Raw genomic sequence first — 54862 nt, forward strand, 5'->3', positions numbered from 1 at the left:
GTTTAGACGGATTCGATTTCCTAGGACGAATTGATCGCCACCTAGTTCTCAAGCGTTTGGAGATTTTTCCGTTTCGGATATCTAGCTTCTTCGCCCTAGAAATCCAGTTCCACTCTAGAAAGCTGTTATTCTAGGAATCTAGAGGAAGCTTAGCAATACTTCTACTATATCCTATTACGGGTTTGGTATTCGTGGTAGTATCTTAAATCATTCGCTTCCTAGAGCGACAACTCTCACCCCCTACCCCCTTCTTTGGCGACTCCACCTGAAACGAAGGGGTGGGGGGGTTCCATGGTGCGTTTTACCATTCCATTGTTTTACCATTCCACTCTAAACTGGACTTCTACATTTCATCGTATCTCGACCTACCCCTCTTTCATACCTGATGAATAGAAACGGAATTCGATCTCTCTTCTCCTTGCACGCTGTCTTGCACGCTGTTATCAACCAGAAATTTGATATTTTCACTGACAGTTGTCCCCCTATCCAATCGTGCCCTCAGCCGTTTCGACAGATAGGCCGTGCGGTCGTAGCGGACTTTCCAACAGTCATACCGATCCTCAACAGAACCTCGACTGGCGTCGCACCGTAATATTTAATATGCTATCAACCACGGGTTCTTTTTGGTTCAACTGGACACGGTCGAGCTCGGGAAACAGCGGAATTCCGCTCCTATCTCGTCTCTCCCACCATATCTCTCTACGCGCCGTGTCATTTCCACCTGAAAAGCAGGGGTCTCCACTATGACAGACAAAGACGACGAAACCGATCCAGAGATCGACTCTCCCGGAATCGACTCTGAGAGCGACGCTACGAGACGGTTCACCGATTCGACTGATACTGGTGATCGAGACGGAACTGAATCGTTTGGCACGTCGTCGCTGGATGATATTGTTCTCGACGACGTCGACAGTGAGGAGGACGCCGATGAAGCGTCGCGCGGACTGTTCGACGATCTGTTGAGCGGCGAGCCGATCTTCGAGAAGAAGGAGGTGCTTCGCCCCTCGTACACACCCCGCAAGCTCCCGCACCGCGAGGACCAGATCAACAACATGGCGACGATCCTCGTCAGTGCACTTCGCGGTGACACGCCCTCTAACATCCTCATCTACGGGAAGACGGGCACCGGCAAGACCGCCAGCGCCAAGTTCGTCAGCGAGGAACTTGAGGCGACTTCCGAGAAGTACGCTGTCGCCTGCGAAGTCGAATACATCAACTGCGAGGTTACCGATACCCAGTATCGCGTTCTCGCACAACTCGCGAACAAGTTCATCGAGAAGAACCGCGAACACATCACCGGGCGGATCGACCGGCTCGAATCCCTTCGCGAGGACGTACGCGACAGCAAGTCGTCACTCGCCGAGACCGACTTCGAGTCGATCGACGAAATCGAATCCACGCTCGAATCCCTCCGTGACGAACGTGACGGCTTCGAGGAAGTCCCGATGACCGGTTGGCCGACCGATCGCGTCTACAGCACCTTCTTCGAGGCGGTCGATTACACCGAGCGCGTCGTCGTGATCATGCTCGACGAGATCGACAAACTCGTCGAGAAGAGCGGCGACGACACCCTGTACAACCTCTCGCGGATGAACTCCGAACTGGAGAACTCCAAGGTCTCGATCATGGGTATCTCCAACGATCTGAAGTTCACCGACTTTCTCGACCCCCGCGTCAAATCCAGCCTCGGCGAGGAGGAGATCGTCTTCCCGCCCTACGATGCCAACCAGCTCCGGGACATCCTACAGGCGCGCGCGGAGGTCGCCTTCGAGGACGATTCCCTTTCCGAGGACGTCATTCCGCTGTGTGCCGCCTTCGCAGCCCAGGAACACGGTGACGCCAGACGCGCACTCGACTTGCTCCGGACGGCCGGTGAACTCGCCGAACGGGACAACACCGATCGCGTCGAGGAAGATCACGTCCGACAGGCCCAGGAGAAGATCGAACTCGACCGCGTGGTCGAGGTCGTCCGCACCCTCCCGACGCAATCGAAACTCGTTCTCTTTGCAATCATCCTCCTGGAGAAGAACGGCGTCCACAACATCAACACCGGCGAGGTCTACAACATCTACAAGAGCCTCTGTGAGGAGATCGACGCCGACGTGCTCACCCAGCGCCGCGTCACCGACCTGATCTCCGAACTCGACATGCTCGGCATCGTCAACGCCGTCGTCGTCTCGAAGGGCCGGTACGGCCGCACGAAAGAGATCTCGCTGTCGGTCCCGATCGACGAAACCGAAGCTGTCCTGCTGAGCGACTCCCGACTCGGCGATATCGAGGACGTCCAGCCGTTCGTCCAGGCTCGATTCGACCAGCAGTGACCGCCGTGTGGCAACTCCGCTTTCATCCTCACACGATCCCTCTTCGTCCCCACGGGATCTGATCCCGACCGCGGCCCTGCTGGATCAGCGTCAGTCGGCCGTCGCGCTTGCCATGACCGTCCGGTTATCCGTCGCGCTTGCCTGTGCGTTGAGACGGATGTTGCCGAGATACGGGACCGCGTGTTCGGCCGTTCCGACGACCCAGGCTGGTTTGACGGGGCCACGGACGATCCCGTTCACCTGATCGTAGTGGGCATTCGCGTCACCCTTGGTGATGAACCCCGCGTGTGGCGCCGGACAACTGGGGATGTCCGTCCCGTTCTGTACGGCCTCTCCCGCTCCGTCACAGACTGCGTTTTCCGGCAGGTATTCCGGATTCGCTTTCTCGACCCAGTTTTCCCCTTCCTCGACCCAGAACATCGCGCGGTGGATCACCGGCGTTCTGTAATCGCTTCCGTCGGGCTTGTAGACGATCACGTCCCCGCTCCCGTCGAATTTCTCGTAGCCGGTGTCCTGTCCGGCCTGTGCGGTGACGACCCCGCTCTCGTGAGCGCCCGGGCCGGGGAATCGTTCGGACTCCATGACGAACACCAGATCGCCGCGTTCCATCACCGGTTCCATACTGCCACTCTCGACGGCGACCATCGGCGGCCAGATCCCGCTCGCGGCGAACAACAGTGCACCGATCAGGATGACGATCCCGACGCTGCTGAGCAAATCGTAGAGATACAGCATCCAGCTTCCCCCTCCACCGTCTGCATCTGTCCCACCGTTCGGTCCCCGTCCACCCGACGATCCACGATCATCCATCGCCGCCCCCCGCTCCTCGCTGGCCCCTGAGTCCGCTGCCCTCCCGTGACTTGCCTGTTTGCCCACAGCCTCGTTTCGATTCCCCGGTGAGTCCCCAGCCCCCGTCGAGGACCCCTTGTCCGCCGCTGACCGTGCGGTGTCCGTCTCGGAGCTTCGGATGTCGTCTCCTCGCGGTCCCGACCGTGGGCCGTCGTCTCCCATTGTCGGTTTCCACCCGGCGGACGGCTACCAATCTTTCGCTTGGTCGCTGTCTCGCCGGTTGTGTTCTCGCCTGTTGTTTCTCTCCCTTACCGTCACTCTTTTGCTCGGCGGCGCGAATCCTCGCGGTGTGCCTCTCGAGACGCCCGCTCGGATCGTCAGTGAACTCGCGACCCGCGGCTACAACGCCGAACGCGAAGCCGTGACGCTACTCGCCGACGCGCCGGACACTGACGCCGCTCTCGATCGGGCCCTCGAAACGCTTCCCGACGACGCGCTCAAACTCCGTGCGAGACACGTCCGTGACACACTCGAAACGGACAGCTCTCGCCGCTCGCTGGGCGATCGATCGCTCTCTGACCCCGCTGAATCCCCATCGAATTCCCCGGAGAGTCCCGCTGAAACTACTGATGGGGACTCCGCCGAAACGTCCGCCCGCTCGAATGCGCCCGCTGACTCCGACTCCTCTGTTTCAACTGCAACCAAATCCCCTCCATCTTCGAATGATAGTACTTCGTCTCCAGTCGAAACAAAGGGGGTGTCTGGGGACGGAATCGCGTCCGAGCAGCAGGTCACACGGGAGATAGACCCCGAACAGCTCTCCGTCGAGATCGACGGCGATATGACCGGTCAATCGACCGGAACGGGCGAGTACAGCGACTTCGTCGCCGTCTTTCGCGATCGCTACGAGCGCCTCTCGAAACAGCTCCGCGGCCGGGTCAACCATCGGCCGACCGACGCTCTGGAATCGCTTCCCGGCAACGAGGAGGCCGCAGTCGTCGGGATGGTTTCGGACATCCGATCGACGGCAAGCGGCCACTGGCTAGTCGAACTCGAAGACACCAACGGAACTTTCCCGACGCTGGTGATGAAAGACCGGCCGATCGCCGACCTCGTAGGCGAACTCCTGCTCGACGAAGTGATCGCCGTCGAGGGGACGCTGGCGGACGACGGTGGGATCCTCTTCGTCGACTCGTTGCACTTTCCCGATATCCCTCGCACCTACGAGCCCTCGACGGCGGATCGACCGGTAAAAGCTGCCCTGATCAGTGACGTTCACGTCGGCAGCCAGGAGTTCAAGGCCGACGCCTGGCATCGCTTCGCCGACTGGCTCCATACTGATGACGCCGAGGGTGTCGAGTATCTGTTGATCGCTGGTGACATGGTCGAGGGCGTCGGCGTCTATCCCGACCAAGACGAGGAACTGGACGTCATCGACGTCTACGACCAGTACGAGCGCTTCTCGGAGTATCTCAAGGAGGTGCCCGGCGATATGGAGATCGTTATGATTCCAGGCAATCACGACGCCGTTCGCCTGGCCGAACCGCAACCTGCCTTCGATTCGGAACTCCGCCAGACGATGTCCGCCCACGACGCCCGTTTCACCTCGAACCCTTCTCTAGTCACGATCGAAGGCGTCTCGGTGCTGATGTATCACGGGGTCAGCCTCGACGAAGTGATCGCCGAACTGCCCGACGAGAAGGCATCCTACGACGAGCCCCAGAAAGCGATGTATCAGCTCCTCAAGAAGCGCCACGTCGCCCCTCAGTACGGCGGCCATACGCGACTTGCACCCGAAACGAGGGACTACCTCATTATCGACGAGGTGCCGGATGTCTTCCACGCCGGCCACGTCCACAAGCTGGGCTATGGCAAGTACCACAACGTATTGACGATCAATTCGGGCTGCTGGCAGGCTCAGACGGACTTCCAGAAGAGCGTCAACATCGACCCCGATGCCGGGTTCGCGCCGATCGTCGACCTGGAGACGCTGGAGCTTACCGTTCGGAGTTTCGGGTAGCGGAGGCCGGATCGACTCGTTCTCAGGGCAGCAACACGCCGTCGATGACGTGTGCAACCCCGTTTGCGGCCTCGATATCCGTCGCTTCGATCTCGGCGCCACCGAGCCCGCCGCCGTTCAGTGTCGTCCCGTCGACCGTGACGGTACCACCTTCGAACATCCGGATCTGCGGTGCATTGACCACTGACGAGGCGTACCGCCGACCGTTCGTGACGTGGTAGAGGAGTATCGTCGCAAGGTCGTCTCTGGCCAGCAGCTCCTCGGCCGTGACATCCAGCGCCTCCAGCAATTCCCCGAACGCTTCATCTGTCGGCGCGAACACTGTGAACTGCCGCCTGCCGTCCAGAACTGTGTCGAGACCTGTTTCTTCGAGCGCCAGTTCGAGGATTTCGAAGTCCTCGCTACCCTCTACGATTTCGAACAGTGTGGGCTCCGCGCTGGCACCCAGGCGCTTTCCTTTGCGTCCCGCTGCTGTTCCAACACCACCGGTGCTCAGTAGCACCCCTGCCGTTCCGATTGTTTTCAGTACAGTCCGCCGATCTTTGTCTGTCATTGTCGTCCCTCCGGCCGGCGCTGGGGATCCGATCGACGTAGTCATGCGGTGCTTAGCTTTTTTCTACCCCTGGATGGGGTTTCGCCTCGATCCCGCTGTAAGTATTGCCGGATGTCACCCACTCCGGCGAATGAAGGCGATAGGTGGTGCTTATACAGGCACCAGGAGCGAAGACCACACTGTACTATGACTGACGACGACCGCGGATTCGAAACGAACGCCCTGCACGTCGGGCAGGAAGAGCCCGATCCTGCGACGGGTGCACGCGCACCACCGATCTATCAGACGACCAGCTACGTCTTCGAGGACGCCGAGGACGCCGCCCAGCAGTTCGCTCTCGAGAAGCCGGGGCACGTCTACTCCCGGCTGATGAACCCCACAACGGGACTGCTCCAGGAACGCCTCGCTGCCCTCGAGGGTGGGGTCGGCGCTGTCGCGACCAGCTCGGGGATGGGCGCGCTGAACCTCACTACCTTCCTGCTGGCGGACGTCGGCGACAACGTCGTCACCGCCTCGGCGCTGTATGGGGGCACCTACACGTACTTCACCCACACTGCACCGCGCAACGGCGTCGAGACGCGCTTCGTCGACACGCTGGATTACGATGCCTACGACGAGGCGATCGACGAGGACACGGCCTACGTCCATCTCGAAACGATCGGCAACCCCGCACTCGTGACGCCGGACATCGAGCGCGTCGCCGAGATCGCTCACGACCACGGCGTCCCCCTGCTGGTGGACAACACCTTCGCGACGCCGTATCTCTCGAACCCGATCGAGCACGGCGCGGACCTGGTCTGGGAGTCCACGACGAAGTGGATCCACGGCTCGGGGACGACCGTGGGCGGCGTCGTCGTCGACGGCGGCACCTTCCCCTGGGAGGAGTACGCCGAGGACTATCCCGAAATCGCCGAGGACAACCCCGCCTACCACGGGGTCAACTTCGTCGATCGGTTCGGCGAGGCGGCGTTCACCTACGCCGGGATCGCTCGCGGGCTTCGGGATCTGGGCAACCAGCAGTCGCCGTTCGACGCCTGGCAGACGATCCAGGGCCTGGAGTCGCTGCCGATGCGGATGAAGCGCCACTGCGAGAACGCCCAACTCGTCGCCGAGTACCTCGAGGACCACGACGAGGTTGCCTGGGTCAACTACCCCGGGCTGGACAGCCACGAGACCCACGACAACGCCTCGAAGTACCTCGACGGCGGCTACGGCGGGATGATCACCTTCGGACTCGAAGCCGGCTACGATGCCGCCCGCGACACCGTCGAATCGACGGAACTGGCCAGCCTCCTGGCGAACGTCGGTGACGCCAAGACGCTGATCATCCATCCCGCTTCGACGACCCACCAGCAGCTCACCGACGAGGAGAAGGCCGCCGCCGGCGTCACTGACGACATGGTCCGGCTCTCCGTCGGCGTCGAGGATCCACAGGACATCGTCGACGATCTGGAGCAGGCCATCACGCAAGCGACCCGGTAACGCTCGGTCGCCCCGTCCTGGCAGTTCACTCCTCTCATGCGGAATCTCGATCAGCCTTCTGCACCGTCCCGAACGGCCACTGCCATCCCAGTCTCGAAATCCAGCATGTCTCCGGCCGGCAGCTCCGCGCGGCCGACCGCCAGCAACTCCCCCTCGTGGTGGGTCACGAGGACTTCGTCACCGGGTCGCACGTCCGGATCGACCTCACGGACGAACTTCGCGAAGACGTTCTTCTCGTCCCGGACGAACGGTTCGCTCTCGTCGCCGACGACGACCCGATAGTCGGGATAGGGGAGCAATTCGTGGAGCCGACGACCGCCGGCCAGCCCGAGCGTGAACCGGCCCGTCGTGCTGTAGGTCCCGATCCGTCCGTCCGGCGCGATGATCTGTCGCGGCCGGCCGGAACTCGAACGGGTAATCTCCAGGTCGGGGTCGTCGAACAGCGCCGAACCGTCCGACCCGAACTGATAGGCTGCGACCCGGGCTAGCGCGTCCAGATCCATCTCCGAGGCGGCCTCAGTCATGTCTGCCGATCCGGTGCGACCGGGCAAACGCCTTTCGACCGCCGTCCCTGCGGGAATCGCCGCTACGCTGGCGTTTATCCGTTGACTGCTCGAACCGTGCTGTATGGCAACGGAGACACGCAAGCTCGCTGTCGGTGGCGGCCTGCTTTTCGTCTGTAGCGTCGCGATTATCGTGCTGGGGATGGCGGATATCCCGATCGTCGTTGGGGCTGTCGCCGCGCTCGGCCTGGCCGCGGGCGCGCTGCTGGTCGGCACGTCCGAAGGCGGTCGCCCCGTATAGAGTCGAAGACGACAGACCCGCCTAGAGCAAGAACCGATCGGGATCGGACCCGAGGTCGATGAACCCGTCAGCCGCGGCGATCAGATCCTCGGCAGTCGATTCCTCGAACGCGAGCACGTCGACCCTGACGCCCTCGTGCTGGAGGTGCCTGCACAGCCTCGTGAAGTCACCGTCGCCGGTGCACAGCGCGACGGCGTCGACGTGTTCGGCCAGCGAGACGGCGTCCAGACTCATCCCGACGTCCCAGTCAGCTTTCTTCGAGCCGTCGCCGAACGTCCGGATCTCCTTGATCCGGGTTTCGAACCCGATGTCGATCAGCGCGTCGAAGAACGCCTCCTCTTCGGGCGCGTTCGCTTTGATGACGTAGGCGATCGCCCGCGTGAGCGACCGGCCGTCGACCGCCGCGTCGAGCAACTCCGCGTAGTCGATATTGCGCTCGTGGAGGCTTCGTGCTGTGTGATAGAGGTTCTGGGAGTCGGCGAGGACCGCGACCCGTTGTGTCCCGTGGGTTTCGTTTCTGGTCATTGCGTACACGTCCAGGTGCCACGCAAATAGCGCTTGTGGCTCTCGATTCGACTATCTTTTGCGAGGAGCGAGTCCCGTCGTTTACGACGGGGAGGATGTCACCTCGTCGGGAGCGCGACTGCTTCGCCGTCGGCGTACACCGTCGGATCGCGGACGATCCCGTCCAGGTGCAGCGGCGCTTCGGTGTCGCCGCCGATCGAGGCGTCGTCGCCGATCGCGAAGTGGACCGTCCCGCCCGCCTTCTCGTCGAGTAACACCGAGCCGAGCAACCGCTCGACGGCCACGTTCGTCCCGATCCCCAGCTCGGCCAGATTGTAGGCGGCTTCGCCAACTTCCTCGGCTGCCGCCTCGACCTGCTCGCGGATCGCGTCGTCCTCGATCGCGGTGACCTGTCCATTTTCGACCTCGAAGGCGACCGTCTGGCCGTCCTCAAGCAATCCGTGAGGGCGCATCGTTCCGTCGACGACGACCCGCCCGTCGGCGGTCTCGGGGCTGACGAACACCTCACCCGCCGGTAGATTCGAGAACGACCCGGGTTCGTGGACGATCCCGGTGTCCTCCTGCCACTCCCGGTCGCCGGGTTCGAGCGTGATGTCCGTCCCCGACGGTGCGGTCACCCGGATCTCCGTCGCGTCGCCGACCGCCGCGAGCACCCTATCGCAGTGCTCGCGGATCGATTCGTAGTCGGCGTCCAGCCCGCGCGTGAACACCTCCTTGGTGATTCCCGGGAGCGTCGCGGCCCGGGCACCGCTGTCCGTGGCCGTCGAGCGCGCCCGGGTGTGGCTGAGGCTCTTGGTCGTCGGCGCGAGCAACACGTCCGGTTCGCGCATGGCTGCCGCGACCGTCGCCGGTGGTTCCTCGCCGTGCTGATCGCCCGGCGGGTACCGGACGACCGTCACGTCGTCGGTGATCTCGCTCGCGACGTCGTACAGGACCTTCCCGATCTTCCAGCGCTCGTCGTCGGTGACGATCCCGCAGGATTCTCCGGATTGCAGTCCCATACACTGGTTTAGTGCCGTCTCGGCCGCAGCACGGAGTTCGTCGGTCATGGATCGACCTGCGGGCGGGACGGGGTTAGGCGTTACTGCCTGCAGCGCGATCGTGCTCTCTGGTGTGCTTCAGAGTGTCACTACTTATCCGAACCTGTTCTGATCGATCGGCATACCATCTGTCTTTGAACGCCCGAAATTCGCCATATCTAAAACCTATTGATACTACGGACATATTCATATTTCCGGATAAAACCCGGTCTACAGCCGAAAAAATACACCCAATATATAACAATAGTTGTTATTAATCATATTTCTGTCATGTGAGAACGGAGTTTGCATTTATATTTTGCACTCATCTACGGCGTCGCTGTATGTCTACGACAGCCACGATACGCGACGTCGTCTCGGGCGGCGGTGACCGCTTCATTTACCTCGTGTCGGCGCTGGCAGCCCTGAACGGGTTGTTGTTCGGTTTCGATACGGGCATCATCTCGGGTGCGTTCCTGTTCATCAACGAGGAGTTCGTGATGTCACCGCTGATCGAGGGTGTCATCATGAGCGGTGCGATGGCAGGCGCCGCACTCGGCGCGGCCGTCGGCGGTCGGCTGGCGGATCGACTGGGGCGGCGGCGGCTCATCCTGCTCGGGGCCGGTGTGTTCTTCCTGGGCTCGTTCACGATGGCCGTCGCGCCGAACGTACCGGTGTTGGTCGCCGGGCGGCTGATCGACGGGGTCGCGATCGGATTCGCCTCCATCGTCGGGCCGCTGTATATTTCCGAAATCGCTCCACCGCGGATCCGTGGCGCACTCACGTCGCTGAATCAGCTGATGGTGACAGTCGGCATCCTCTCGTCGTATTTCGTCAACTACGCTTTCGCTGGCGCGGGAGCGTGGCGCTTGATGCTCGGGGCGGGGATGGTTCCGGCCGTGATTCTGGCAGTCGGCATGTTGAAGATGCCGGAGAGCCCGCGATGGCTCTACGAGCACGGCCGCGAAGACGAGTCGCGCGCGGTGCTCCGGCGGACGCGTGACGGTGACATCGAAGCGGAGATCGCCGAGATCGAGGAGACGGTTGCAAAGCAGTCCGGGACGGGCTTGCGGGACCTCCTGCAGCCGTGGATGCGTCCGGCACTTCTGGTCGGGCTCGGACTGGCTGTCTTCCAGCAGATCACCGGGATCAACGCCGTCATCTATTACGCGCCGACGATCCTCGAGTCGACCGGCTTCGGGAACGTCACGTCGATCCTCGCGACGGTCGGCATCGGCACGATCAACGTCGTGATGACCGTCGTCGCCATCGCACTGATCGACCGTATCGGTCGGCGGGTGCTGTTGCTGGTCGGCGTCGGCGGGATGGTACTGACGCTGGGCGTGCTCGGCGTCGTCTTCTACGTCCCCGGGTTCGGCGGCATCCTCGGTATCGCCGCGACGGTCAGCCTGATGCTGTTCGTGGCCTTCTTCGCCATCGGTCTCGGTCCAGTGTTCTGGCTGCTTATCTCCGAAATCTATCCCCTGGAGTTTCGCGGGAGTGCCATGGGTCTCGTCACCGTTGCTAACTGGCTGGCGAACCTCCTCGTCTCGCTCATGTTCCCGATATTGACCGCCAAGATTGGGACTACATCGACGTTCTGGCTGTTCGGGCTCAGCAGTCTCCTCGCGCTGGTGTTCATCCATCGGCTCGTCCCCGAGACGAAGGGTCGGTCGCTGGAAGCTATCGAAGATGACCTTCGCAACAGCGTCTCACTAGTCGACTGATATCATCCCACTGGCGGGGCCGGATTGTAACTCCCGACCCGGAAACGGCATTAAATCATTTTATAGATTCGCTGAGTGTCTTAGAGGCGCTGAATTTCGCATCGCAGGGGATAAACGACCCCTCCGTGAAGGACAGCGTATGCCGATATCTCGATCTGACGGCACGATCGCGTATTTCAGCATGGAGTATGGCCTGGAAAACGGGATGAACACCTACAACGGCGGGCTCGGGATCCTCGCGGGCGACGTCGTTCGTGGCTTCGCCGATCTGGATGTCGATGCCGTCGGTCTCACGCTGCTCAACGACCGCGGACTGGGGAAACAGCACATCGACGAGCACGGCACCCAGCACATCGAGCCGGCTCCGTGGCCGGTCGAGGAGTTCTGCGAGCCGCTCGACGCGACCGTCGAGATGACGATCGCTGGCGAAACCGTCACGATCGGCGCCTGGCGCTACGACGTTGAATCCGAACACGGCGGGACCGTTCCGGTCATCATGCTGGATACCGACCGCGAGGAGAACCCCGACTGGATCCGGGAACTGACACACCGCGTCTACGCTCCCGGGAAAGACGACCGTTTCAAACTCGCCGTCTATCTGGTCCTGGGCATCGGTGGCGTCCGCATGCTCGACGAACTGGGCTACGACATCGATACCTACCACATGAACGAAGGTCACGCCAGTTTCCTCACGCTGGAACTGCTCGCTCGAAACGACCTCGACGCCGACGCCGTTCGCGAGCAGTGTGTGTTCACGACGCACACCCCGGTCGCGGCCGCCCACGACGAGTACCCCATCGAGATGCTCGACGAACTGCTCGAGGACGACCTCGTTTCGATGTACACCGTCCGCCAGTACAGCCCGCGGGGCAAGATCCACACGACGCGGCTCGCCCTCAATCTCTCGCGGTACGTCAACGGGGTCGCCAAGCGCCACCAGGAAGTCTCCCGGGAGATGTTCCCCGAACACGCCGAGAATATCGACGCCATCACCAACGGTGCCCACGTGCCGACGTGGGTCGGCGACGAGATTGCCGAGGTCTTCGACGAGAATATGCGCAACTGGCGGCGCTTCCCAACGAAGCTCCAGCACGCCACGCTCATCGACGACGAACCGCTCTGGGAGGCCCACCAGGCCCAGAAACGGGATCTGATCGAGTACGTCGAGGACCGGCAGGGCGTCGAACTCGACGAGGACGTACTCACGCTCGGGTTCGCCCGCCGTGCCGTGCCCTACAAGCGCGCACCGCTGCTGTTCGAGGACGTCGATCGCCTGCGCGAAGTCATCGCCCGCTCGGGTGACATCCAGGTCGTCTACGCCGGCAAAGCCTTCCCCGGCGACCCGCGCGGTCAGGAGATCATCCAGGAGATCTACGGGTACGCCGACGAACTCGCCGAGGAGATCACGATCACCTATCTCGAAGACTACGACATGGAGATGGGACTGAAGCTCACCTCCGGTGTCGACGTCTGGCTGAACAACCCCCGTCGACCGCGTGAAGCGTCGGGTACTTCGGGCATGAAAGCCGCGTTCAACGGCGTCCCGCAGTTCTCGACGATCGACGGCTGGTGGGTCGAAGGCCACATCGAGGGCGAGACCGGCTGGTCGATCGGCCCCGAACCCCACAGCCCGCGAGAAGAGCGGATGACCGACGCCAAGGAGACGCTAGTCGACTCGACTGCGCTGTACGACACGCTCGAAAACGAAGTGCTGCCGACTTACTACGACGACAACGAGAAGTGGGTCGACATCATGCGCAACGCCATCGCGTTCAACGGCTCGCGCTATCACGCTCGCCGGATGATGGAGGAGTACCTCGCCGACGCCTACGCGTCCGAATAACCCCTACTGGGATCGCTCCCGATAGCGTCGGTGAATTTCGAGTCCGTCCGACCGCAGCACGCTCCCGACGACCGGAATGTCGGCATCGAAGCTCTCGAACACCGTCTCACAATCCAGCCCCGTTTCTCCGCCGACTTCCGTTTCGACGGCTGCTCCGGAGACGCTGTAGACGACGCCGCCCAGCCCCGCGTAGGCGATTCCGGTCGCACACATCGGACACGGCTCCGTACTGGTGTACAGTACCGTCTCGGCGCGTTCCTCGGGAGATAGCTCACTGCCCGCCCGCCGTGCGAGGGTCAGCTCCGGGTGCAGCGCGAGGTCGTCGTCGCTGTGTTCGCGGTTCGTCGCCTCGTCGATGATCGCGCCGTCACGGACGAGCACGGAGCCGTAGGCCCCGTCACCGCGCTCGCCGGCCTCACGGGCCAGTTCAAGCGCCCGCCTGACGTGCGGTTCGTGATCGAGTGAATCGAGATCCATGTCGACTCGCTGGGTCTCGAAGCGGATAGTTCCCGGGTAGCGAGTCGTCCCTCACGCTTTGGGCCGGGTGGCTATCAGGACCGGCGTCTCGGCGACCCGCAACACTCTGTCAGCGACGCTCCCCAGGAGGTGTCGCTTGAGTCCCGTCCGGCCGTGTGAGGCCATGACGATCAGATCGGCATCGATCTCGGTAGCGCAACTCGCGATCTCCTCGTGGGCGCTCCCCCGCCGAACGATCGTTTCGACGGACAGGCCGGGCTGGCCGTCACGGATCGCATCGGCGAACGTCTCGGCGGTTTCCCCACCCTCGGATTTCAGCCGTTCGATGAACTCCTCGGAGACGCCGCCGGCGCTGAAACTACCGCCAGCCGCCTGTACGTCGACTGCCGTGAACACGGCTATCTCCGCGTCGAAGGCCGCCGCGAGTTCCGTCGCCGGACCGACGGCCGCCGTGGCCGCCTCGCTGCCGTCCGTCGGGACGAGCAGCTTCGAGATCGAGGCCGCCGTCACGTCAGTCCCGAGCGGAACGACCAATACCGGCTGGTCGGCGTGGCGGACGACGTGCTCGGTGACGCCGCCGAGCAACCGCTCGCGGAGATTGTGCGTCCCTTGCCGCCCCATGACGATCAGGTCAGCGCCGAGCTCGTCCGCGCTCGCGACAATTTCGCTTCTCGGGGCACCCTCTCGAACGTGCGTCTCGACGGGGCAGTCGAACGCCTGGCTGTGTTCGGCCGCCGACTCGACGATCGCCTCGCCGTGGTCCTGGCGTTCGGGGTCTGTCATTCGGCCGCCGATGGTCGGTACCGTCGTGTCGACCACGTGGACGATATCGACCGTTGCGCCGGTTGCCGCCGCGAACGCGAAGCCGTATCTCGCCGCGGCACGCCCACACTCGCTGCCGTCGACGGGCACGAGAATCCGGTCGTACATGCGTCTCACTACGGCGGCCGGGGTCATAGTACTGCCCGACGGTGATCAACCACCTGTAGCGGCCTGTTTCACGCGGTATATGTTCGGATCTGCCCGATCAGGTCGCCCTCGAAGGTCAACACGTCGACGAAGGCCGCAATCTGTGTTCCGTCATCGGCGAGCAGTCGCCCTTCGACTGCGAGGCCCGCGCTGTTCTCGTAGACGGTGTCGATCGGGTGACTCGTGTCCGTCTGTGGCCGCTCCTCGCGCATAAACGTCACAAACCGCTCGCGGCTCTCAAGGGTCATATCGGGTCGGTGCTGGACGAACTCCGGCGACAGGAGCGAGCGGAGCGTCTCGTAGTCGTGGTCGTCCAGCGTGCGATAGTACGTCCGCGCGATTTCTACCCGGTTGTCCATACCTACTCTGGGTGTCTGTTCCACTAGTGTCCGTCGACAGATTCTGTCGACTCTTCGTCTTCGAGTTCGGCGGCGATTTCGGCGACTTCCTCGTCAGTGACATCCGACGATTCGGACTCTGTGGACTGTTCGTCACCGTCCTCGCTCTCCGCGTCGACATTGCCGACGGCGTCCGCGATTTGTCCCGCTTTCGCGCCGCCGGTTTGGCCCATCTCGACGCCCTTTCCGCCGTACTCACGGGCGCGACGTTCGGCGTCGGTCTCTAGCCCGCGCGTCTCGCTGTCATCGTCGTCTTCGATCGTCACTTCCTCGACTTCGAGATCCACACCGCCCGCCGGTTCCTCACCCTCCTGGCGCTGCTGGTCGCGGATCTCCTCGATAATCGAGTCGTCCGCTTCCGGCTCGAGCAGGATCTCGCCGTCCTCGTCGACGATATCGTCAGGGTCGATCGGCTCGTCGAGGTCACGTGCCGCCTCAAGCGGCGCCTCGGCGTCCGAGCGGTAGGATTCGCCCTCCTGTCCGTTCCCGCTCGCGAACTCGTCGGCGGCGGTCGCCAGCCAGTCGGCCGCCTGCCAGAGCGAGTTGGCCTTGCTCCCGGCGCGATCGAACGGCTCGTCCAGCACGGCCGTCTCGCTGAACCGGTAGGCGGTGTCGAACTCCTCGGCGGCTTCCTCGAACTCCCCGCGTGCCTGTTCGAAGTCGCCCCTCGCGAGCATCCACTCGTGGTCGCTGAAGGCACCCATTGCGCTGGTGAACGCGCGCCGCCCCTCGACGTAGTGTGCGTGTCCGACCCGATACCGGGACAGCGCCGTCGAGTCGCCACCGATCGCCTCGGTCGTCACCCGGATCGGCTCGACCTCCGGCAGCTCGTGGGGACCGTTACTCTCCCAGCGATACTGGACTCGCCCCTCGAGGTCGATCACGAAGACGGCGCGCTTGAGCAGATATCCCTCATCGCGGTCGTCGACCACGTCGTAGCGTTCCGCGACCGTCCGTCGCGTGTCGCTCAGTAGCGGCATCTTCAGATCGTACTCCTCGGCGAACTTCCGGTGGCTGTAGACGCTGTCCGGTGACACCGCGAGGACGGTCACGTCTTTTTGCATCGTGAACACGTCGAGTTCGCCGACGTCCGAGCCGTCCCGGTCGCATGCGGGATTGAAATCCGCCGGATAGAACATGAGCACGACGACCTCCTCGCCGAGCACGTCCGAGAGAGCACGCCGCTCGAGGCCTCCATCCACCACTGCCGGTAGCTCGAACGTCGGTGCCTTTTCCCCCGGAGTGACCATACCTACCGACAGCCAATCTAGCAAGTTAAGACTGCCGGGCGTTCTCTCGGACGGTAACTGCCGAACTCTCTCGTGCCGACAGAAACCCCTATAGCGCTCCCGACAGTACGCCCGGGCGTGGAATTACACGTCCGCTACGAGGGCGACGACGACCCCGAGAAGTGTAGCGCCCGCAAACTCGCGCGCTTCGATCTCGCGGAGCTACACCGATCGACCCGAGCCACTCCCCCGGGTGTCGTCCTCAATCCCTTCGCCGAGCGGGCGCTGTCGCCCGCCGACGCCGACCACGAGCGACTGGTCGCCCTCGACTGCTCGTGGGAAACCGCCCAGCGGGAGGCGTTCGATCTCGACGGCGTCCACCGGGCGCTCCCGTTTCTGGTCGCCGCCAACCCCGTCAACTACGGCACACCCTTCCAGCTCAACACGGTCGAGGCGTTCGCCGGCGCGCTGGTGATTCTCGACGAACGCGAGCACGCCGAGCGGATCCTCTCGAAGTTCTCCTGGGGACATACCTTCCTCGAACTCAACGAGGAACCGCTCCGGCGCTATCGCGACTGCGAGGACTCGACCGAGGTACTCGACGTTCAGGACGATTATCTCGCCGAGGGTGAGTGAGACAACGTAATCAGAATCGCCCTTTTCCACCTCGGAACCAGTATATATTGCCGAAATCGAAACGAAAATTCGATCTACACATAAATTTCTTTCGGCAATTTTCGAAATCCGGGATCGCGACATCAGTTTATCGTTTTCACGTCCTGAGGCGTAGGAAAACGGATGTTTGCACCTGTACAATCACTCCTTGATGCGGGATTTGCCCTGTCGTTGCTCGACGGACCGGCAATACAGCTGTCGCCCGAAATCGCGAGCCGGGCGCAGTTCGGGTGGACCATCAGCGTCCACATCCTCTTTGCCGCCCTGTCGATCGGCCTCGCGCCGTTCATCGTCTATTTCACCTGGAAAGAGGTCCGAACCGACGACGAGCGGTTCACGCGGCTGCGCTCGTTTTGGGTGAAGGTGTTCGCGGCAGGCTTCGTAATGGGTACAGTCACGGGAATCCCGATGAGCTTCCAGTTCGGGACGAACTTCCCGCAGTTCTCTTCGGTGGCCGGCGAGATGATCGGCGGTCCGCTGGCCTTCGAGGCCAAGATGGCCTTCTTCCTCGAGGCCGTCTTCCTCGGCGTCCTGCTGTTCGGCCGTGATCGAGTCAGCGATCGCACATATGTCCTTTCGTCGTTTCTGGTCGGCTTCGGTGCCTGGCTGTCTGGCTTCTGGATTCTGGTCGTCAACTCCTGGATGCAGACCCCCCAGGGCTACGAGATGGTGATGCGAAACGGGATGGAGGTCGCGAGACTGACCGACCCTATCGCCGCGTTCTTCAACCCCCGGATGACCTGGATGTACGTCCACATGATCAACGCGTCGGTGATTTCGGTCGCGCTGCTGGTCGCCGGCGTCTCCGCGTACATCGTCTGGAAGAAACGCGACGCGGACGCTTGGGGCACGGCGCTGAAGATCGCGGTGCTCATCCTGCTCGTCTCGGCACCGCTACAGGCGATCCACGGTGACGCCTACGCTCGCCACGTTGAGGATACCCAGCCCCAGAAGTTCGCGGCCATGGAGGGGCATTACGAGACGGGCACCGCTGATCTCCACCTCTTTGCAATCCCGACAGATCCTGATGCGTTCATGCGGCCGAGCGAGGAAAATCTCTTCACGATAAGCTTGCCGCGGGTCGGGTCGTTCCTCGCCAGCGGCGGTGATTTCGACGCGGTCGTGACTGGACTGGACGAATACGAACAGAACCCGCCAGTCCCGCTCGTGTTCTGGTCGTTCCGGCTCATGGTCGGGCTCGGATTCCTGTTTATCGGGCTCGCACTGTGGGGTGGCTATCTCATGTACCGTGATCGACTGACCGACAGCGATTGGTACTTGAAGGCGATGATCGCGGCGTCGCCGCTGGGGTACGCCGCCTTGCTCACGGGTTGGTATGTCACTGAGATCGGCCGCCAGCCGTGGGTGATACAGGACGTGCTCAAGACGGACAACGCGGTCTCCCCGACGCTAACGGGGACGGAAGCGACGCTGACGCTCGTCGCTTTCCTCGTCATCTACACGGGACTGGTCCTGTCGGCGCTGTACATCCTCCGGTGGCTCATCGAGGACGAACTCCGCGACCTGGGTGTCACGGAATCGAAGGGGCACTGGTACGGTCCGCTCCCGGGGGTGAGCGACGATGACTGACTGGCTGCCCGTCGACTCGTATCTCGTCGAGTCGCTGCCCGAGATCTGGTTCGGTGCCGTCATGTTCGCGCTGACGATGTACATCGTCCTCGACGGGTTCGACTTCGGGATCGGGATGCTGTACGCGACCCGGGACAACGACCACGAGAGGGAGACGCTGCTGTCGGCGTTCGGACCGGTCTGGGACGCAAACGAGGTGTGGGTGATCGCCTTCGGGACGATGACGCTCGCGGCGTTCCCCGACGTCTACTCCCGGCTGCTGTCCGATCATTACTTCCTCGCGATCGGGTTCGTCCTTGCGTTGCTGTTCCGCGGGCTCGGCCCGGAACTGCGCGAACAACGCGACGACGAACAATGGAAGCGCTACTCCGATTACTCGTTCATCGGCGGGAGCCTGCTCTCCCCGCTTCTGTTCGGCATGCTCGCCGGCCGCTGGGTGTTCGACGCGGCGACGCTGTCGCTGCCGGCGCTGCTGACGGGGGTTGGCCTGGTCGCCGTCTCGGTCGTCACCGGTGCGGCGTTTCTGGCGGCCAAGACCTCGCCGACGCTGGCCGAGGACATTAGCGCCTACGGTATCATCGCGACGCTCGCGTATCTCGGCGGCGTCGTCGTGTTGCTGGCGACCGTCGTCATAACTGACGCCGGCGGTCACGCCGGGACGATCCTCTCGGTGCCCGCAGCGGCCATCGTCGGGCTCTCGGTCGTCGCCGGACTGGGTGGCATCATCCTGGCCGGCCGCGGGGAGTACCGCGCCTGGCTGGCCAGTGCCCTGGCGCTTCCCACGCTGTTGAGTCTCCTCGTTGCCCTGCTGTTGTACCCGACGATCTACCCGCCGACCGGGCTGACGATCCAGGAGGCCGTCGTCTCCCCGCTCGCGCTCAACCTCACGACTGTCCTCGGATTCCCGGTCCTGCTGATCGTGCTGTGGTACTTCAAGTTCCTCTACGGCGTGTTCAGCGGTCCGATCGAGGGCGACGGCTACGGGGCCTGACAGTTGTGCGGCTACGCAATGGCTTCGGCGATCACGGGTGTGACGTGGCGCTCAATCACCCGCTGCGACGGTTATAGAGTTTCGAGGCGAAAACCCACGGCTTGAGCCGTCCTTAGAACGCTATGCGTTCTGATTGGCTGCACAAGACCTCCGGTCTTGTGAATGTGGGATGAAGCCGACAATTGGGAGAGGAACTACACTACAACAGCGGAAGACTCTCTAATATTTAAGTAGATACAAGATATATGTGAAATCAGCTCTACAGCAACCAAAACGGGGGCTGTGGAGGGGTAGTGTCAGCCGCCCTCGAACAGCGGGGACGTGTGACCGTGTGTACGTGACAGAATGATAGGAGGGACGTTCCGAACCAACTCGTTGAGGTTGGGTACATCTGGTACTGAAGCCCACTGTGGGTGTGAGAAATCCCCTGCTCACTGTCTGCACCGCTCCACTGGGAGTCCCACGCTGAAGCCCACCCGTTTACGGGTGGGTAGCTGACGTGACGCTAATTTCAGATAAATATGATACAAACGTGGATACTAGCGGCTTCCATTGCGGCAGGTGGTGTAGTCATATTTGCGCTTGACCGCGACATTTATCGCCATGAGGGAAGTCCCGTCAGTTACCTCTTCATTTTCGCGATGGTGGGGGCAGCGTATTACTTCGGACTCAAAGGGCTGTTCGGCGCCGTTGTTCTCGGGATTATAACTAACGGAATACATGCGTTCGCTGCTCGACAACAGAGTACTGCCAAGACGGCCCCGTAACTTCTCCCCATCCATATACGATGCAACTGATACGCCCCTCTCGTACTGTTAGGTCTCTTGTCGGAATCAACCTGGGTTTGTTCCTTGGCGGAGTATCAGCCGGATTGATCCTTGGCGTTCCTGACCAGGGAATGTCGGTATCCGACCCATCGTACTACTCTGTCGAGAGTCTAAACTTTGTTAACATCCTTTGGAACAACGCGCAGGTGACAGTATTGCTATTTCTGACGAGCTTGACGCTGCTCTGGATTATCGGTGCATTCTTACTCGTCCTAAACGGCTACGTACTCGGCACGACGATCCTCGCCGCGCGAGCGACGGGTTGCTCTTGGCTACTCATCGCTATGACTACGCTTCCACACGGGGCTATCGAGGTATTTGCCTTCGCGCTATCGAGTGCTGTCGGGGTGGTACTGCCACTCCAAATTATCAACTATCTCCGTGGCATAAATGACCGGCTCATCTCCCGCGAGAGCAACGTGGAGACTGCGACATATCTGGCTCTCTCTTTCGTTCTTATCGTCGTCGCTGCGTGGATAGAGGCGACTGTCTCGCTCTCGATAGCGGCCTAAAATGAATTCAAGACAATGCGGGTTCAGAGGCCTATTGACGGTAGTGTTTCTGTCGGACTATTAGCCGATCGTATTACAGCGATGGAAGTCAGATTGGCGTCCGCTTCGTCTGTCGACGTCGAACGATGATCGCCGTACAGGCGACGGCCACGGCGGCGAGCGTGATCGAGAGCGACTCAAGGTTGGCCCACACCGCGTAGGTCCCGATGTTGCGACGAACTCGCCACGGTAGAGTTAATCAGCCGGGTATCGCTGTGGGACCAGTCAGTCCTGCCCGTGGGCAATCGACATCCCTCGATTGTCCGTCTCCACGATGGAAGACGCGCGAGTTCGAAGCGAGTCGATCCGTTTGCTCGCCCACTTCTGGACCGTCTCGTCGGTCGTCTCGACCAGGACGTGGGGCTTGTCGTGCTCGTCGAGTCCCAGAATAACCACTCGGTCGTCGATTCGCGCGACGCCGTAGTCAATCTTCGCACCTGCCAGGACGCCAATATCGAGAGGTCCGCGCTGAACGAGGTTCTTCAGTTTGGTCTTATGTTCGGCCTGTAATGTGTCTGCGATGTCTTCGGGAACGTACAGAGAGATGTCGCTGTCCGCTGCCTGGAATATCGGGGCATCCGTCCGATTAAACAGGAGCGGATTTGTCGGAATATACCCACTCACATTTGTCGCGTCCTCGATTAGTGCTGTTAACCGTTGGTGAGGAGCATACGGCTTGGCACGTGTTACCTCCGTAACAGTCACTGCCGAGAGGCTCCGAATGTCGAAGTCGAATTCTGACGGCGGTACACACGAAAACAGCGGCTCCAACTCGAGGGCCGTTTCGACGTGATCGCTGAACGCGGTGAGGGCGTCCAAGACAACCCTCCCAAGCGGTGTAGACCGAAACTCGTTGTCGATCGTCTCCTCGATTAGGTTCGCCTCGATCATCTCCTGGAGATTGTGACGGACTGTCGTCCGTGGTGACTCCAGACAATCAGAAAGGTCCCGGAGGTCGAGTGTCCCATCAGTGAGTATCGATAAGATCTCGATCCTGACTGGCGTTCTTGCGACGTGATTGAGTAATTCTTGAACCCGTGGAGACACCCGTTTCCCCTCACCATTTTGTGAACACATACGAGTCGTTAAATTCTGACCACTTTCATATACTTAAAACCGCCCCTTGTGCTCTCAGTCTAGCGATCTGTGCGGTGATTTGACTCTCGACGGCGGCTGCAATGACAACCAGGCTGAACGCGACAATGAGAAGGACTGCCATCTGGACGATATCGCGCTGACAGAGGGGAGTATCACGCCGTTTCAGCAAATACGCACCTAGACCAACTGGCACTTTCAGACCAACGCACCCGGCCATCCAGAACGCTGGGAGTTCAAACACGGCGTGTGGAAGTGTCAACGCGAAGAATGTACCTAGCTCCCCGGTGCCGGCAGCAGTCCCTGCAAGCAATCCGATCACGAGCCCGTTCTGAAACAAGACGATAAGCGTCGGAATCCCGATCAGAAGTCCTCCGAGTGCCAGCACTGTCAGGACGCTCGTATTTGTGACGAGAAGGTGCCCCAGTTGAAGCTGCTGGGTGGTCTGCTGTATCGATGCTGTCTCCGGACCCCCTTTCGCTGTGCCGGTGAGTACGAGAGCGACGCCGGTGATAGCTCCAAGTGTGGTCGTACCGATTGAAAGAACGAGCGGTTTCGCGTTGTTCGCGAGCGATCGTCGTGGGGACAAGGGAAACATCTACACTGACGACGATCTGAACCGCTCAATCGACACGAGGACGAGGTAGAGCGCGACGAAACCGAGGCATACTGCCAGCACGCTGTATCTAAACCACCACGGCTCTGACCCCCACGCGAGGAATGCCGCCGCACCCATTGTCAAGCTGAGCCCAACTGCAAGTAGTGTCTGGATCCCCCCAGCGACTGCAGTGTCCTCAGTGACCTCGCTGACCATTCGCCGGAACGGGAAGAACGTGCCCAGCCAGACGAGCAACCCGATTCCGACTTGGGTGGAAAGTCCTTGTAGTGACATTCGCTTTTTATCCACGTTAGTCCATTTACGCCGCAAGTAGACCGCCGGTTGCGGCTGCACCGGCACCAAATGTTGCAGCTGTGCCTGTAGCGGATACGTAAGTTGCTGCACCGCTCGCAGCAGTCCCGGATCCACTGATGACCGCTGATCCCCCAGCTAAGGTGCTGTCGGCGTCGAGATCATCATTCAACGCCTTGTACGCGAGGTAGCTGGCACCGAGATCGCCGGTGCTTGAACTGGTGGCCACCACTGTGCCGACTCCGGCAGTGAGGAGACTGAGCGCGAGCACAACGGCGACTGCGGCGGTGATGGGACTATTCGACTCGTTCGCGGTTGCGGTCTGTAACGTAACGTTCTCGGTCATCGTTTCGACCCACGAGTAGCATAGGTTCGATATGTCTATTAATTCGCCGATTTAAATTCTGATTACTGTGTCGTTGCCCGACGACCGATTCAAACTAGACAATCCGGTCGTCAACCGACGATTCTATCGTTAGAGTCCAGGGAGTGAATTGATCACCCTTTCGTTAGAACCGTCTCTATGCTCAGTGTCATCAGGGATCCGGCGCTGTTCTATCAGGAACAAGCAACCGATCGGTTGAGTGGCCCCATTTTGACCGTTCTCATCGCGGCAGTCACGAACGTACTTGCTACTGTGATCCTGCTGGCTTCCTCGTGGTCGACTATCGCCGAAGCCAGTACATATGTTACCACCGCATACGTGCTCAGCATTTTCTTTGGTATTGGCAGCGTCGTGGGATCGTGGGTACTGTATTCGGCAGCGTTTCACGCTGTCTCGGCGGTGTTCGGCGGCGAGGGAAGCTTTCGGCGGACTCTAACGTACACCGGTTGGGGGTTCGTCCCAATCGCCGTTAGTGGCCTCATCCACGCCGGCCTGATATTCCTGCGCGTTCGTGAGGCCATATTTCCCGACTCAGCACAACAACTCGGGCCGTTCGTCCAGCAATTAACAAGTGGGCCGCTATTCACAATGGCGTCGCTTCTCGGCATCGTATTCACGATCTGGAGCGGTGTAATATGGACGTTCGCGATGCGTGATGCGCGCGCTCTTTCGCTTCGGTATGCTGCGGCAACCGTTGCGCTCCCGCTCGGCATCTGGATCACCTGGCGGTTGTATTCTGTCCTTTCACCGCTGCTCTAACCGAGAGGGGACTTCACGACTGTCCTCGGGTTCCCGGTCCTGCTGATCGTGCTGTGGTACTTCAAGTTCCTCTATGGCGTGTTTAGCGACCCGATCGAGGGTGAGGGTTACGGGGCCTGACCGGCCTGCCGTCCGCGTGTGGATCCGTCAATCTCCACGACATCAGGGGTGAGCGACGCGGTGGGTGACACCGTGTCCTCTGGCAGTCTCAGCTACTCTTCGGGTCCGATGCCGGCGTCGCGCATATACTCGTCCAACGTCTCGGCCATCGCCAGCGCGAACGCCTCGTCGTTGATATCGGTCTCCATCTCGACCAGCTCGACCGACTCCGCCAGGTTCTCTCTGAGCGCCTCGAACAACGCCTGATCGGCCTCGGGATCGTGGAAGTCCTCACCTTCGACGTCGATCATCGAGACGCCCGAAAGCGGCAGGTACAGCGCGGTCGGGCCGGTCGCCGCCGAGAGCTTCTCGGCGATGATCTCCCCGAGTTCGGCGTTCTCCTCGGGTGTGGTCCGCATCAGCGTCACCTGCGGGTTGTGGATGTGGAAGTGTCTGTCCTCGAACTCCGCGGGCACGGAGTCGCGCGGCCCGAAGTTGACCATGTCCAGCGCGCCCGTCGAGACGACCTGCGGCGTTCCCGTCTCAGCGGCGGCGTCGAGCCGCTCCGGCCCGGCGTTGAGCACGCCCCCGACGAGTTCGTCGGCCCACTCGGTCGTCGTCACGTCCAGCACGCCGTCGATGACGCCCTGCCGTATCAGGTCCTCCATTGCCCTGCCGCCGGTCCCGGTCGCGTGAAAGACGATCGTCTCGTAGCCCCGCTCTTCGAGATACTCGCGGGCCGTCTGGACGCAGGGCGTGGTGACGCCGAACATCGTGATCCCGATCGTCGGTCGGTCCTCGACAGCGACGTCGGGCTCGTTCGTGACCATCCCGACCATCGCCAGCGCCGCGTTGGCGATCACCTTCCGGGAGAGCTGGTTGAGTCCCTCGATGTCGGCCACCGAGTACAGCATCATCACGTCCTTCGCGCCGACGTAGGGCTCGGTGTCGCCGGAGGCCATCGTCGAGACCATCACCTTGGGGACGCCGACCGGCAGCGCGCGCATCGCGGTGGTCGCGATCGAGGTGTTGCCCGACCCGCCGAGTCCGAGCACCCCCGAGAGTTCGCCGTCGTCGTGCATCCGCTGGACGATCGCGGCCGCGCCCTCGCCCATCGCTTCCATCGCCTCGCCGCGCTCGGCGTCCTCGCGGAGGTGCTCTATGGTGGTATCGGCCGCCTCTGCGACCGCGCTCGCGGTGGTGTCCGGGTCGATCTCCGGGTCGCCCATCACGCCCGTGTCGATCACGTGCACGTCGACGCCCTGCGAGCGGAGGACGTCCCGGGCGAAGCCGATCTCCTCGCCTTTCGTATCGAGCGTACCGACGATGACGACGCTCATCGTTTCACCTCTCGGACGCCAGTCATGCTCGCTCCTCCACGTTCTCGGGCGTCGGCAGTTCTCCCGGCGGAACGATCTCACACTCCGGAAGGTCTCGAAGTACCTCTTCGGGGCCCGGCGGCGCGTAGACCGCGAGCAACAACAGCGGTTCCCAGCCGGTGTTGACGGTGCCGTGTTCGACGCCTTCGGGGACGAACACCATCTCGCCGGCCGAGATCTCACGCGTCTGATCGGCGACTTCCTGCTCGCCCTCGCCCCGGATGACGAAGAGGATCTCGTCGCTGTCGGGGTGTGTGTGGCGTTCGTGGCCCTTCCCCGGCTCCAGTTTGACGACCCCCGCGCTGAATCGCTCGCCGCCCGTCACGTCCGGCGTGCTCAGCCACTTCAGGACGCCCCAGTCGAACAGCTGACTCTCGACGTCGTCGGGTTCGACGAAGTACTCGTGGTCGGGCATCTCAGAGGTCGATCTCCTTGAACTCGCGGGCCTGGTTCTCGATGGCCTCCTCCGTCGGGAGGCGCTCGATGCTGGAGGCGCCGAAGAACCCGACGACGCCCTCGGTGTTCTCCAGCACGTATTCGGCGTCGTCGGGCCAGGCAATCGGGCCGCCGTGACAGATCACCATGACGTCGTCGTTCACTTCTTTGGCGGCGTCGTGGTGGGCCTGGACGCGCTCGGCAGCGGCTTCGAGGTCCAGCGCGGTCTCGGCGCCGATGTCTCCCGAGGTTGTCAGGCCCATGTGCGAGACGATCACGTCCGCGCCCGCTTCGGCCATCTCGCGGGCCTGCTCCTCGCTGAAGACGTACGGGCAGGTGAGCATGTCCTGCTCGGCGGCCTCCTGGATCATGTCGATCTCCTTGTCGTAGCCCATCCCCGTCTCTTCGAGGTTCTGTCTGAACCCGCTGTCCTCGTCGATGAGGCCCACAGTTGGAAAGTTCTGGACGCCCGAGAACCCGCGCCGCTTGAGGTCCTCGATGAAGACATCCATCTGTCGGAACGGGTCGGTCCCGTTGACGCCCGCGAGCACGGGCGTGTCCTCGACGACCGGGATGACCTCGTGGCCCATCTCGACGACGATCTCGTTGGCGTCACCGTAGGGCAACAGCCCCGCTAACGATCCTCGACCGTTCATCCGGTAGCGCCCGGAGTTGTAGATTATCAGCAGGTCGACGCCGCCGCGCTCGGCGAACTTCGCCGAGATACCCGTCCCCGCGCCTGCGCCGATGATCGGGTCGCCGTTCGATACCGTCTCCTGAAGTCGGTCTAGCGACTCCTGACGTGTGAACTCCATGCGTCACGTACTACCATCACACGATACTGTAATCAAAGTTTCTTATATTCATATCGGCTCGCTCGCGAACTTCAGGATAAGATGGCCGAACCGAGTCGTTTCTCGCCCGTTGAGCCGAGGCTCAACCCCCGCTTTCGTCAGTTACCCTGGATCGCATCGATGACCATCGCGGCGGCGATGATCGGTTCCCTGGGCACGTCGCTGGCGTCGTCGATCGTGATGTCGTAGGTGTCTTTCAGCGAGAACTGTCCCGAGATGTTCCCGACGTGATTCCCGTCGACGTCCGTAATCTCGTACTTGTGGGGGATCCAGCCGCCGAACGGAACGATGTTCCGCGCGAGCGTGACCGCTGCGCCCCGGGAGTTGATCTCGGCGAGTTTCCGCTCGTCGCGCGCGTCGCGAATCCGCCAGGTGTCCTGGAGGATCGAGTAGTCGTTGTCCAGGATGACGATGTCCTCCCCGGTCTGTGCGTCCGTGAGGATGTAGTCACCGGCCACGTCGATAATGGACCCTGCCTTGACGGTGAACACCGCGTTCCCGTCGCCATCGACGAACGGGAACTCCTCTTTCATCTTGAGCAGTTTCTGCTTGCCGCGCAACACGACGTTCCCGCGGGCGTCCTCCGCGCGGTACTTGTTGCGCACGAGCGACTGCACGACTGTGTACCGGTCGTCCGAGAGGTCGATTCCTTCGATCGTGTACTCCTCACGCTGGCTCATACACCGGCTGTCACGGACGACCCATTTAAAATCACTGACATAGTGCCGGCGCCGCCACCGTTTAGAACGTGAACGTGACGTAGAACTCGTGATCGTTCGGGCAGGCGACCGGTCTGATCTTGCGGCCGTCCGCGTCCGGTTCGGGCGGCTCGGTCGTCGAGATGCCTTGGACGGTCGAGTCCCGAGGGAGTCCCATGTTCGTGTCGGCGCCACACTCGGGACAGCGCAGTTGCCGGATGCCCATGTCGGGGCCTTCGAGACCCGGGGGCAAAATGACTGTGGGATCGGCCGCGCCCAACGTGTTTGGTCCGGCATTGATATCGTGACCGAAACTAGTTCTGTTTGATGTCAGAACACGCTTCCCGATCGACGGTACGGCTCGTCCCCGACGTGGCGGGCGGGACGACGCTGGGGGTGTCCCGCGCGGCACTGCTGGCGCTGATCGCCGTCTTCGCCGGGGCGACGCTGGTCGGCGTCGAAGTGTCCCTACAGACACAGGCAGTCGTCTACCTGTTCGGGATGGTCGCGATGAACCTCCCCCACGGCGGGTTCGAACACTTCAACAACCTCCGGCGGCGGACGACCGAGTTCCAGCTCCGGTACGTGGGGCTGTACCTGGGTAGTATCGCCGCGTTCGTGGCCCTGCTCTTTCTCGCGCCGGTCGCCGGCCTGGCGCTGGCGATCAGCGTCGCCGTCGCGAAGGGGGGCCACGGCGGACTGCACGTCATGGACGCCACGTACGGCACCGATCACCTGCAAACGAACCGCCAGCGGGCGCTGGCGGCGCTGGTCCGCGGCGGGGCTGTGATGGCCGTCCCGATCTTCTTCTTCCCCGAGACGTTCCACACGTTCAGCGCCATCATGGTCGATATCTTCGAGCCTGGTGGACTCACGGCAGTGAGCCCGTACTTCGATACCACGCGGTGGCTGATCGGGGCCGGTTACGGGGCGCTCGTCGTCGCCCATCTCGGACTGGGCTATCTCCGGTCCTCGGGCACCGGTTCCTACGCCGCTGATCTCTTCGAAACGCTGCTGTTGGTCGCGTATTTCGCGGTCGTCCCCGTGGTCGTCGCGGTCGGGCTGTACTTCCCGCTGTGGTACTCCGCCCGGCAGGTCGCCCGGACGACTGCCGTCGATGACGACACTGCCGAGGAGTCCAACGGCGAGGGCCTGCTGGCGGTCCTGGACAGCAACGACACGCGCCTGGTCGCGCTCGGTGCCTGGGGCGTGTTGATCGCCGGCTCGATTGCCACGTTCGGGCTGGCGGCGCTGCTGTGGGCTCTCTCGTCCCGGCCGCTGGGCGGCGCGACCCTCCCGATCGGTCTCGTCGCGTTCTGGAGTATTTTCATCAGTATTATCGCACTCCCGCACGTCGTCATCGGATCGTGGTACGATCGTGACCGCGGGATCTGGTACGTACCCTGACCATGTTCGACGATACTCCACTCGACGGCGAGGACGTGACAGTGATCGGCGGCGGTTTCGGGGGGCTCGCGTCGGCCGCGTATCTGGCCGACGCCGGGGCCGACGTGACCGTGCTCGAACAGAACGAGCGCCTCGGCGGCGCGGCGAATCTCATCGAAGAAGACGGGTTCCGGTTCGACACCGGGCCGTCCTGGTATCTCATGCCCGACGTCTTCGAGCGGTTTTTCGGGCATTTCGGCCGCTCGCCCGAGGAGTACTACGACCTGGAGCGGCTCGACCCACATTACCGGGTGTTCTACGCCGACAGCGACCCACAGCCCGAGAAGGGATCGCCCTACAGCGACGAGATCGACGCCGACTGTGACTGGGTGAGTACGACGCCCGATCTCGACCAGTGTCGGGACATCTTCGCGGCCTACGAGGACGGCGGCGGCGAGACATTCGAGGAGTATCTCGATACCGCCGAGTACTCCTACGATGTCGGGATGGAACACTTCGTCTACGAGGACCGATCGCGGTTTCGGGACATGCTCGATCGCGACGTCGCCCGGGCCGGCCGCGGGCTGTCGCTGCTGGGGTCGATGCAGGAGCACGTCGAGTCGTACTTCGAGGAGCCGAAACTCCAGCAACTGCTCCAGTACACGCTGGTCTTTCTGGGTGGCTCACCGCACAACACGCCCGGGCTCTACAATCTCATGGCCCACGTCGATTACAACCTCGGCGTCTACTATCCCGAGGGCGGGATGTACAGCGTCGTCGAGGCGATGGTGGGGCTCGGCGAGGAGCTAGGTGTCGAGTACCGGACCGGCCGTACCGTGACCGACATCCAGGACACGACCACCGGCGTCGCCCTGCAGACGACTGCGGGCCGCCACCGGACCGACGTGGCCGTCGCCAACGCCAACCCGGCCTACGTCGAGCGGGAACTGCTCTCGCCGGCCAAGCGCGATCACGAACCCGACTACTGGGACGACAAGACCTACGCGCCCTCGGCGATCATGTACTACTTCGGAATCGAGGGCGACGTGGGGCCGCTCGCTCATCACTCGCTGGTGTTTCCCGATGACTGGGACCCCCACTTCGAGTCGATCTTCGAGGAGCCGGCCTGGCCCGAGGACCCCGCGTACTACCTCTCGGTCCCCTCTAAGACCGACGACACCGTCGCGCCCGAGGGCCACCACGCGGTCGTGATCCTCGTCCCGATCGCGCCGGGGCTGGACGACGACGGGGAGACCCGCGAACGCTACCGCGAGAAGATCCTCGGGGAACTGGCCGAGAACGTCGGCGTCGACCTGCGCGATCGGATCGTCTTCGAGCGCTCCGCGTGCGTCTCCGAGTATCGGTCCCAGTACAACTACCCGCAGGGAACGGCGCTGGGGTTGGCTCATACGTTGCGCCAGACCGGCCCGCTCCGGCCGTCCCACCGCGCCGCCAACTTCGAGGACCTCTATTACGTCGGCAGCTACACCAACCCGGGGATCGGCGTTCCGATGACGCTGATCAGCGGCCAGCACGTCGCCGAGGCGGTCGTCGAGGACCGCACGCGGAGCGGCATGGCCGCGCGATTGCCCCGCGTTGTCAAGGGTCGATTTTAATGACCCCCCACCACTACGCGAGGGTATGAACGCGGTGGCGGAGACGCGGCGGCTCTTGCGCGTGGGCGACGCCCCACAGTCCGGCCCGGTGGACGCCGAGGGACTGGAGCGGGCGATTCAGGGATCCGTCGTCGTCGAGACCGACTTCGCGGCGGCGCTGGATCGCGTCCTCGACAACGATGTCGACGGGGCGGTCGTCGATCACCACCCGTCCGGCTTCGACGGGATTGCCTTCCTGCGGGCGGTACGACAGGACCGCCCGTCGTTCCCGGTCGTTCTCGTGCCGGCGGTCGAGGACGGTAGCGTGGCCCGACAGGCCGTCGAGCAGAACGTGACCGCGTACGTCCCGACGAGCGAGACCGACGTACTCGAGTCGGTCGCCGACCAGGTCGAACAGCACGTCATGATCCGCTCGGAGGCGGATTCGCGGGTGCGCATGCCGATCAGCGATCGGACCGCGGAGGAAGAACAGCGACTCAAGGAGCGCGCGATGGACGAGGCGCCGGTCGGGATGGCGATCGCCGACGCGACGCTGCCGGACGAACCGCTCATCTACGTCAACGACTCCTTCGAGCGCATCACCGGCTTCACCAAAGCGGAGACGATCGGGGTCAACTGCCGGTTCCTGCAGGGCCCGGACACCGAGATCGAGAAGACCCGCGAGATCAGAGACGCCCTCGATGCTGCGGAACCTGTCTCGGTCGAACTGCGCAACTACCACAAGGACGGCACGCTGTTCTGGAATCAACTGAAGATCACGCCGATCCGAAATTCGGCCGGCGAGGTTACCAACTACGTCGCTTTCCAGCAGGACATCACTGAGCGCAAGGAAGCCGAGTTCCAGATCGAACGCGAGCGCGAACGTCTCCAGCGGCTGCTCGATCGCATCAACGGACTGATCGGCGACGTGACCGAGATCGTCGTCACGGCCGACTCGACGGCGGACGTCTACGAGCGGGCCGTCGATCGGATCGGGAGCGACGACGCGATCAGCCGGGCCTGGATCGGCGAATACGATCCCGGAGCGCGGCTCGTGCGGACGCGGGCCGGCAGCGACGACGCGGAGATCGATCTCGCGAGTCCCGGCGCCGAACCGCTCGCGACTGCGATCGACGAGCAGTCGCTCGCCCGCCTCGACGATTCGGCGGTCGGGCCCGCCGGCTGTCGGGACGGCGAGAACGGGGTCGTCATCCCGCTGACCTACCGGCGGACGACCTACGGCGTGCTGGCCGTCTACAGCCACACTCAGTCGTTCGACGAGGAGGAGACGACCGTCCTGCAGGCGCTCGGGCGCTCGATCGGCGCGGCGATCAATGATCTCCTGAGCAAACAGACAGTGACGACCGACGCGGTGATCGAGATCGGCGTCGAGATCCACGACAACACGCCGCTGACGGCGCTCGCTGGCGAGATCGGTGACGACGCCGTTCACGAGAACACGCTCGTCCGTCACGACGGCGACCTGCTGTTGCTCTTCGAGGTCGACGGCGATATCGACGCCGTCGTGACCGCCGCCGAGGGGATCCCCGCGGTCAGTGAGGCGACCGTCCTCGCGAGCGACGACGCTCCGGTGGTCGAGGTCGCCGTCGAGCGACCGCAGTTCGTGAGCACGCTCTCGGAGTACGGTGCACAACTCGCGACTGTCGAGTTCGATCCGAACGCCGTCGAGTTGCGGTTCAGCGTCGCGACCGAGCAGAACGGCCGGGCGATCGTCGACGAACTCGAGGACAGCTACGGGGCCGTCGAACTGGTCGCGTATCACGAGTCGGACCAGCCGACACAGACCCGGCAGGGCTTCCGGGCGGCCGTCGAGGACGAACTGACCGACAGACAGCTCACTGCGCTGCAGAAGGCCTACGTCAGCGGCTTCTTCGAGTGGCCACGCCGCAGCGACGGCGACCAACTCGCCGCCTCGATGGACGTCGTCCCGTCGACGTTCTACCAGCATCTCCGGGCAGCCGAAAAGAAACTGCTGACCTCCTTCTTCGAGGGGTCGTAGTCGCTGCTGGCCGTTTTCCCTGGATCTCAGCCGCTATTGTCCCGTTTCAGATTCCTCGGCGTTCAGAAACGCCCGGAGCGTGGCGATCGCCGTCTGCAACTCGCCGTCGACGTACGCTTGCACCGCGAGTTCGGGCAGTCGATCGAGGACCGTCTCGGGAAACTCCAGTTCCGCAGCGTGGGAGATCGTCGTGCCGCCGGGTGCCTCCTCGAACCGGTATCGCCAGGTCCCCTCGATCGCGCCGCTGAGCGACCGGACCAGCAGTGCCGGCTCCTCGTACTGGCTCTCTTCGAACGCGCCCGTCAGCGAGATCCCCGCCAGCTCGTACTGGTACCGGCCACGTCTGGTGCCGTCCGAGCGCTCGCTCACGCCGCGTACGTCGATCAGTCCCGGAAGTAGCTTCACGAGGTTGTACGGATCCGCGACGAAGGCGAACGCGGTCCGCGGCGGGACGGAGACGGTGAGATCTGCTTCCGAGTGGATCATGCGGACGGCTCACGTAGTGGGTCGGACGCATACGGATTGAAAACGGTACCAAATCACTTCGGGTGGTCGCCTTCGAACTCCCGTTGCATCGAACCGCTCTCCAGGCGCTCGCGCTCCTCGACGATCGGACAGTCCGCGACGCGGACCGTCTCCACGTCGATAAATTCCATAATCTCCGTTCCGTCGTGCGTGCAGGAAATCTCCGGCGGCTTCGTGAAGTACTCACACTGCTCGCAGAAGCTGTGTTTGTTCACCTCCGAGACCCGACGGCCGCTTTCTTCCTCCTCGATTTCGATCTCGGGCTCGGCCGAGAGGTCCTCCCAGACGGACTCGTCGGTCCCGCTGGCGTCCCAGTCACCACCCTCGAAGGGGTCGTCCTCGAATCCCTCCGTCAGATCCGCGAACGGATCCCCTTCGGACTGCCGGGGCCGCCCGTCTTCGGTCTCGGTCACGCTGACGCCTTCGAACGGCTGTTCGTCGAGGCCCGAATCGACCGCGTCGACCCCGTCGCCACCGCTGCTGGAATCGCCGTTACCGCTGAGCTCGCGATCGTCCGGTTCGAGTTCATCGAAGGGGTCGCCGTCCGGCGTCTCCTCGGTCTCGATATCCTCGAACGGGTCGATGTCGTCGGTCGGATCGTCGCTCATCGTGTCTCACTCTTGGTGTCGATCGCGTCGACTTCGTCGCCCGTCTCGTCGGCGCCCGACCCGATCCCCGATGCGGTGGTCAGCTTCGCGCTGCCGAGTCCGAGGATCCGGCTCGACGGTTCGAACCCGTCGATCGCTGCCGAACAGTGCGGACACGACGGCTCGGTCAGCAACCCGATCTCGACGCCCTCGCCGCAGTTCTCACAGCGGGCGCGGCGAACGTCCTGTTCGGCGGCGTCGCGCTTGATCGTCTCGACGGTCGTCCCACCGCCGCTGTCCCGGAGATCGCGGACGACCCAGGCGACCGTTCGGAGCTTCTCCTGGGCATCGGACAGGTCGGTGGCCAGTTGTGAAATTTCGCTCTCAGTCGGTGCGTCATCGAGTTCAGCACGTAGCTCGGCGAGTTGCGACTCGACGCCGTCGAGCTCCGTCTCGATATCGTCGATCCGGTCCAGTCCGGCTTCGATTCTCTCGATCCGATCGAGTTCGCCATCAACTCGCTCGAGTCTGGATTCGACCGCATCGAGGCGGTCGAGGAGTGTCTCCAGTTGTTCGTGAGTGTGGTCGGCTGGTGCTTTCGCGTCGGCCTCGCGTTTGACCTGGACGACACGCTGGCGAACGTCATCGAGCTTCTCCCGGAAGTCGGCCTCGACCGCTTCGATGCGCTCGCGTGTTTCTTCCCCATCCTGGTCTAGTTCTTCCCTGAGGGCCTCGGCGATGTCGGGCAGCCGATCGGCGACGACCGATCGGACGGCCGGCTCGACCGCGTCGGGGTCGGCGAGTGGATCGCCGTCTCCGTCGGCGAGTTCCCGGTAGGACGCGAGTAGCTGGACAAGCACAGTCTCCTGATCGATGTCACGCTGTGCCGCGTGCTGGTCGAGCCACGACTCCAGTTCCGGCGGCAGCGACACTGTCAGGTTCTCCTGTGACTCGCCCGCCATCACCTGGATATCGGCCAGCGCGTAGTTAAGGGTTCCCCACACATTCTCAACAGCGAATCTAGCGGATCTTCCGGACGTCGCTGATGTCGAAGCCGGCGTCGGTAAATTCCGTCTCGAAGCGGACGATGTCCTCCGATTCCAGCTGGCTCAACACGCCACGGAACTGCTTGACGACCATCGTCCGGGCGAGCGTCGAGCCGCCGCTGGCCCACTCGAATTTGAGCGTCCCGTCGGCGGCGTCGACGAGCTGTCCGTTTCGCGTCTCCGAGATCGTCTCGAAGTTGAGATAGGTCAGGATGAGCCCGTTCCACTCGTGGGCGACCTTCTGGAGCCCCTTCAGGAAGAACGTCACGTCGGCCCATTCGATGTCGGCCCGGTCGCCGACGGCGCTGATCAGGTCCGACAGCGAGTCGATCACGACCAGGTTGTTCCGGGCGTTCTCGCTGAGCAGGTTGCCCAGCACCGTCAGCAGCTCCTCGCGGTCGTCTCGCGTCCGGATGTCTTTGATAGAGGGTGCCCGCTCGGCGTACCACTGGCGAGGGACAGGGCTGACGTGGAAGTACGTCGTCGAGAGGTCGTGATATTCGACCGCCTCCATCCCCGTTTCGAAGAGTTCGTCCTCGAAGGCGCGACTGGCCTCCGCCCGAAACTGGTCCTCGCTCGCGGTCAGCGAGACGTAATGCACCGCTTCCGGGAGTTCTGCGCCTGACGGGAGATCGCCGTAATAGAGGTCGAACAGCTCCGGGTCGGCCTTCGCGAGCCCGGTTATCAGTGGGCTGGTGTACATAAACTCGCGAGCGCCAGCGCCGGCCTCCCCCGAGAGCAGGACGACGCTCCCCGGCGGGGCACCGCCGTCGATTGTCGTATCGAGCTGGCGGATCCCGAACGGAATGCGGACCATACCCCTCATTTCGGTGGCCGGGGCTTGTGCGTTACGGCGATCTATCCGTCAGTTCGCCCTGCTTGCACGGCCGCACCCAGTCGCCGTGTCGCCGACTCGGGATCGGCCGCCCCCGTGATGGCCGTGATGACCGCCACACCGTCCGCGCCGGCCGCCGCCACGTCGCCGGCGTTGCTCGCGTCGACGCCGCCGATGCCCACGACCGGGATGTCGACGGCCTCGACGATCGACTCCAGGCGATCGAGCCCGATCGCGTACTCCTCCTCGTCGATGTCGTCTTTCGAGCCGGTCGCGTAGATCGCGCCGACGCCCAGGTAGTCCGCGCCCGCCCGCTGGGCCTCGCGGGCGTCCTCGACGAACGACACCGAGCGGCCGACGATGGCGTCCTCGCCGAGCGACTCCCGGGCGACTTCGATGGGGAGATCCGCGTCACCCAGGTGGACGCCGTCGGCGTCGATCGCCCCCGCGATGTCGACGCGATCGTTGACGATCAGCGGCACGTCGGCCTCGCGCGTCATCTCCCGGAGATCCAGGCCGAGTTCGTAGCGCTCGCGGGCGGACATGTCTTTCTCCCGGAGCTGGACGACGCCGACGCCGCCGTCGATGGCGGCCTGCACTATCTCGCGTGTGCTCCGCTCCTTCGAGAGGCTGCCCTGCGTGACGAGATACACGTCCCAGTCAGTCATCAGTGGTACTACTGGGTTCGAAACAGTGGATCTTTCGGCGTGGCCGGACCAAGTGATCGACGATGGCCAGTCTCTCGATCGACGCCGTCGTGATCGCCGCGACGATCGGCGGGCTCTGGATCGGTGCCCGATTGCTGGTCGATGGCGCGTCGGCGCTGGCGACGCGGCTGGGCGTCAGTCGCCTCGTCGTCGGGCTGACTGTCGTCGCGTTCGGGACCTCGATGCCGGAGTTCGCCGTCACTACCGAAGCGGCGCTGGCCGGTCGCGGGGATATCGCCGTCGGCAACGTCGTCGGCTCGAACGTGTTCAACCTCGGGTTCGTCCTCGGCATGACGGCGCTGCTCGGGACGCTCGACCGGACGCGCCGGTTCGTTCGTCGGGACGGTGTCGCGCTCGCGCTGGCCGCCGTCGCGCTGCTCGTCCTGATCCAGGACGGCCGGTTCACCCGACTGGAAGGGGGATTGTTCCTGCTGGGACTGTTGGCCTACCTGTCGATCGTGGTCCGCGGCGGTTCGATCGAGACCGTCGCCGAACCGGCCGAGCCGACGCGGCCGCTGGCCGACGCCGCTCGCCTCCTCGTCGGTCTCGTCCTGGTCGTCGGGAGCGCCCGGCTGCTGGTCGCCAGTGCCTCGGCTATCGCGGCGGCCGCGGGCGTCTCCGAGTGGGCAATCGGCGTCACCGTCGTCGCCGCCGGAACGTCGACGCCGGAGCTGGTGACCGCGCTGGTCGCCGCCAGACGGGGCCACTCCGGGCTCTCGGTCGGCAGCCTCCTCGGAAGCGACCTCTTCAACATCCTGGGTGTGCTCGGTATCGCCGGGTTGCTGGGCCCGCTCTCGGTCTCGCCGGAAGCCCCCCGGAGCGTCATCTGGCTGTTCGGAACGGTCCTGCTGGTCGTCGCGCTGCTGTGGACTGGCCGACAGTTGACCCGGCTGGAAGGTGCTGCGTTGCTCGTGCTCGCGGTGATCCGCTGGGCGATCAATCTCCTGTGACGGCGGTAGACGTGCCGGCGTACTCGACCGAGACGAGCGACAGGAGTTGATACACTCAGCCGCTACAACGACAAAAAAACGGGACGGTGCTGCGCCGATCAGTCGAAGTGGATCAGCGGCTTGATGATGTCGTCCTCTTTGGTGTCCATCATCTCGAAGGCCGTCTCGATGTCTTCGAAATCGAACTCGTGGGTCGTCATCTTCGTCGGGTCGACCTTCCCCTGTTCGAGGAGGTTCAGCAGCCGCCTGATGCGCAGGCGTCCGCCGGGACAGAGGTCGGTGACGATGTCGATCTCGGCCATCCCGACGCCCCACTCCTCGCGGGGGACGTGGCGGAACTCGCCCTCGCCGTGATAGCCGACGTTCGAGAACGTGCCGCCCGGCTTTGTCGCCCGGATGCAGTCCTGGAAGGTCTCGTCGGCCCCGAGCGCCTCGATCGAGGCGTCGACGCCCTCGCCGTCGGTCAGCTCCATGATCTGCTCGACCGGATCGCCGTCCTGGAAGTCGACGATGTCGGTGGCTCCGTACTCGCGAGCCAGCTCCTTCCGGTTCTCGACAGTCTCGACGGCGATGATCCGCCCGGCACCCTGGAGTTCCGCGCCTTTCGTCGCCATCATCCCGACAGGCCCCTGCGCGAAGACCGCGACTGTCCCGCCCATCGGGATGTCGGCGTTTTCCGCGCCGGCGAAGCCCGTCGAGAGCATGTCGGCCGTGTAGACGGCCTCGTGGTCGGTGACGCCGTCGGGAATGTGCGCGAGGTTGCCGTCAGCGTCGTTGATGTGTGCGTACTCGGCGAACGTGCCGTCCTTGACGTTGGCGAACTTCCAGCCGCCCAGCGCACCGTTCGACTGGGAGGGATGCCCGTCCTGGGCCGCCTCGGAGTTCCAGTCGGGCGTGATCGCGCCGACCGCGACGCGGTCGCCGGGCTCGAAGTCCTCGACCGCCTCGCCGACCTCCTCGACGACGCCGACGACTTCGTGACCCAGTGTGAGGTTCTCTCGCTCGCCGATCGCGCCGTGGACGGTGTGTACGTCCGAGGTACAGACCAGTCCGACTGTGGGCTTGATGATCGCGTCCATCGGCCCGGCCTCCGGCCGCTCTTTCTCGACGACTGCCGTCTCGCCGACGTCTTCCATGACAAATGCTTTCATTGGGTATCTCACCGTCTGATAGTTCAGCGCCAACCATAATAAACAATTATGTTATATCTGGCTAAGTTCCCCCGTATCGCTGAGAGAGCGACCGGTGATGTCCACCTGTGTTGTCAGCAGCGGGATACGTAGTTTCATACGGCCACTCTCAGAAGTCACCAGTAACGAATGCGCGAGCGACTCACGTGGACGGATCGTCGATATCATGGGGCGAACCGGTGGCGGTCGGTATGAGCGTCGCAACCGCCTTTACCGATCTCTTCGGGACGAACGTCATCGTCCACGGGCTCGTGGGGGGACTCTTCATCGCGACGATGAACCTCCTGGGGGCGTCGCTGATACTCGTCTGGCGCGATCCCAGCGAGCGAACCCTGGACGCGGCACTGGGGTTCGCAGCGGGCGTCATGATGGCTGCCGCGTTCACGAGCCTGATCCTGCCCGGGATCGAGGCGACCGAGGTCGTCGTCCCCGGCGTGGCTGCCGAGGGACTGATCCAGCCTCTGCCGGTCCTCTTTGGGGTGTTGCTGGGTGCGCTCGCGCTCGACCGGAGCGACGTGATCGTGCCACACGCCCACTACTTGCTCACCGGTCGCAAGCGTAGCGACGCGGCCGGGCCGGGCGAGACCGTCCCCTCCGTCGACGATCCACGCGTTGCGTCGGTCGTCCTGTTCATCCTCGCGATCACGCTGCACAACATGCCCGAAGGGCTGGCCGTCGGGGTCGGATTCGGGTCGGGAAACGTCGCGGACGCCCTGCCGCTGATGGTCGCGATCGGCATCCAGAACGTTCCGGAGGGGCTTGCCGTCTCGGTCGCGGCGATCAACGCCGGCCTCGACCGGCGCGCGTACGCGATCTTCGCGGGGATCCGGGCCGGCGTCGTCGAAGTCCCGCTCGCGGTGGCCGGGGCGGCCGCAGTCGTCGTCTTCGAACCGCTCCTTCCCTACGCGATGGGCTTCGCCGCCGGCGCGATGCTGTTCGTCATCAGCGACGAGATCGTTCCCGAAACGCACACCCGGGGGTACGAACGGGTCGCGACGCTCGGACTGATGGTCGGCGTGGTCCTGATGCTGTATCTCGACGTCGCGCTCGGGTGAGTGGACGGAAAACAGACTGTCAGGAACGCAGCGAGTCGAACACCTGTTCCTGCAGCGTCTCGTGGACGGTCTCGGCGATGTCGTCGCGGTCGGTCGTGACGTGGTGGACGCGCGCGCCCTTGATGACGGCCATGATGTGCGCGGCGGTCCCCTCGGGATCGACCGGTTCGAAGACGCCCTGCTCGATACCGTCCTCGATGATCTCGGCGTACAGCTGCCGGACGTGATCGTAGTTGGTCGTGAACTGCCCCTTGAACGTCTCGTTGTGGGGGGCGTGCGACTGAATCTCGATCAGCATGGAGTGATACTCCCAGTGGCCGCTGGAGTCGCCGTCCCGGCCGTTGGGGCCGAACAGCTGGGCCTCCGTCAGCGCCTGCAGTCGCGCCTCCGGATCGCCGTCCGGCCCGGTATCGACCTGCTCGATGAACTCAGCGAGCAGGTACGACAGCGTCTCGGCGAGCAGTTCCGCCTTCGTATCGAAATGATAGTGCAGGGCCGCCTTGCTCTTCTCGGACTCGTCGGCGATGGCCTGCATCGTCAGGTCCGCAAAGCCGTGTTTGCACATCGCATCGCGGGTAGCTTCGAGCAACTCCCGTCGCGTCTCGCTGATCTCCCCCGCCGGGTCCCCGGTCGAAGCGTCCATTCCTGACTAACCGATCAGTAAGTGACAAAAAAGAACCTTCCGATTCGGTGAACCGCCTCGGCCTGCTCCGCCTGTAGAGACCGCAGCACTAAGGACTCTCGAGCCCGTTTCGGTTAGTAATGAGTGCTACATTTGATCCGGAACAGCCGCCCGGGCGCCCCGTCAACCTGGCCGACGGAGAGGAATTGGCGGCGTTCGTCGACACCTACGAGGACGTGCTCGTCGAGTTCTACACCGACGGCTGTGGCATCTGTGCGTCGATGGAGCCTGTCCTCGGCGGCGTCGCTCGCGAGGGCGTCGTCGTCGGGATGATCAACCCCCGAAACGATCCGCCGCTGATCGACGAATACGAGATCGCGAGCGTTCCGACGTTCGTCAGGTTCCAGGACGGTGAACCGGCCGACCGAATCGCCGAGGGATTCGTTCCCGGCGAGGAACTGCAGGCGTTCGCACAGGGCTAGCCGCGCCACAGCACCAGCACCGAGAGGCCCGACACCACCGTTACTGCGAGGACGTGACCGGCAACGAGCAACTGCAGGAGTCGCTGTCCGCCCAGAAACGGCAACAGCACGAGTTGGACGGCGGCGAACCCAATCGTGACGAGATCGACTTTGATCAGGGCACGTCTGGTCGGGCGATCGAACCGATCGGCGAACAGGACCGACCGCCACAGCCCGACGACGCTGGCCCACCAGCCCGTGCCGATCCGATAGCAGACGTCCCACAGCACGAGCAGGGTGAAATACACCGCGAATAGCGACGGTTCCGGCCCGAGCAGCCCCTCCAACAGCGGCTGGCCGGCCTCGCGCGGCTCGGCCACGAACAGGTACGTGATCAACCCGACGTAGGAGAACACGCCCAGCACGATCTCGATTCGCGAGCCGAACAGCGCGTGGGTGTACCGCCGTGGCACGCCGAGCCCCCGAATGCGCCGGCCGAGCGTCAGCATGAGGACGCTCCCGGCCGAGACGACGGCGACTGCGGCCAGCCCGGTAGGTACGGCCGCCCAGCGATCGGTCGCTCCTCCGAGCACGACCACGCCGATCCCGAACAGCGCGAGTTGTATGCCCATCGCCTGCGTCCGGGAGAACTCCACGCCCGGGATCGCGCCGACGATGCTCTCGTAGACCCACCGGTCTTCGCGATCCGCCGGAACGTCCCGTCGACCGTCGGCCGCATCGGCCGGCGTGGCGTTGCGCGACGGTGTCCTGGACGGAGATTCGCCGTCGTTCACGCCGACTCCTCCGCCAGCGCGCGCTCGACGGCCTGCTGGAACGGTGTCCGCTCGACGGTGACGTGCCGGTCGATGCTGTCGTCGGTCACGACGACCGGGTTCTTCAGTCCGAGGATCAGCGGATGGGAGATCGATCTGGGGATGTCGGTCACCAGATCAACCCAGTACGAGGAGAGTTTCGGCGACAGCACCGGGACCGGAACGATCAGCGGCCGCGTGCCCATCGCCTCGCCCGTCCGGACGAGCATCTCCTTGTAGGTCAGTACTTCGGGACCGCCGATCTCGTAGGTCCCGCCGGCGGTCGCTGGTTCCGCAAGCACGCCCACGAGATACGAGACGACGTCCGCGATCGCGATGGGCTGACACTCGGTGTACACCCAGCGGGGCGCGACCATGACCGGGAGTTTCGAGACGAGCTGGCGGACCATCCGGAAGCTGACGCTGCCCGCGCCGACGATGATCGCCGCCCGCAGCGTCGTCAGGTCGTAACTGCCGCGGGCGAGCAACTGCTCGACTTCCTGGCGCGAGCGCAGGTGCGGCGAGAGGTCGTCGCCGGTCTCGCCCAGGCCGCCCAGGTAGACCACGCGGTCGACGCCGGCCGCGCTCGCGGCCGCCGAGAAGTTGGTCGCGGCCCTCCGATCGCGCTCCTCGAAGTCCCCGCCCGTCTGCAGGGAGTGCACCAGATAGTAGGCCGCATCGATACCGTCGAAGTCACCGGCTAGCGTCTCCGGCTCTAGGAGGTCGCCCTCGACGACATCGACGCCGTCCGGTGGGTCGTATCGATCGGCGTCGCGAGTCATCGCAACGACTTCGTGGCCGGCGTCGAGCAAGGCCGGAACGAGAGAACTGCCGACGAATCCTGTTGCCCCAGTGACTAGTACGCGCATACTCACTAGAGAGGGCCGGAGCGCAAAAAGCCGCCGGGCGGCGATAGTGACCGTTGTAACGATTTACCGGTGCGACCGCACTTATGGGATCGACCTGGAACAGACTCACAACGGTCACTATGAGGCATTCCGAGCAACGGGCCGGTCACGCTGGATCCCATCGGTACAGTGCCAGCGCGAACCCGCCCCCGAGCGCCGGAAACACCGAAAGCGCGAAGAAGGTCCCGCCAGTACCCAGCGCCGAAAGGAGATAGCCGGCGATCGTCGCGCCGGTCGCGCCGACGCCGAAGGAGGCCAGATACGTGTAGCCGTAGGACAGCCCGCGCCCGTCCGCCGGCGTGTAGACGGCGACTGTCGCCTGGTAGAGCGGCTGGAGCGCGAACAGGAACAGGCCCAGCAGCGCGCTGGCGGCGAGCAAGGGAACTAGCCCCATCCGGGCGGCGGGGACGAACGCGAGGGCGACCACCACCAGCGCCGTGAACGTTCCGACGAGCCCCAGCGTCGGAGGGACGCGATCGGAGAGTTTCCCGCCGGCGTACTGGCCGCCGATCCCGACCAGCAACAGCCCGGCGTAGAGATACGACGCGGTGTCGAACTCACCAGCCAGATCGCTGTCGGCCTCGAAGACACCGACGAGATCGATCGACGGCAGGAACCCGCCGAGCACCTCCGGCAGGAAGGTCAGTACTCCACGGTAAAACAGCCCGTTTGCCATCACGATCGCAAGCGCCAGCACGAAGCCGGCGGTGAACAGCGTCCGGCTGTCGGCGAGTACGGACGACAGCGAGACTGCGCGACCCGGCCCGTCGGCGTCGGACCCGCGGACACCCGCATCGACGGCGGCCATCTCGTCGAACTCGACGACGAGGGCGTACCCCGCGACTGCGACCGCCGGGACGACGAGCAGCCGGACCACGGTCGGCCAGTCGAACGCCATCAGGAGCAGTGCGGAGACGAGCGGCCCGAGCGCGATGCCGGCGTTGCCGGCCATCCCGTGGTAGGCGAAGGCCGTGCCGCGGTTCTCGACGCCAGTCGACAGCAGCGACAACGCCGCGGGATGGTAGACGCTCGCGGCCACGCCCCAGCCGGCCAGCGCGAGTGCGACGGCGACCAGCCCGTTCGCGAAACTCAGCGCCAGAAACGACAGCCCCATGCCGGCGAGGCCGCCGGCGACGAGCCGTCGCGAGCCGAACCGATCGGCCAGCACCCCGCCCGGCAGCGCGCCGATCCCGAACAGCGCGTAGCCGCCGGTGACCGCCAGTCCGAGCTGTGCCGTCGTCGCGTCGAACGCCTGCAACCAGACGACGACGAAGATCGGGATCGACAGCTCGTACGTGTGGACGAGCGCGTGGGCCGAACTCGCGAACGCGACGATCGATCGCTCGTTTCCGTCCATTCGGTCAATCCGTGGGTGCCAGCGGTCTTTACTCCGTCGCGTTCTGCTTTTGATGGCTGATCCGTTCGGCGACGACCGACGGCACGGTCGTCCCACAGGTCCGACATTGCCAGTCCGGGCGGATCGTCCCAGTGCTTTTCTGGATGTCCTTTTCGTTGTCCAGCTGAGTCCCACACCCGTCACAGGTGTACGTCGTCCGGGTCATACTCGGGATTTCGAGAGCGGGAACCCTTGACGTTTCGGCCGACCCGACCGATGCCAGAAATCTTTACTCACTTCCGAAAGAATATATACGGCCGGTCTATATGGACAGATATGTCCCTCAGCACAGAGGCGATGACGGCCTGTCCGGTGTGTGGCAGTTGTGACCGAGAGACGACCGCCCGCGAACGCGTGCCGGGCGGGACCGACTGGCGGTACTTCGAGTGCAACCGTTGCGGTCACGAGTGGCGTTCGTAGGACGACCGCTACAGGGCGGCTGTGCTTTCGCAAGCTAGGCACCCAACCACGGCCTTTGTCCGAGTTAGTTCGACAGCGCGACCGCGCGTCGCCTGTCCGCAGATTTATGATCACGTGACCGAAACGGACTGATAAGAATGACTACAAGCATCAAGGGAAAGGTCGCCATCGTCGGGGCCGGCAACGTCGGCGCGACGACGGCGTTCGCGCTGATGAACAGCGGCACCGTCTCGGAGATCGCACTGATCGACATCGACCGAGAGAAAGCCGAGGGTGAGGCGATGGACCTCTCGCACGGCGGGGCGTTCGTCGAGCCCGTCGACGTATACGTCGGCGACTACGAGGACTGCTGGGACGCCGACGTGGTCGTGATCACCGCGGGTGCGAGCCAGAAACCGGGCGAATCCCGGATGGAACTGCTTGAACGCAACGTGGCCATCTTCGAGGACATGGTCCCCCAGATCACCGAGCGGATCGACCCCGAGACGGTCCTGCTGGTCGTGACCAATCCGGTCGACATCCTCTCGTATGTCACCTGGGACGTTTCGAACCTGCCCCACGAGCGCATCATCGGCTCGGGGACGGTGCTGGATACCGCGCGGTTCAAACAGGTGCTGAGCCAGCAGTGTGATGTCGCCGCCCAGAACGTCCACGCGTACGTCATCGGCGAGCACGGCGACAGCGAGGTGCCGGTCTGGAGCAGTGCCCACCTCGCCGGCATGTCGTTCGACGATTACTGTGCGTCCTGCCGGATGGAGTGTGGCTCGGACATCAAAGACGAACTATCCGAGAAAGTGGCGGGCGCCGCCTACGAGATCATCGAAAAGAAGGGCGCGACCAACTACGCGGTCGCGCTGGCGACGACCGAGATCATCGACGCGATCGTCCGCGACGAGGACGCGATCCTGACGGTCTCGACGCTCATGCAGGGCCAGCACGGCCTCGACGACGTGTATCTCAGTCTGCCGACCGTCGTCAACCGCCGTGGGGTCCGCCAGGTCCTTGAGTACGATCTGACCGACCAGGAACACGAGCAACTCCACGCCTCCGCGGAGACCCTCCAGGAACGACTCGACGAACTCGACATTCGGTAGGGAGCGAAGCCCCCCGCCGAGCTTCGGTCGACGCTGTTCGGCCCGGAACGAACGCTTCTTGTCGCCGGGTCCGGTAGTTCCGGTGTGAATCTCGGGATCGGGTATGCCGTCGCGTCGGCGCTACTGCTTGGCGGGTATCTCTACGTCATCAAGCGATACTTCTCGCAGTATCCCTCGCCGGTGTACCTCGTGCTCGTCGAAGGGGCGGCGTTCGTCTGGTATCTGCCGGTCGCGGCGTTTACCGTCGATGGTGGCTATCTCCCGGCCGGCGCTGACCTGTGGCTGTTCACCGTTATCTTCGGAGTCTCAGCGATGACCGGGCTGGCCCTGCTGTCGTTTCTGGCAGCGCTCCGGCGCGGTGCGGTCTCGTACGTCGCTCCGATCAGCAAGATCGTTCCCGTGTTCGTCTTGCCGCTGGAGATTCTCCTGCTCGGCCAACACCTGACACCGCTGCAACTCGGCGGCGTCCTCGTCGCGACGGCCGCCGTCTACGTCGCCAACTACCAACCCGGAGAGCTACTCGAACCGTTCCGGCGGGCCGCGACGACGACCGCCGCTCAGCTGGCGCTGGCCAGTGCCGCCGCGTTCGGCGTCGTCGACGTGGGCAAGCGCTACCTGATGCAGGAACTCGCGCTCCCGCCCCAGACGTTTCTCCCGGTGATGTTTTTCATCGTCACGCTGTTCGTCGCGCCGCTTGCGGCTCGTGCGTCCTGGCCGGCCGAAACCCGGCGCGACCTCCCGAAGTTCGCCGCTGCGGGCCTGCTTGTCGCCGTCGCCAACCACCTCGTGTTGCTCGCGTTCCAGCTGCTACCCGCGAGCATCGGCTCGCCGATTGTCAACACCCAGGCCGTCGTGGCTGTCCTGCTCGGCGGCGTCCTTTTGCAGGAGGAGGCGTTTCGTATCCGGCTGGTCGCCGCCGGGCTGGCCGTCGCCGGCATCACCATGATCACGCTGGGATAAACTACCCCGGCCTCTTCGCTCATGGCTTCTTCTCGCGGGCTGGAGGGCCGCTCAAATGGCTGTGGGATTCGTTCTGTGCTTATCCCCGTTCACTTCATTAGGGGTTCCGTCAGATGGGGCCTGACAACGGGCTGTTCGGGAAGACGGTCCGGCCGGAGTACTACCAGTCCGGCGAACGGACGCAGGAAGCTTGAACAGACACGGTTTCAAAAAAAGCGCGACAACCTGGACGACGGATACACAATCCTGACCATCGATCAGACGCGTCAGATCCTCTCGATGCTGATCTATGCGTGTGTTCAAGAAGGGGACCGCCCGCCACTGCTGGTGACAGGCGCGTGGGACAGTATCAAACTGCTCGGTACAGTCAGCGATTCCGGCGAAACGTGCTGTTTATGTCGACTGCATCACGATCCAGATAATACCGAACACAACCGGGGGTGCGGCAGACACTGCGGCCTCTCGAATTGATATCTTCCGGGCGTGCTTGATCCCGAACGTCCAGAGTACCCCCATCCAAATCAGGGACATACTTCGTATTATTGCGATGAAGACGGTAATGACACCTTGCTGGGCTCTAACTACGGATTGGGCCATCGTTTCGGGTCTTTCTGGGATCACAACTCCCTGGAGTGAAACAAGTATCAGCAAACTTGACAGTAAACCCGCGATAATCGCAGGGATAAATCCCCAGCTAATGTACTTCATCGCTTTCCGAAGTGTCCCTTTGCCATCGAAGAGGAGGCCTGACACAGCCACGATGGCACATGTGGTAATGAACCAAATCACAAATGTGCCAAAGATTCCGGAGATCGCCCCTAAGACCGTCCCAAACATCACTGCCAACTTCAGCACCCCCGGTTGGAATGTATTCCATACCAAATATATAAGGTAAAATATTGGTATCGTATTTGTCACGGCAACTATGACAATTATCTTTACCGAACTTCCCATCGTTGGTTCGCCTAACTTTTCAAAGAAGTCGTTCGGATCTATGAATAATTCGGGATTTATCTGCATTTTTGATATTAGTTGGATCTATTTCGTAGTCACTCTACTGAGTCTATAATTCTCAAATACTTCTTACAATGGCGGGAGTGGCAATCACTTCAATAACTGCCCCAATCAAGATTAAAACCAGAGCAGTCGCTGTCAGTACGCCAGCATCTCTTATGTCGCTGTATTCGATTGTAACAGTCTGCTCTCTTCTGAGGTATCTTATTATATCTAGTGGGAATTTTAGACCTGCTGCTGAAGCAATTATAAAACCAGCAATTTCGAACATTCCGTGAGGGACGATCCACATCACTGATGTGAGCAACGTAGTCCCTTTTGTCGATCCAAGGATAGATACTCCTATAATGAATCCGTTGATGTACAGAAGTCCAATTGTTGCGAACCCTAAGAACGCTATACCACCGACTACTAGCACAATGACTATTACAGCGTTATTAAACAAGATGGATGTGAGAGTAAACTCGGTCAAATGAGAATACTTAGTCTCTGGAACCCCTTCAGTTCCAGAACTTACGATGCTAATCCCTGTAAGTATCCCAAGTCCCAATGCCACTCCAGAGACTAGTAGTCTGTATTTAGCGCACACAAGAAGTCTCCAAACCGTTGATAAAATCATACTTATATTTAGTATGATAGATTGCTATTTTCCCTCTGAAAAGTACAGTATCATTGCGGAGATAAATAGCAACAGCAGTGGTAACAGATATGCAATTTGCGGAACATTCTCTCGAGTGAGAGTGAGTACTCCGACTGCTACCATTGCTAATCCGACGATGGCAGCTGCGGCGAACGACCCATCTATTGCTATCTTTGAGGCATTCAGATTCATTATTATCGATGGATGGAGTGATGAATTTCTTATTTACATCGCGCCGACGCCACTGACGACCATCGCACCACCGACGACACCTGCACCGACCAGACCAAGTTTACCGAGACCGCCGGCAGCCGTACTGAATCCAGCGAGGCCTCCCATAGCGACGCCCGCTGATCCAGCACTAATAGAACCGTAGGCGTAGGCAGCGGCGACACCACCCGCAAGGCCACCGGCCGATGAGACGAGGAGCGTCGTTAGGCCAAAGGCAACAACCGCTCCCAACGCGATGCTGTCAGTTCCAATCGAGACACTCTCTTTCACTCTCTTTCGGAATTTCATCTCAGAGAAAACTAGTATAACGAAGACATATGTATCTGGTGTTTCAGTACTATATTTAAATAAAGAATAATCATTTCTCCTACTCTGTTGATAGAGTCCGAGTTATAGTTAGAGTAGTTAATAAAGCAATATATTACTTGTATCGAATATCAAGCCGATTTCACGGCACTGTCGATACCAGTCCAGTGCTCGTTCGGTAATGTCGAGCGCTTCGTTGTCGACCACGAAGCCTCAGACATCCGGCGTTGAGGCCACTCCGCCTATGAGTTATTAGTCGAGATACCTTCTTCGGTCGAATCCTCGTTTCAGTTCCAGAAGTTTCGTTGATCACTGTGGTCTCTCTCGACCTGAGGTCGGAGGCTTCGCCTCGAAACTGCCGCTCCGGACCGGCAAGCCTTACTACCACGGGGAGATATCAATCGATAATGGGCGACCCTGAACTCGGCAAGGCCAATCGCGAGTTTTTCGACCAGCAGATCTATCCGCACCTGGGGGCCGACCGCGAGGACGTGATCCTCGGGCCACAGCACGGCGTCGACTTCGGCGCGATCGAGGTCGGCGGGCGGACGCTGGCGATGGCGACCGACCCCGTGTTCATCATGCCCGTGGTCGGCTTCGAACGGGCGGCGTGGTTCGCGTTCCACGTCCTGCTCAGCGACGTCGCCGTCTCGGGACTGGAACCGGCGTATCTCAGCGTCGACTTCAACCTCCCGCCGGAGATCACCGACGCGGAGTTCGAGACCGTCTGGGAGACCTTCGATCGGGAAGCGCGCGATCTCGGCGTATCGGTCGTTACCGGCCACACCGCCCGGTATGCCGGTTGTAACTACCCGATGGTCGGTGGCGGCACGTCGATGGCTGTCGGCGACAGCGAGGATCTCGTCCGACCCGATGGCGCGAACCCCGGCGATCGCGTGATCGTCACCAAGGGCCCGGCGATCGAGGCGACCGGCCTGCTCTCGATCCAGTTCGAGTCGCTACTCGAGGGGGAGCTCGACGCCGAGACGATCGCGGACGCGAAAGACCGGTTTTACGACATGAGCCCGGTCGAAGACGCCCTGACGGCGGCCGCGGCCGGCCCAGTCACGGCGATGCACGACGCCACCGAAGGCGGCGTCTACGGTGGCCTCTTCGAGATGGGGCGAGCCGCCGGCGTCGGGATCGAGATCGAGCGCGACCGCGTGCCGGTCCAGCCCGGCGTGCGCGAGGCCTGTGATTTCTTCGGAATCGACCCCTGGATCTCCATCAGCGAGGGGACGCTGCTGGCGACGGTCGACCCCGACGGCGTCGATGACGTACTGGCGGCCCTACAATCGGCAGAAATTCCGGCGGCCGACGTCGGGAGGGTCGTCGACGGCTCCGGCTTGATCGTCGACGGCGAGCCTATCGATCACCCGGGTACGGATCCGTTCTGGGCGGCCGTCGAGGAGCACATGGAGAAACGTAACTCCTGAATTTCACTGGTCACATAACCGGTACTGACGGCGTCACGTCCCGACATCGACGGCGTGGTCCGACTGTACCCACGCGTCGGGGTTGTCCCGGTCGTAGATCATCGTCTCGCCGCTGCCGGTTTCGATCACAGCGTACCGTCCGTCCGCGTCCGTTTCAGGCACCGGTTTGTCCGTAGTCATACGTGGAACGTAAGTGGCAGGTGGTACCATGCCACACGTACTAGACACTCCGTAGCGTGGGATCATAATCGTTGTGGCTCCGGCACTCGATCAGAGCGTGTTCGTGCCGGTCACCCTCGGACCGCCTTCCGGGGGTCTTGCGTCCGTCTGACGTGAATTTATGGGCTCCCGAAGACACCACCGGAGTGGGCGCGCACATCGGTTCGGTATGCCTCCCATCCTCATCGCGCGCCCGGGCACCCACTACCACCCCTCTCGTTTCCCTTTCTGTCTACGCGCCGAGGGCCGCCCGAATATCGCCGAGCGATTCCGGATCGGTCGAGACAGCGACGGTATCGCCGGCTTCGATCGTCGTATTCGGCAGCGGGATCGACATCGGTTCGTTGCGCCGGCCGTGTGCGTAGATGCGCGCATCCCCGGGCAACTCGACCGCGACGACGCGCTCGCCGATCACGTCGGCGCCCTCGGGCACGTCGATGGTCGCGACCGACAGTTCCTCGGTCAGGTCCGCCAGCACGTTGAAATCGCCACCGAGCAGTGCGGTCTTGGCACCGGCCGCGCCGAGTCGTTCGGGATAGACCACCTCGTCGACCTCGCTGGCGTAGGTGTCGTAGATCTCGGCGCGGTAGTCCGCGTCGATCCGCATGACTGTCCGGGCGCCGTGGTGCTTGCCGATCATACAGGCCGAGAAGTTGACGTTGAGATCGCCGGTCAGCGCCGCGATCGCATCGGCCGTCGCGATGCCCGCCTTCTCGAGTAGCGACTCGTCGTCGCCGCTGCCCGCTAGTACGTCGAACCCCTCTTCGCGAGCGCGGTCGACTTTCTCCGGGTCGATCTCGACGATCGTGACGTCGTGGTCTTCACTCCCGAGAATCCGTGCAGTACGTTTCCCCACCCGGCCGAAGCCGACGATGACGAACTTCATATGTGTGACATACACAACCACGGGTAAAAACGCTGTGGCGATCCGAAGGGGGTTTACTCGCGGCTCCCGGAGTGCCCGACGAGATGCGCGTGACGTTTCTGGGGACCAGCGGGGCCGTGCCGACGACCGAGCGCAACCCTTCGGCCGTCCTGTTGCGCCGGGAGGGCGAGCGGTTTCTGTTCGACTGCGGCGAGGGGACCCAACGCCAGATGATGCGCTTTTCGACCGGTTTCGACGTCTCTCACATCTTCGTCACGCACCTGCACGGCGATCACGTCCTCGGGATCCCCGGACTGTTGCAGACGCTGGATTTCAACGACCGGACCGACCCGCTGGCGATTCACGCGCCCCACGGGACCCGCCGTCAGCTCGAACAGCTGATCGAGGCGACCGGCGAACGGCCGACCTATCCGCTCCGGATCCATCAGATCCGTCCCGGCGACACGGTGCTCGACACCGACGAATACACCATCGAGGCGTTCGAGACCGACCACCGGACGAAATCGATCGGCTACGTCCTCGTCGAGAACGACCGAAAGGGCCGGTTCGACCGACAGAAAGCCGAGGAGGAACTCGGCATTTCGCCGGGGCCGAAGTACTCGAAACTCCACGCAGGCGAGCCGGTCGAACACGACGGACGGACGATCCAGCCTGAGGAGGTCGTCGGCCCCCCGCGACCGGGTCGGCGCGTGGTGTACACGGGCGACACGCGCCCGACGGCCGCCGCGACAGAGGCGAGCGAGGACGCCGACCTGCTGATCCACGAGGCGACCTTCGCCGAGGACCGCCGCGACCGGGCCGGACAGACCGGCCACACCACAGCGAAACAGGCCGCTGAACTGGCCAATCGGGCCGGCGCGAAGCGACTCGCGCTGACGCATCTCTCGACGCGCTACGCCGGCCAGGGGGACCGACTCGAAGCGGAGGCCAGCGAGATCTTCGAGGGCGAGCGCGTGTTCGTCGCCGAGGACGGCCAGGCGATCGACGTGCCGTTTCCGGACGCCGGCGAGACGTAACGCAAAGTACAGCACAAACAGAACGGTTAGGGGGATCGATCGCATACGGCGCGTACGTTGCGACGTCGACCAACGCCTGACTCGATCGGCAAGCAAGTGGCTACACGATTACCGCCTCGGTTCGTCCGCATCGGAGTCAGCGGGACTATCACCGGTGTTGGACTCGGGCTGGCGGCCCTTCTCATCGCGCAGCTGTTCGCCGGGTTTGCGACCCCGCTCGGACTGTTTTTCGGCGGCGTCTTCCCGCTCGCGCTCGCCACTGCCGTGGCCGCCGCCGGCCTGTTGATCTGGCGCTGTGGGCTGACTGCCGAGCAGAGCGTCCACGTCGGGTTCTGGTGGGCGATCGGGACTGGCGTCTCGACAGTGACCGGGTTCGCGCTGGTCATCTTCGAGGCCAGCGGCGGCGTCACCCTTGCTGACCCGGAGATCATCGTCGTCGGCAACAGCGCGAGCGGCGGCCTCGGCGGCCTGATCGTCGGCTGGTACGACGCTCGCCGGCTCGCGCTCGCCGCCGAACGCGAGCGCGAACGCCAGCAACTGGCCGACGAACGCGAGAAGCTGGCGCTGATCAACCGGATCGTCCGCCACGACATCGGTAACGACCTCCAGGTCATCGCCGGCACGGCCGACGCCCTCGAACGCTACGTCGACGACGACGGCGCCGAGCCCCTCGAACGGCTTCAGCGGACGACCAGCGAGGCGATCGATATCACCGAACGGCTCCGGACGTTCGTCTCCGCGCTGGAAGACGACGAAGCTGACCTGCGACCGATTGCCCTCCAGCAAGTCCTCACCACGCAGGTCGAGAACCTCAGAGATCGCTATCCCGCGGCGACGGTCTCGCTGTCCGAACCCGTGCCGGACGTCGCGGTGCAGGCGGACGAACTGCTCGCGACGGTGTTGCACAACCTCCTGTCGAACGCCGTCACGCACAACGACAGCGACGATCCGCGCGTGATCGTGACGGTCGAGACCGATCCCGGGATCGTGACGATCCGAGTCGCCGACGATGGTCCGGGGATCCCCGACCCACAGCGCGGCTCGCTGTTCGAGCGCGGTGAACTCGGGCCCGACAGCAACGGCTCGGGGATCGGGCTGTACATCGTCGATCAACTCATCGAGCGCTACGACGGGTCGATCAGCGTCGAGGACAGCGACATCGGCGGTACGGCGTTCGAAATAGAACTTCCACGGCCTGCCGGCGACTAACGACCGACGAGCGGACAGAGCGGGTCGCTGGCGAGTGGATCACCAGTCACCGCGTACGCACGCGACCGGGAGCCGCCACACAGCTCCCGGTAGGGACACTGGCCACAGCGACCCGAGCGCTTCCCGGTGTCGCGCAGCCGCCGGAACAGCTCCGAGTCGCGGTACAACTCGACCAGATCCGTCTCGCGGACGTTGCCGGCCGATTCGGGGAGAAAGCCAGAGGGGTAGACCTCGCCGCGATGGCTGACGAAGACGAACCCGGAGCCGGCGTGGGTCGAGCCGACCGAGACCGGTTCGCCCTCGATCTCGCGGGCGATCCGTCGGTACTGGGGGGCTTCGACGGTGATCAGCCGGAACGGCGCGTCGCGCTGGCGCCGATAGAGCCAGGCCATCCACTCGTCGGCCGCGGCCGGCGTGAGCTGAGCCAGTTCGGCCCCCCGGCCGATCGGCACGAGGAAGAATACCTCCCACATGGCCGCCCCAAGCTCCTCGACCTGGTCGGCGATCGCCGGCAGCGACGCCGCCGTGTTCGCGGTGACGGTCGTGTTGATCTGGATGGACAGCCCGGCCTCGTCGGCCCACTCGGCGGCCTGCCGGACGCGTTCGTAGCTGCCCGACTCCCCGCGGAAGTCGTCGTGGCTCTTGGCGTCCGGGCCGTCCAGACTCAGCGCCATCCGGTGGATCCCGGCGTCGGCGAACCGCTCGATGACCTCCCGTGTGAGCTTCTGTGTCGGCGCTGGCGTCACCGCTGTCGGCAGGCCCAGCTCGGTGGCGTAATCGACCAGTTCGTCCAGGTCCGGCCGTTCGAGCGGGTCGCCGCCCGAAAAGACGAGAATCGGCGGCGGATGGCCGAAGTCCGCGACGCTCTCGAGGAGCCGCTTGCCCTCCTCGGTGGTCAGTTCCTCGGGGTCGCGATCGGGCTGAGCCTCCGCCCGACAGTGGTCACACTCCAGGCCACAGGCCTGGGTCAGTTCCCAGGTGACGATCAGCGGCGTCCGCGAGAAGTCCCGTGCCATCGGTGAGCCACCCGGGTGCCCCGTCGCTTCGGACGATCCCGAGCCCGGCGGCGACCCGCCGGGATGCCCGGACGATCCACCGGGACGGCCTGTCGATCCACCCGGGTGACCGACTGGTGGGTCCCCGGAATGCCCGGACACCGACGATCCGGAACGCGGCGTGTCCTCTCGGTCCATACCCCTCTCTCGTCGTTGCGCGCTTGTTACCGTTGTGCCGGTTCCCGATACCTGCGAACGCGCGCCGATCGGCAGCTTTTCCAATCGCCGGCCCGCCATCCTCCGGTGTGCTACAGCGCCTGTTCGACCCGATCGTCCGCAGGGAACTCGGTGCCGGCGTGACGAACGCAGCGCTCGGCGGACTGCTCGCGCTCGTCGTCGGTATCGAAGCCAGCTTGTGGTGGGTCGTCCCGATCGTGGCCGTCGCGACCGCCGCCGTCGCCGGCGCGAGCGACCGCGGATACAACGGCGATTACCTCACGGCGGTCGTCGGCGGTGCAATCGTGCTCGGACTGATTTGGCTGTGGGTCACCTACCGGCCCGTCCTGTCGGTGCTGGCGCTCGTACTCGTCGGTACGGGGATCGGCTTCGGGGCCAATCGACTGGTGTTCGGGGTCGTCGTTCCAGTTCCCGAGTCGCGTCGGGGGCAGTAGACACTGCGGCAATCACTCGTGGCCTGATATCGGCACCGGCTCGTAGGGCGCTTCGAGGTACTCGATCTCGCTGTCGGTCAGGTCGATCTCCAGCGCCTCGACGGCGTCTTCGAGGTGGTCGATGCTGGAAGTGCCGACGATCGGTGCGGTTACCCAGTCCTTGTGGAACTGCCAGGCCAGCGCGATCTGGGCCATCGTCACGCCCTTCTCGGCGGCGAGTTCCTGGACGCGCTCGTTTATCTCCCGGCCGCCGCCCTCCGGATAGG

At 63.2% G+C, this 54862-nt stretch carries 59 protein-coding genes and 3 pseudogenes (1 of these 62 cut by a window edge); 26 read left to right on the forward strand and 36 right to left on the reverse strand.

Features of this window, described 5'->3' with window-relative positions; genetic code table 11:
- The first annotated feature begins 743 nt into the window (after window positions 1–743).
- Window positions 744–2321: a Cdc6/Cdc18 family protein gene (locus HSEST_RS00005; protein WP_229121527.1), complete on the forward strand. Its 1578-nt coding sequence runs from the start codon at window positions 744–746 to the stop codon at window positions 2319–2321.
- 90 nt (window positions 2322–2411) lie between these two features.
- Here HSEST_RS00005 and HSEST_RS00010 read toward each other — a convergent pair whose 3' ends face one another.
- Entirely contained in the window at window positions 2412–3332 is a 921-nt protein-coding gene (locus HSEST_RS00010; protein ID WP_229121528.1) for a S26 family signal peptidase, read from the reverse strand.
- Between the two features lie 127 nt (window positions 3333–3459).
- Here HSEST_RS00010 and HSEST_RS00015 point away from each other — a divergent pair, with 127 nt between their 5' ends.
- On the forward strand, window positions 3460–5130 hold the full coding sequence (locus HSEST_RS00015; RefSeq protein WP_229121529.1) for a DNA-directed DNA polymerase II small subunit: 1671 nt from the start codon (window positions 3460–3462) through the stop codon (window positions 5128–5130).
- Between the two features lie 22 nt (window positions 5131–5152).
- On the opposite strand, the gene HSEST_RS00020 is transcribed toward HSEST_RS00015, so the two are convergent.
- Window positions 5153–5683 carry a fasciclin domain-containing protein gene (locus HSEST_RS00020; protein ID WP_229121530.1) on the reverse strand — a complete coding sequence of 177 codons (531 nt, stop codon included), beginning with the start codon at window positions 5681–5683 and terminating at the stop codon, window positions 5153–5155.
- Between the two features lie 186 nt (window positions 5684–5869).
- Between HSEST_RS00020 and HSEST_RS00025 the strand changes: the two genes are divergently transcribed.
- Window positions 5870–7165, forward strand: a complete 1296-nt coding sequence (locus tag HSEST_RS00025) for an O-acetylhomoserine aminocarboxypropyltransferase/cysteine synthase family protein (protein WP_229121531.1) — start codon at window positions 5870–5872, stop codon at window positions 7163–7165.
- Window positions 7166–7215: 50 nt separating this feature from the next.
- On the opposite strand, the gene HSEST_RS00030 is transcribed toward HSEST_RS00025, so the two are convergent.
- On the reverse strand, window positions 7216–7689 hold the full coding sequence (locus HSEST_RS00030) for a PUA domain-containing protein (protein WP_229121532.1): 474 nt from the start codon (window positions 7687–7689) through the stop codon (window positions 7216–7218).
- 103 nt (window positions 7690–7792) lie between these two features.
- Between HSEST_RS00030 and HSEST_RS00035 the strand changes: the two genes are divergently transcribed.
- Window positions 7793–7969 carry a hypothetical protein gene (locus HSEST_RS00035; protein ID WP_229121533.1) on the forward strand — a complete coding sequence of 59 codons (177 nt, stop codon included), beginning with the start codon at window positions 7793–7795 and terminating at the stop codon, window positions 7967–7969.
- Between the two features lie 21 nt (window positions 7970–7990).
- Here HSEST_RS00035 and HSEST_RS00040 read toward each other — a convergent pair whose 3' ends face one another.
- Both HSEST_RS00040 and HSEST_RS00045 read right to left on the reverse strand, forming a co-directional pair.
- Window positions 7991–8494 carry an NYN domain-containing protein gene (locus HSEST_RS00040; RefSeq protein WP_229121534.1) on the reverse strand — a complete coding sequence of 168 codons (504 nt, stop codon included), beginning with the start codon at window positions 8492–8494 and terminating at the stop codon, window positions 7991–7993.
- 98 nt (window positions 8495–8592) lie between these two features.
- Window positions 8593–9543: an aminopeptidase gene (locus tag HSEST_RS00045; protein WP_229121535.1), complete on the reverse strand. Its 951-nt coding sequence runs from the start codon at window positions 9541–9543 to the stop codon at window positions 8593–8595.
- A 314-nt stretch (window positions 9544–9857) separates the two neighbouring features.
- On the opposite strand from HSEST_RS00045, the gene HSEST_RS00050 reads away from it, so the two are divergent.
- Together HSEST_RS00050 and glgP are read left to right on the forward strand one after the other, a co-directional pair.
- Window positions 9858–11240: a sugar porter family MFS transporter gene (locus HSEST_RS00050; RefSeq protein ID WP_229121536.1), complete on the forward strand. Its 1383-nt coding sequence runs from the start codon at window positions 9858–9860 to the stop codon at window positions 11238–11240.
- A 139-nt stretch (window positions 11241–11379) separates the two neighbouring features.
- Window positions 11380–13083 (forward strand): alpha-glucan family phosphorylase, encoded by a 1704-nt coding sequence (gene glgP / locus HSEST_RS00055; protein WP_229121537.1) that lies wholly within the window; start codon window positions 11380–11382, stop codon window positions 13081–13083.
- Window positions 13084–13086: 3 nt separating this feature from the next.
- Here the strand turns inward: glgP and HSEST_RS00060 are convergent, their stop codons facing one another.
- The 4 genes from HSEST_RS00060 to HSEST_RS00075 all read right to left on the reverse strand — a co-directional run bounded on the left by HSEST_RS00060 (window position 13087) and on the right by HSEST_RS00075 (window position 16177).
- Window positions 13087–13560, reverse strand: a complete 474-nt coding sequence (locus tag HSEST_RS00060; protein ID WP_229121538.1) for a nucleoside deaminase — start codon at window positions 13558–13560, stop codon at window positions 13087–13089.
- A 51-nt stretch (window positions 13561–13611) separates the two neighbouring features.
- Entirely contained in the window at window positions 13612–14490 is an 879-nt protein-coding gene (locus HSEST_RS00065) for a universal stress protein (protein WP_229121539.1), read from the reverse strand.
- Between the two features lie 68 nt (window positions 14491–14558).
- Window positions 14559–14888, reverse strand: coding sequence for a nuclear transport factor 2 family protein (locus HSEST_RS00070; RefSeq protein ID WP_229121540.1), 330 nt, complete (start codon window positions 14886–14888; stop codon window positions 14559–14561).
- Between the two features lie 23 nt (window positions 14889–14911).
- Window positions 14912–16177, reverse strand: coding sequence for a peroxiredoxin family protein (locus HSEST_RS00075; protein WP_229121541.1), 1266 nt, complete (start codon window positions 16175–16177; stop codon window positions 14912–14914).
- Window positions 16178–16294: 117 nt separating this feature from the next.
- On the opposite strand from HSEST_RS00075, the gene HSEST_RS00080 reads away from it, so the two are divergent.
- From HSEST_RS00080 to HSEST_RS00095, 4 genes are all read left to right on the forward strand, one after another.
- Window positions 16295–16792: a DUF367 family protein gene (locus tag HSEST_RS00080; RefSeq protein WP_229121542.1), complete on the forward strand. Its 498-nt coding sequence runs from the start codon at window positions 16295–16297 to the stop codon at window positions 16790–16792.
- 162 nt (window positions 16793–16954) lie between these two features.
- Window positions 16955–18421: a cytochrome ubiquinol oxidase subunit I gene (locus HSEST_RS00085; protein ID WP_229121543.1), complete on the forward strand. Its 1467-nt coding sequence runs from the start codon at window positions 16955–16957 to the stop codon at window positions 18419–18421.
- Entirely contained in the window at window positions 18414–19412 is a 999-nt protein-coding gene (locus tag HSEST_RS00090; protein WP_229121544.1) for a cytochrome d ubiquinol oxidase subunit II, read from the forward strand. The genes HSEST_RS00085 and HSEST_RS00090 overlap by 8 nt, the downstream gene beginning before the upstream one ends.
- A gap of 787 nt (window positions 19413–20199) precedes the next feature.
- Window positions 20200–20751: a stage II sporulation protein M gene (locus HSEST_RS00095; RefSeq protein WP_267491897.1), complete on the forward strand. Its 552-nt coding sequence runs from the start codon at window positions 20200–20202 to the stop codon at window positions 20749–20751.
- 264 nt (window positions 20752–21015) lie between these two features.
- Here HSEST_RS00095 and HSEST_RS00100 read toward each other — a convergent pair whose 3' ends face one another.
- The 5 genes and pseudogenes from HSEST_RS00100 to HSEST_RS00115 all read right to left on the reverse strand — a co-directional run bounded on the left by HSEST_RS00100 (window position 21016) and on the right by HSEST_RS00115 (window position 23141).
- Window positions 21016–21414, reverse strand: coding sequence for a hypothetical protein (locus HSEST_RS00100; protein WP_229121545.1), 399 nt, complete (start codon window positions 21412–21414; stop codon window positions 21016–21018).
- A 255-nt stretch (window positions 21415–21669) separates the two neighbouring features.
- Window positions 21670–21867, reverse strand: a pseudogene (locus HSEST_RS14600) (hypothetical protein); the annotation flags it as partial.
- Between the two features lie 25 nt (window positions 21868–21892).
- Window positions 21893–22483 (reverse strand): stage II sporulation protein M, encoded by a 591-nt coding sequence (locus HSEST_RS00105; RefSeq protein ID WP_229121546.1) that lies wholly within the window; start codon window positions 22481–22483, stop codon window positions 21893–21895.
- Window positions 22484–22777: a hypothetical protein gene (locus HSEST_RS00110; protein WP_229121547.1), complete on the reverse strand. Its 294-nt coding sequence runs from the start codon at window positions 22775–22777 to the stop codon at window positions 22484–22486.
- Between the two features lie 25 nt (window positions 22778–22802).
- Window positions 22803–23141: a hypothetical protein gene (locus HSEST_RS00115; protein ID WP_229121548.1), complete on the reverse strand. Its 339-nt coding sequence runs from the start codon at window positions 23139–23141 to the stop codon at window positions 22803–22805.
- 177 nt (window positions 23142–23318) lie between these two features.
- On the opposite strand from HSEST_RS00115, the gene HSEST_RS00120 reads away from it, so the two are divergent.
- On the forward strand, window positions 23319–23939 hold the full coding sequence (locus HSEST_RS00120; protein ID WP_229121549.1) for a Yip1 family protein: 621 nt from the start codon (window positions 23319–23321) through the stop codon (window positions 23937–23939).
- Between the two features lie 9 nt (window positions 23940–23948).
- Window positions 23949–24059 (forward strand): annotated as a pseudogene (locus HSEST_RS14605) (cytochrome d ubiquinol oxidase subunit II); the annotation flags it as partial.
- 92 nt (window positions 24060–24151) lie between these two features.
- Here the strand turns inward: HSEST_RS14605 and HSEST_RS00125 are convergent.
- The 5 genes from HSEST_RS00125 to brz all read right to left on the reverse strand — a co-directional run bounded on the left by HSEST_RS00125 (window position 24152) and on the right by brz (window position 27630).
- Window positions 24152–25378 carry a Tm-1-like ATP-binding domain-containing protein gene (locus tag HSEST_RS00125; protein ID WP_229121550.1) on the reverse strand — a complete coding sequence of 409 codons (1227 nt, stop codon included), beginning with the start codon at window positions 25376–25378 and terminating at the stop codon, window positions 24152–24154.
- Between the two features lie 22 nt (window positions 25379–25400).
- Window positions 25401–25832: a cupin domain-containing protein gene (locus HSEST_RS00130; protein ID WP_229121551.1), complete on the reverse strand. Its 432-nt coding sequence runs from the start codon at window positions 25830–25832 to the stop codon at window positions 25401–25403.
- A 1-nt stretch (window position 25833) separates the two neighbouring features.
- The gene (locus HSEST_RS00135) at window positions 25834–26667 is read right to left on the reverse strand and encodes a phosphoenolpyruvate hydrolase family protein (protein ID WP_229121552.1); all 834 of its coding nucleotides are present in this window, start codon (window positions 26665–26667) and stop codon (window positions 25834–25836) included.
- 137 nt (window positions 26668–26804) lie between these two features.
- Entirely contained in the window at window positions 26805–27386 is a 582-nt protein-coding gene (locus HSEST_RS00140; protein ID WP_229121553.1) for an LURP-one-related/scramblase family protein, read from the reverse strand.
- 61 nt (window positions 27387–27447) lie between these two features.
- Window positions 27448–27630: a transcriptional regulator Brz gene (brz, locus tag HSEST_RS00145; protein ID WP_229121554.1), complete on the reverse strand. Its 183-nt coding sequence runs from the start codon at window positions 27628–27630 to the stop codon at window positions 27448–27450.
- A 101-nt stretch (window positions 27631–27731) separates the two neighbouring features.
- On the opposite strand from brz, the gene HSEST_RS00150 reads away from it, so the two are divergent.
- From HSEST_RS00150 to HSEST_RS00160, 3 genes are read left to right on the forward strand one after another with little or no spacing between them, the layout of a single operon-like run.
- Window positions 27732–28811: a Brp/Blh family beta-carotene 15,15'-dioxygenase gene (locus HSEST_RS00150; protein ID WP_229121555.1), complete on the forward strand. Its 1080-nt coding sequence runs from the start codon at window positions 27732–27734 to the stop codon at window positions 28809–28811.
- A gap of 2 nt (window positions 28812–28813) precedes the next feature.
- Window positions 28814–30406 (forward strand): phytoene desaturase family protein, encoded by a 1593-nt coding sequence (locus HSEST_RS00155; protein WP_229121556.1) that lies wholly within the window; start codon window positions 28814–28816, stop codon window positions 30404–30406.
- Between the two features lie 25 nt (window positions 30407–30431).
- Window positions 30432–32405, forward strand: coding sequence for a bacterio-opsin activator domain-containing protein (locus HSEST_RS00160; protein WP_229121557.1), 1974 nt, complete (start codon window positions 30432–30434; stop codon window positions 32403–32405).
- 33 nt (window positions 32406–32438) lie between these two features.
- On the opposite strand, the gene HSEST_RS00165 is transcribed toward HSEST_RS00160, so the two are convergent.
- From HSEST_RS00165 to thiE, 5 genes are read right to left on the reverse strand one after another with little or no spacing between them, the layout of a single operon-like run.
- A complete protein-coding gene (locus tag HSEST_RS00165) occupies window positions 32439–32891 on the reverse strand; it encodes an SRPBCC family protein (RefSeq protein WP_229121558.1) in 453 nt (150 codons plus the stop codon).
- A gap of 53 nt (window positions 32892–32944) precedes the next feature.
- Complete coding sequence (locus HSEST_RS00170; RefSeq protein ID WP_229121559.1) at window positions 32945–33538, reverse strand: hypothetical protein; 594 nt, start codon at window positions 33536–33538, stop codon at window positions 32945–32947.
- Window positions 33535–34479, reverse strand: a complete 945-nt coding sequence (locus tag HSEST_RS00175) for a hypothetical protein (protein WP_229121560.1) — start codon at window positions 34477–34479, stop codon at window positions 33535–33537. The genes HSEST_RS00170 and HSEST_RS00175 overlap by 4 nt, the downstream gene beginning before the upstream one ends.
- 58 nt (window positions 34480–34537) lie before the next feature.
- Window positions 34538–35380: an RAD55 family ATPase gene (locus HSEST_RS00180; protein ID WP_229121561.1), complete on the reverse strand. Its 843-nt coding sequence runs from the start codon at window positions 35378–35380 to the stop codon at window positions 34538–34540.
- Between the two features lie 41 nt (window positions 35381–35421).
- Window positions 35422–36066 (reverse strand): thiamine phosphate synthase, encoded by a 645-nt coding sequence (gene thiE, locus HSEST_RS00185; RefSeq protein WP_229121562.1) that lies wholly within the window; start codon window positions 36064–36066, stop codon window positions 35422–35424.
- Between the two features lie 62 nt (window positions 36067–36128).
- Between thiE and HSEST_RS00190 the strand changes: the two genes are divergently transcribed.
- Window positions 36129–37055, forward strand: a complete 927-nt coding sequence (locus HSEST_RS00190; RefSeq protein ID WP_229121563.1) for a calcium/sodium antiporter — start codon at window positions 36129–36131, stop codon at window positions 37053–37055.
- A 98-nt stretch (window positions 37056–37153) separates the two neighbouring features.
- On the opposite strand, the gene HSEST_RS00195 is transcribed toward HSEST_RS00190, so the two are convergent.
- The gene (locus tag HSEST_RS00195; protein ID WP_229121564.1) at window positions 37154–38206 is read right to left on the reverse strand and encodes an NAD(P)-dependent alcohol dehydrogenase; all 1053 of its coding nucleotides are present in this window, start codon (window positions 38204–38206) and stop codon (window positions 37154–37156) included.
- A 230-nt stretch (window positions 38207–38436) separates the two neighbouring features.
- Here HSEST_RS00195 and HSEST_RS00200 point away from each other — a divergent pair, with 230 nt between their 5' ends.
- Window positions 38437–39300 carry a ZIP family metal transporter gene (locus tag HSEST_RS00200; protein WP_229121565.1) on the forward strand — a complete coding sequence of 288 codons (864 nt, stop codon included), beginning with the start codon at window positions 38437–38439 and terminating at the stop codon, window positions 39298–39300.
- A gap of 19 nt (window positions 39301–39319) precedes the next feature.
- Here HSEST_RS00200 and HSEST_RS00205 read toward each other — a convergent pair whose 3' ends face one another.
- Entirely contained in the window at window positions 39320–39943 is a 624-nt protein-coding gene (locus HSEST_RS00205; protein ID WP_229121566.1) for a TetR/AcrR family transcriptional regulator, read from the reverse strand.
- Between the two features lie 119 nt (window positions 39944–40062).
- Between HSEST_RS00205 and HSEST_RS00210 the strand changes: the two genes are divergently transcribed.
- Window positions 40063–40404, forward strand: coding sequence for a thioredoxin family protein (locus HSEST_RS00210; RefSeq protein WP_229121567.1), 342 nt, complete (start codon window positions 40063–40065; stop codon window positions 40402–40404).
- On the opposite strand, the gene HSEST_RS00215 is transcribed toward HSEST_RS00210, so the two are convergent.
- The 4 genes from HSEST_RS00215 to HSEST_RS00230 form a co-directional block, all read right to left on the reverse strand.
- On the reverse strand, window positions 40401–41177 hold the full coding sequence (locus HSEST_RS00215; protein WP_229121568.1) for a DUF7530 family protein: 777 nt from the start codon (window positions 41175–41177) through the stop codon (window positions 40401–40403). The genes HSEST_RS00210 and HSEST_RS00215 overlap by 4 nt on opposite strands.
- Window positions 41174–42064, reverse strand: a complete 891-nt coding sequence (locus HSEST_RS00220) for an NAD(P)H-binding protein (RefSeq protein WP_229121569.1) — start codon at window positions 42062–42064, stop codon at window positions 41174–41176. The genes HSEST_RS00215 and HSEST_RS00220 overlap by 4 nt, the downstream gene beginning before the upstream one ends.
- Window positions 42065–42209: 145 nt before the next feature.
- Window positions 42210–43460, reverse strand: a complete 1251-nt coding sequence (locus HSEST_RS00225; protein ID WP_229121570.1) for an MFS transporter — start codon at window positions 43458–43460, stop codon at window positions 42210–42212.
- A gap of 28 nt (window positions 43461–43488) precedes the next feature.
- Window positions 43489–43665 carry a hypothetical protein gene (locus HSEST_RS00230; protein ID WP_229110481.1) on the reverse strand — a complete coding sequence of 59 codons (177 nt, stop codon included), beginning with the start codon at window positions 43663–43665 and terminating at the stop codon, window positions 43489–43491.
- 110 nt (window positions 43666–43775) lie between these two features.
- Here HSEST_RS00230 and HSEST_RS00235 point away from each other — a divergent pair, with 110 nt between their 5' ends.
- The 4 genes and pseudogenes from HSEST_RS00235 to HSEST_RS00250 all read left to right on the forward strand — a co-directional run.
- Window positions 43776–43919, forward strand: coding sequence for a hypothetical protein (locus tag HSEST_RS00235; protein ID WP_229121571.1), 144 nt, complete (start codon window positions 43776–43778; stop codon window positions 43917–43919).
- Window positions 43920–44056: 137 nt separating this feature from the next.
- Window positions 44057–45013 (forward strand): L-lactate dehydrogenase, encoded by a 957-nt coding sequence (locus tag HSEST_RS00240; protein ID WP_229121572.1) that lies wholly within the window; start codon window positions 44057–44059, stop codon window positions 45011–45013.
- An 84-nt stretch (window positions 45014–45097) separates the two neighbouring features.
- Window positions 45098–45973 carry an EamA family transporter gene (locus tag HSEST_RS00245; protein ID WP_229121573.1) on the forward strand — a complete coding sequence of 292 codons (876 nt, stop codon included), beginning with the start codon at window positions 45098–45100 and terminating at the stop codon, window positions 45971–45973.
- Window positions 45974–46080: 107 nt separating this feature from the next.
- A pseudogene (locus HSEST_RS00250) lies at window positions 46081–46399 on the forward strand (IS630 family transposase); the annotation flags it as partial.
- Here HSEST_RS00250 and HSEST_RS00255 read toward each other — a convergent pair.
- Window positions 46367–46993 (reverse strand): YIP1 family protein, encoded by a 627-nt coding sequence (locus HSEST_RS00255; RefSeq protein ID WP_229121574.1) that lies wholly within the window; start codon window positions 46991–46993, stop codon window positions 46367–46369. The pseudogene HSEST_RS00250 and the gene HSEST_RS00255 sit on opposite strands and share 33 nt — an antisense overlap.
- Window positions 46994–47045: 52 nt before the next feature.
- Window positions 47046–47606 (reverse strand): stage II sporulation protein M, encoded by a 561-nt coding sequence (locus tag HSEST_RS00260; RefSeq protein WP_229121575.1) that lies wholly within the window; start codon window positions 47604–47606, stop codon window positions 47046–47048.
- A gap of 965 nt (window positions 47607–48571) precedes the next feature.
- Here HSEST_RS00260 and HSEST_RS00265 point away from each other — a divergent pair.
- Window positions 48572–49600: an AIR synthase family protein gene (locus tag HSEST_RS00265; protein ID WP_229121576.1), complete on the forward strand. Its 1029-nt coding sequence runs from the start codon at window positions 48572–48574 to the stop codon at window positions 49598–49600.
- Window positions 49601–49633: 33 nt separating this feature from the next.
- Here the strand turns inward: HSEST_RS00265 and HSEST_RS00270 are convergent, their stop codons facing one another.
- Window positions 49634–49780: a DUF7331 family protein gene (locus tag HSEST_RS00270; protein ID WP_229121577.1), complete on the reverse strand. Its 147-nt coding sequence runs from the start codon at window positions 49778–49780 to the stop codon at window positions 49634–49636.
- 271 nt (window positions 49781–50051) lie between these two features.
- Window positions 50052–50705 (reverse strand): potassium channel family protein, encoded by a 654-nt coding sequence (locus HSEST_RS00275; RefSeq protein WP_229121578.1) that lies wholly within the window; start codon window positions 50703–50705, stop codon window positions 50052–50054.
- 83 nt (window positions 50706–50788) lie between these two features.
- On the opposite strand from HSEST_RS00275, the gene rnz reads away from it, so the two are divergent.
- Window positions 50789–51721 (forward strand): ribonuclease Z, encoded by a 933-nt coding sequence (gene rnz / locus HSEST_RS00280; RefSeq protein ID WP_229121579.1) that lies wholly within the window; start codon window positions 50789–50791, stop codon window positions 51719–51721.
- Window positions 51722–51817: 96 nt separating this feature from the next.
- Window positions 51818–52930, forward strand: a complete 1113-nt coding sequence (locus HSEST_RS00285; protein ID WP_229121580.1) for a sensor histidine kinase — start codon at window positions 51818–51820, stop codon at window positions 52928–52930.
- Here HSEST_RS00285 and HSEST_RS00290 read toward each other — a convergent pair.
- Window positions 52927–53946, reverse strand: a complete 1020-nt coding sequence (locus HSEST_RS00290; RefSeq protein WP_229121581.1) for a radical SAM protein — start codon at window positions 53944–53946, stop codon at window positions 52927–52929. The genes HSEST_RS00285 and HSEST_RS00290 overlap by 4 nt on opposite strands.
- A 284-nt stretch (window positions 53947–54230) precedes the next feature.
- Between HSEST_RS00290 and HSEST_RS00295 the strand changes: the two genes are divergently transcribed.
- Window positions 54231–54596: a hypothetical protein gene (locus HSEST_RS00295; RefSeq protein WP_229121582.1), complete on the forward strand. Its 366-nt coding sequence runs from the start codon at window positions 54231–54233 to the stop codon at window positions 54594–54596.
- A 12-nt stretch (window positions 54597–54608) separates the two neighbouring features.
- Here the strand turns inward: HSEST_RS00295 and HSEST_RS00300 are convergent, their stop codons facing one another.
- A protein-coding gene (locus HSEST_RS00300) for an aldo/keto reductase (protein WP_229121583.1) crosses the window boundary here: on the reverse strand, window positions 54609–54862 show its final stretch. Its footprint extends 715 nt past the window's final position; 254 of the gene's 969 nt are visible here — the last part of the coding sequence; its start codon lies off the right edge, out of view; it ends in the stop codon at window positions 54609–54611.

Origin of the sequence: Halapricum desulfuricans (assembly GCF_017094465.1) — an archaeon.
Classification (GTDB): Archaea; Halobacteriota; Halobacteria; order Halobacteriales; family Haloarculaceae; genus Halapricum.

Excerpts from the sequence above, each read along its gene's own strand:
- brz (WP_229121554.1), bottom strand. The coding sequence starts at position 27,630 with ATGGGCATCCGGCAACTGCGCTGTCCCGAGTGTGGCGCCGACACGAAC.
- HSEST_RS00275 (WP_229121578.1), bottom strand. The coding sequence starts at position 50,705 with ATGAAGTTCGTCATCGTCGGCTTCGGCCGGGTGGGGAAACGTACTGCA.
- HSEST_RS00255 (WP_229121574.1), bottom strand. The coding sequence starts at position 46,993 with ATGCAGATAAATCCCGAATTATTCATAGATCCGAACGACTTCTTTGAA.
- HSEST_RS00200 (WP_229121565.1), top strand. The coding sequence starts at position 38,437 with ATGAGCGTCGCAACCGCCTTTACCGATCTCTTCGGGACGAACGTCATC.
- HSEST_RS00150 (WP_229121555.1), top strand. The coding sequence starts at position 27,732 with ATGTCAGAACACGCTTCCCGATCGACGGTACGGCTCGTCCCCGACGTG.
- HSEST_RS00260 (WP_229121575.1), bottom strand. The coding sequence starts at position 47,606 with ATGATTTTATCAACGGTTTGGAGACTTCTTGTGTGCGCTAAATACAGA.
- HSEST_RS00165 (WP_229121558.1), bottom strand. The coding sequence starts at position 32,891 with ATGATCCACTCGGAAGCAGATCTCACCGTCTCCGTCCCGCCGCGGACC.
- HSEST_RS00095 (WP_267491897.1), top strand. The coding sequence starts at position 20,200 with ATGCAACTGATACGCCCCTCTCGTACTGTTAGGTCTCTTGTCGGAATC.
- HSEST_RS00125 (WP_229121550.1), bottom strand. The coding sequence starts at position 25,378 with ATGAGCGTCGTCATCGTCGGTACGCTCGATACGAAAGGCGAGGAGATC.
- HSEST_RS00230 (WP_229110481.1), bottom strand. The coding sequence starts at position 43,665 with ATGACCCGGACGACGTACACCTGTGACGGGTGTGGGACTCAGCTGGAC.
- HSEST_RS00135 (WP_229121552.1), bottom strand. The coding sequence starts at position 26,667 with ATGGAGTTCACACGTCAGGAGTCGCTAGACCGACTTCAGGAGACGGTA.
- HSEST_RS00110 (WP_229121547.1), bottom strand. The coding sequence starts at position 22,777 with ATGTCACTACAAGGACTTTCCACCCAAGTCGGAATCGGGTTGCTCGTC.
- HSEST_RS00025 (WP_229121531.1), top strand. The coding sequence starts at position 5,870 with ATGACTGACGACGACCGCGGATTCGAAACGAACGCCCTGCACGTCGGG.
- HSEST_RS00270 (WP_229121577.1), bottom strand. The coding sequence starts at position 49,780 with ATGACTACGGACAAACCGGTGCCTGAAACGGACGCGGACGGACGGTAC.
- HSEST_RS00105 (WP_229121546.1), bottom strand. The coding sequence starts at position 22,483 with ATGTTTCCCTTGTCCCCACGACGATCGCTCGCGAACAACGCGAAACCG.
- HSEST_RS00190 (WP_229121563.1), top strand. The coding sequence starts at position 36,129 with ATGGCCAGTCTCTCGATCGACGCCGTCGTGATCGCCGCGACGATCGGC.
- HSEST_RS00140 (WP_229121553.1), bottom strand. The coding sequence starts at position 27,386 with ATGAGCCAGCGTGAGGAGTACACGATCGAAGGAATCGACCTCTCGGAC.
- HSEST_RS00225 (WP_229121570.1), bottom strand. The coding sequence starts at position 43,460 with ATGGACGGAAACGAGCGATCGATCGTCGCGTTCGCGAGTTCGGCCCAC.
- HSEST_RS00065 (WP_229121539.1), bottom strand. The coding sequence starts at position 14,490 with ATGTACGACCGGATTCTCGTGCCCGTCGACGGCAGCGAGTGTGGGCGT.
- HSEST_RS00020 (WP_229121530.1), bottom strand. The coding sequence starts at position 5,683 with ATGACAGACAAAGATCGGCGGACTGTACTGAAAACAATCGGAACGGCA.
- thiE (WP_229121562.1), bottom strand. The coding sequence starts at position 36,066 with ATGACTGACTGGGACGTGTATCTCGTCACGCAGGGCAGCCTCTCGAAG.
- HSEST_RS00060 (WP_229121538.1), bottom strand. The coding sequence starts at position 13,560 with ATGGATCTCGATTCACTCGATCACGAACCGCACGTCAGGCGGGCGCTT.
- rnz (WP_229121579.1), top strand. The coding sequence starts at position 50,789 with ATGCGCGTGACGTTTCTGGGGACCAGCGGGGCCGTGCCGACGACCGAG.
- HSEST_RS00160 (WP_229121557.1), top strand. The coding sequence starts at position 30,432 with ATGAACGCGGTGGCGGAGACGCGGCGGCTCTTGCGCGTGGGCGACGCC.
- HSEST_RS00155 (WP_229121556.1), top strand. The coding sequence starts at position 28,814 with ATGTTCGACGATACTCCACTCGACGGCGAGGACGTGACAGTGATCGGC.
- HSEST_RS00290 (WP_229121581.1), bottom strand. The coding sequence starts at position 53,946 with ATGGCACGGGACTTCTCGCGGACGCCGCTGATCGTCACCTGGGAACTG.
- HSEST_RS00195 (WP_229121564.1), bottom strand. The coding sequence starts at position 38,206 with ATGAAAGCATTTGTCATGGAAGACGTCGGCGAGACGGCAGTCGTCGAG.
- HSEST_RS00090 (WP_229121544.1), top strand. The coding sequence starts at position 18,414 with ATGACTGACTGGCTGCCCGTCGACTCGTATCTCGTCGAGTCGCTGCCC.
- HSEST_RS00045 (WP_229121535.1), bottom strand. The coding sequence starts at position 9,543 with ATGACCGACGAACTCCGTGCTGCGGCCGAGACGGCACTAAACCAGTGT.
- HSEST_RS00210 (WP_229121567.1), top strand. The coding sequence starts at position 40,063 with ATGAGTGCTACATTTGATCCGGAACAGCCGCCCGGGCGCCCCGTCAAC.
- HSEST_RS00205 (WP_229121566.1), bottom strand. The coding sequence starts at position 39,943 with ATGGACGCTTCGACCGGGGACCCGGCGGGGGAGATCAGCGAGACGCGA.
- HSEST_RS00120 (WP_229121549.1), top strand. The coding sequence starts at position 23,319 with ATGCTCAGTGTCATCAGGGATCCGGCGCTGTTCTATCAGGAACAAGCA.
- HSEST_RS00175 (WP_229121560.1), bottom strand. The coding sequence starts at position 34,479 with ATGGCGGGCGAGTCACAGGAGAACCTGACAGTGTCGCTGCCGCCGGAA.
- HSEST_RS00130 (WP_229121551.1), bottom strand. The coding sequence starts at position 25,832 with ATGCCCGACCACGAGTACTTCGTCGAACCCGACGACGTCGAGAGTCAG.
- HSEST_RS00040 (WP_229121534.1), bottom strand. The coding sequence starts at position 8,494 with ATGACCAGAAACGAAACCCACGGGACACAACGGGTCGCGGTCCTCGCC.
- HSEST_RS00170 (WP_229121559.1), bottom strand. The coding sequence starts at position 33,538 with ATGAGCGACGATCCGACCGACGACATCGACCCGTTCGAGGATATCGAG.
- HSEST_RS00220 (WP_229121569.1), bottom strand. The coding sequence starts at position 42,064 with ATGCGCGTACTAGTCACTGGGGCAACAGGATTCGTCGGCAGTTCTCTC.
- HSEST_RS00035 (WP_229121533.1), top strand. The coding sequence starts at position 7,793 with ATGGCAACGGAGACACGCAAGCTCGCTGTCGGTGGCGGCCTGCTTTTC.
- HSEST_RS00265 (WP_229121576.1), top strand. The coding sequence starts at position 48,572 with ATGGGCGACCCTGAACTCGGCAAGGCCAATCGCGAGTTTTTCGACCAG.
- HSEST_RS00070 (WP_229121540.1), bottom strand. The coding sequence starts at position 14,888 with ATGGACAACCGGGTAGAAATCGCGCGGACGTACTATCGCACGCTGGAC.
- HSEST_RS00005 (WP_229121527.1), top strand. The coding sequence starts at position 744 with ATGACAGACAAAGACGACGAAACCGATCCAGAGATCGACTCTCCCGGA.
- glgP (WP_229121537.1), top strand. The coding sequence starts at position 11,380 with ATGCCGATATCTCGATCTGACGGCACGATCGCGTATTTCAGCATGGAG.
- HSEST_RS00085 (WP_229121543.1), top strand. The coding sequence starts at position 16,955 with ATGTTTGCACCTGTACAATCACTCCTTGATGCGGGATTTGCCCTGTCG.
- HSEST_RS00010 (WP_229121528.1), bottom strand. The coding sequence starts at position 3,332 with ATGGGAGACGACGGCCCACGGTCGGGACCGCGAGGAGACGACATCCGA.
- HSEST_RS00180 (WP_229121561.1), bottom strand. The coding sequence starts at position 35,380 with ATGGTCCGCATTCCGTTCGGGATCCGCCAGCTCGATACGACAATCGAC.
- HSEST_RS00030 (WP_229121532.1), bottom strand. The coding sequence starts at position 7,689 with ATGACTGAGGCCGCCTCGGAGATGGATCTGGACGCGCTAGCCCGGGTC.
- HSEST_RS00235 (WP_229121571.1), top strand. The coding sequence starts at position 43,776 with ATGTCCCTCAGCACAGAGGCGATGACGGCCTGTCCGGTGTGTGGCAGT.
- HSEST_RS00240 (WP_229121572.1), top strand. The coding sequence starts at position 44,057 with ATGACTACAAGCATCAAGGGAAAGGTCGCCATCGTCGGGGCCGGCAAC.
- HSEST_RS00115 (WP_229121548.1), bottom strand. The coding sequence starts at position 23,141 with ATGACCGAGAACGTTACGTTACAGACCGCAACCGCGAACGAGTCGAAT.
- HSEST_RS00075 (WP_229121541.1), bottom strand. The coding sequence starts at position 16,177 with ATGGTCACTCCGGGGGAAAAGGCACCGACGTTCGAGCTACCGGCAGTG.
- HSEST_RS00050 (WP_229121536.1), top strand. The coding sequence starts at position 9,858 with ATGTCTACGACAGCCACGATACGCGACGTCGTCTCGGGCGGCGGTGAC.